This is a genomic window from Halopseudomonas sp. 4NH20-0008 (genome assembly GCF_057548395.1).
Genome location: NZ_BAAJMD010000010.1, coordinates 55,570 through 113,240, shown reverse-complemented (window position 1 = coordinate 113,240; position 57,671 = coordinate 55,570). Strand labels below are relative to the sequence as shown.

Sequence of the window (57,671 nt, the reverse complement as noted above, 5' to 3'; positions counted from 1 at the left end):
GTTTTTCAACCGTCGCTTCCGGGTCACCGGGCACGGGTGCGGTATCGATGCTGACCGATCCACCAACCGCATACAGGCGTCCATCAGGCCCGCGGGCGTAATCGTACCTGACGGTACCGGCATATTGACCGCCGACTGCCAAGTGAGCCTGTTCGTGCGCCCTGACCTCCCGATCACGACTGGCCAGTGAGCGCACTTCAGCCTGAATCAGACGTTGCTGTTCGGCTTCAACCCGCGCCAGCTGCTGTCGCTGCTGGGCGGATACGGCAAGATCATCGCTACCGGCAGCGGGCGCCGCCTCGGCAGACGGGGCAGCCGTAGTCGGTTCAGCCCGTTGCCCAGGTGCTGCAACAGCACTTACCGATAAAACAGGCCGAGGTGTGACCGGGTTGTCAGCTGGAATCGAAGGTAAACGACTATAGACCGGAATGGCCGAAGGGATGACAGGTGAAGGACTGATTGACATCATGTTCCATCACCTGCGGATCAGGCAGTGACGTCCAGCAAGGTACCAAGGACTTCATCGGCCGTATCAATCACCGATGCACCAGCCTCGACCTCACGTTGACCCAGGCGCAGTTCAACCAGGCTATCCACCAGGTTGACCGGGCGATTGGAATCGACCTGGGTCGTAGCAGCCGGCTGACCATTGGCCGCTTGCACGGGAATGGCCTGGGACGCAGCCGGGTCGGCCTGTACACCAACGCGGGCAATTTCGGCCGCAGCAGTCGATGCGCGATACTGGCCCTGCCTTACACTATTCAGTCCTGAGGACATCAGGTCAAGGGATGGCATAAACGACGCCTCCAAACGAATTGATCAATTTATATTCAAGCACAAAGTGCCAGTATGCGGTACCACCGCTGGTCAGTTCAGACCAGCGGTGCAATATCCAGATGGCTGGCAATCGCTTCCGGCAGCGGCTGCGTCATCCAGGGCACCACACCAAGACAGGGGGCCTTGAGCCGTTCCTTCAAGGTAGCCAGGTTCTCGGCAGCACGGTTCATCTGCGGATCGACCTGATTGGCTACCCAGCCGATCAGCGTCAAACCGTCGGCGGCAATGGCCTCTGCCGTCAACAACGCGTGGTTGATGCAACCGAGTTTCATACCGACCACCATGATCACCGGGACATTCAGGTCGCTTGCCAGATCGGCGAGGGTCTGCTCGCCATTCAGCGGCACACGCCAGCCGCCTGCGCCTTCCACCAGGGTCAGTTGCGCCTGGTGTTGAAACACCCGCTGACACCCTGCCGCGAGCCGATCAACCGTCAACTCAACGCCCTCTTCCTGGGCGGCAATATGCGGCGCTATGGCCGCCTCGAGACACAGGGGATTGATGTCGTCGTAAGCCAACGCCGGCTGACATTGCGCCTGCAGTGCCAGCGCATCGTCATTACGCAGTCCCTGCGGCGTTGACTCCGCACCCGCAGCAACCGGCTTGACCGCAGCAGTACTCAGCCCACGCTGACGCGCCGCGTACATCAAGGCGGCGGCTATGGTGGTCTTGCCAATCTCGGTATCGGTGCCGGTAACAAAATAACGCTTGGTCATCTCACGCCTCCTTGAACATCAGAATATGTGCCACCTGATAGGTAGCCGTCAGCCCGGCGGGTTGGCGATAGGCTTCATAGGCGTCGGTCAGGGCTCGCAAACGCGCCCGGCCGGTCAGCCCCCCGGGTCGCCCGGGATTCAGATTATGCGCACCCAGAGCCTTGAGCTCGCGGGTCAGGTCGCTCAACTGCGGATAGTGCAATACATGGGGTTCAATGTCGCAGTGCCAGCGGGCAAAGCCGGCCGCTGCCAATTGGCTTTGCAGCAGCGCCAGGGGGCTGAAGCGGTTTACGTGGACAAAACCGTCTACCTGCTGCCAGGCCCCTTGCAGCTCATATAAGCTGCCCTCGACCAAAGTAGTAAAAGCCAGGCAACCGCCAGGTCGCAGGCAGCGTCTTGCGTCCGACAAGGCACGCGGCAGATCGGGGCACCACTGCAACGCCAGGCTGGAAAACAGCAGATCCTGACTGGCATCGCGCAGCGGCAGCGCTTCGGCATCGGCAACCACCCAGTCGCCCTGCCCGGCCTGCTGGCTGCGGGCAAACTGCAGCATGCCCTCGGCCAGATCCAGCCCCATCACCGGCTGGGCAAAGCGCTGCTGCAATTGGCGGGTAAAATAACCTGTGCCGCAGCCCAGATCGGCTATGACCTGGGGCTGCAGATGTGCTGGCAGACGCGCCATAAGATTGCAGCCAACCTGACGCTGGAAGGCTGCTGCCTGATCATAGCTGTGCGCTGCACGGCTGAACGAGGCCGCAACCTGCCCCTTGTCGATCTGCGCTTCAGCCATGCTCGGCATCCAGAAAGTCACCAATCTGCTCAGCCAACCACTGGGGATACTCCAGCGGTAGCGCATGACTTGCCTGATCCTTGATACAGATTCGCGCCTCAGGATTGAGCGCCTGCAAGGCTGGTGCAACGCTCACCGGCACCAGCGCGTCGCCAGCGGCCAGGCAATGCAGCATGGGCACCGTGCTGTGACTCAGGGCCCGGCGGTTGTCGATTACCGCCAACAGCGCCAGGGCATGCAGCCGCTGTGCTTCATCAGCCTGGTCCCAGGGCATGGCTTTGCTCAGGCTGCGAGCCTGCTCGCTACCCTGACTGACCAGCAAGGCAAAGCGCTTGAGGCAGCGTGGCTGATCCTCTCGCGCAGCCGCGTAAAAATCCTTGAATACCGCTTGAGGCATGGCCTCAGGCCAATCCGGGCGCGCCGCAAAACAAGCATTGCTGGCCAGGGTCACTACGGCATTGAAACGCTCCGGATACCGCCGCAGCAATTGCATGGCGAGCATGCCGCCGAGCGACCAGCCGACCAGCACCCCGGGGCGCAAGCGCTCCGCCAGCGCGGCCAGATCAGGCTCCAGGCTGGACATCTGCAGAGGCGGTAAATCGATGCACTCGATCCGCGCCTGCGGCAGGCGCTCAGCCAATGCCTGCTGCAGCGGCTGCATGGACTGCGCGGACAAGGCCCAACCCGGCAACAAGCTGATCTCAGTCATGGCTCTGCTCCGGTAATTCTGCGACCGCCGCCGCCAACGCCTCGAGCAACTGATTGACGTCCTCAGAGGTATGCGCCGCTGACAGCGTTACCCGCAGGCGCGCCGTGCCATTAGGCACAGTCGGAGGGCGAATGGCGGTCACCAGCATGCCGCGCCGACGCAGTGCCGCCGAGAGCAGCAGTGCACGGGCACTGCTGCCCACCAGAATGGGTTGGATCGGTGTCGCGCTGTCCATCAATTCCAGACCGATAGTGGCCACGCCACTGCGAAACTGACTGATCAGTTGCTGCAGCCGCTCGCGCCGCCAGGTTTCCTCTTGCAGCAATTGCAGGCTTTTCAGCGTGGCACAGGCAATCGCCGGGGGCTGACTGGTAGTGTAAATATAGGGACGGGCAAACTGGATCAGGGTTTCGATCAGGTCTTCGCTGCCAGCGACAAAGGCGCCAGCGGTGCCAAACCCTTTGCCGAGCGTACCAATCAATACGGGCACATCGTCCAGACCCAAACCAAAGTGCTCGACAATGCCGCCACCCTGCTGACCGAGACAGCCAAAACCATGGGCGTCATCGACCATCAGCCAGGCGCCGCGAGCACGTGCGGCGGCGCACAGGGCCGGCAGATCAGCCAGATCACCGTCCATGCTGAAAACACCGTCGGTCACCACCAGGGTATTACCCTCGGCCTTGTCCAGACGGCTCTGCAGACTGGCCACATCGTTATGCAGATAACGTGAAAAACGCGCGCCACTGAGCAAGCCGGCATCCAGCAACGAGGCATGATTGAGGCGGTCTTCCAGAACGGTATCGCCGCGCCCGACCAAGGCCGTCACGGCGCCCAGATTGGCCATGTAACCGCTGGATAACAACAACGCACGGGGCCGACCGGTGAAGGAGGCCAGCGCCTCTTCCAGTTCATGGTGTGGACTGCTGTGCCCGACCACCAGATGCGACGCCCCGCCGCCGACCCCCCAGCGCTTTGCGCCTTCGGCAAAGGCAGCAAGCACCTCAGGGTCATTGGCCAGCCCCAGGTAGTCGTTACTGCAAAAGCCCAGCAACAACTGCCCATCCACCTGCACACGCACACCCTGCGGCGACTGCAACAGCGGACGTTGTCGGTATAGATGCGCAGCATGGCGCTCGGCAAGGCGGGCAGACAGGTCGAAGGGCATTGGGCTCACGCAGCTGCAAGCGGCAAGCTTCAAGTAACAAGCCAACCGTGCAGCTTCCTGGTAACGGGTAAGTGGCACACCAGAGTGCCAACAACTGGAACAGCTTATAGCTTGGGGCTTGCCGCTTGTTGCTGCGGTCGTTCAGCCCGCCGCGTTGACAAACAGCGCGCTATCACGCTGCTCGACCAGAGCCTGCTCGATGGCTGCCTGGTGTACTTCGTCGTCGTGCTCCTGACGCTCTTCCGGCTTGATGCCGAGGCGGTCGAACAGACGCATGTCTTTTTCCGCCTGCGGATTCGAGGTGGTCAGCAGTCGATCACCATAGAAAATCGAGTTGGCGCCAGCGAAGAAGGCCAGGGCCTGGGTCTGTTCGTTCATCTGTTCACGGCCGGCAGACAGGCGCACATGGGACTTTGGCATCATGATCCGGGCTACCGCCAGGGTACGGATAAAGTCGAAGGGATCGACGTCGGCCTCGTTTTCCAGCGGCGTGCCCTTGACCTTGACCAGCATGTTGATCGGCACGCTTTCCGGGTGTTCCGGCAGGTTAGCCAACTGGATCAACAGACCGGCACGGTCTTCCAGACTTTCACCCATGCCGAGGATACCGCCGGAACAGATTTTCATACCGGCTTCGCGCACGAAGGACAGCGTCTCCAGACGGTCGCCGAAGGTGCGGGTAGTAATGATCTTGCCGTAGAACTCCGGCGAGGTGTCCAGATTGTGGTTGTAGTAATCCAGACCGGCATCGGCCAGGGCAGCGGTCTGCTCCTTGGTCAGCTTGCCCAGGGTCATGCAGGTTTCCAGACCGAGCTTGCGCACCCCGCGGACCATCTCCAGTACGTAGGGCATGTCCTTATCGGAGGGATGTTTCCAGGCGGCACCCATACAAAAGCGCGTGGCGCCGATGGCCTTGGCGGCGGCGGCTTCATCCAGCACCTTCTGCACTTCCAGCAGTTTTTCCTTGTCCAGGCCGGTGTTGTAATGGCCGGATTGCGGACAATATTTGCAGTCCTCGGGGCAGGCACCGGTCTTGATCGACAACAGCGTCGAGACCTGGACCCGGTTGGCATCAAAGTGCTGGCGATGCACGGTCTGCGCCTGAAACAGCAAATCGTTGAACGGTTGCTTGAACAGGGCTAGCACCTCGGCCGGTTTCCAGTCATGGCGGGTCGAGGACGGGGTCAAGGAGAGCGTCATGGGATCATTCCTGAGGGTTTGCACGGGAACCGATTTCGGTTCAATCTATGCCTCGCATCATAGCGACGGCATGGAGGCTGTCAACCTTTGAAGATCAAGCAGGTTTACAAGTGGTTATTTAATAACCAACAACTGCCCTGCCTGCTCTGCCAGGCATCCGGGCCACATGCCGAGCATGGACTCTGCACCGGCTGCCATGCCGACCTGCCCTGGCTTGGCTACCATTGCCGCCAATGCGCCATCCCGCTACCCCAGCCAGACGCCCGTTGCGGACAATGCCAACAGCGTGCACCCGCCTTCTCCCAGGTTGTTTGCCCGCTATTGTACCGTTTCCCGCTGGATAGCCTGATACCGGCTTTCAAACATCATGAACAGCTGACCTATGGCCGCCTGCTGGGCCGTTTGCTGGCCGAGCACGTGCAGCACCATTACCATGAGCGCCAACTGCAACTCCCCGATCTGCTGGTCCCCATGCCCCTGTTCCGTGGGCGGCTGGCGCAGCGGGGATTCAATCAGGCCCACGAACTGGCACGGCCGGTGGCGCGTTTACTGCAGTTGCCCCTGAGCCAGCGCAGCCTGCAGCGCATTCGTCCAACCCCGGCTCAGCAGGGGCTCAGTGCGCGGGAGCGGCGGCGCAACCTGCAGGATGCCTTCAGTTGCAGTGCGCCCGAGCGCTTGCTGGGACGTCATGTAGCTCTGATAGACGACGTGCTTACCACCGGCGCCAGCGCCGACGAAGCAAGCCGTGTTCTGCTGGCTGCGGGCGCGTTGAGCGTCAGTGTCTGGTGTGTTGCCAGAACGCCCTGATGACCGGCGGCCGAGACTGCGCTTGCGACCGACGGCCTGAAGGCCCAAGCTAGCAGCCCATACCAAGGAGCTGCCATGACCACCCACCCTTTTGCCCTGCTGACCCCCGATACCGTGCTGGATGCGGTGGAGTCGCTCGGCTTTGTCAGCGATGCCCGCACCCTGACGCTGAACAGCTATGAAAACCGGGTATTCCAGATTGGTATTGAGGGTGCCGAGCCATTGATCGCCAAGTTTTATCGCCCTGAGCGCTGGTCCGATGAAGCCATCCTTGAAGAACACACCTATTCGCAGGAGTTGGCCGAACGTGACATTCCGGTGATTGCACCGATGCAGATCGACGGCAAAACCCTGTTCGAATTCGCCGGATTTCGTTTCAGCCTGTTTCGCCGCTTCGGTGGCCGCGCACCGGAACTCGACAATCCGGATCATCTGTTAATGCTCGGTCGACTGCTCGGTCGCCTGCATGCGGTGGGCGCCATGAAACCTTTTCAGCATCGTCCGACCCTCAGTGTGCAGCGTTTTGGTCATGACAGTCTGGCCTTCCTGCGCGAATCCGGGGTGGTGCCCAAGGCGCTACAGCCAGCGTATTATTCTGTTGCCGATGATCTGATGCAGGTGATCGAGCAACGCTTCCGCGAGCATCCGTACCAGAGCCTGCGCCTGCATGGTGATCTGCATGTCGGTAACCTGCTGTGGCGCGACGAGCATCTGTATATGGTTGATATGGACGACTGCCTGCAGGGACCAGCGATTCAGGACCTGTGGATGATGCTCTCTGGCGAGCGTGACCAGCGGCAGGCGCAGTTGTCGGAACTGGTCGACGGCTACAACGAATTCCATGATTTTGATCCGCGCCAGCTGCCCCTGATCGAGTCCCTGCGCAGTCTGCGGCTGGTGCACTACAGTGCATGGCTGGCCCGGCGCTGGACTGACCCGGCGTTTCCCAGGCACTTCCCCTGGTTCGCCCAGGAGCGCTATTGGGCAGACCAGATCCTGACCCTGCGGGAACAGCGTGCCGCGCTGGATGAGCCTGCGCTTCGGCTGTTCTGATCAGCGCGTATCAGGAACATCAATAGCCATTTTCAGTCAGGGAGTGACTCTTTACACTGCAACGCACTTTAATCCGAGGCAACGAGCATGACCGATACCCTACTCGACTCCCGCAATCTGGCCTTCGAACTCTATGAAGTGCTGGATGCCGAGGCCCTGACCCAGCGCCCGCGTTTCGCCGATCACAACCGGGAAACCTTTGATGCCGCCATCGGCACCGCGCGCACCGTGGCAGAAAAGTTCTTTGCTCCGCACAACCGCAAGAACGACGAAAACGAACCGCAATACGTGGATGGCGCCGCAGTCCTGATCCCCGAAGTCAAGCCGGCCATGGACGCCTTTATCGAGGCCGGGTTCCTGAATGCCACGCGCAGCTTCGAAGTCGGCGGCATGCAAATGCCGAACCTGCTGTCTCAGGCCTGCTTCGCGCACTTCCAGTCCGCCAACGTCGCCAGTTCGTCCTATGCCATGTTGACCATGGGCGCCTCGAATCTGATCGAGAACTTTGGTGACGAAGCGCAGAAAAAACGCTTCCTTGAGCCGATGATCGAAGGCCGTTTCTTTGGCACCATGGCGCTGACCGAGCCGCATGCCGGCTCCTCGCTGTCGGATATCCGCACCAAGGCCGAACCGGCCGGTGACGGTACCTACCGTTTGAAAGGCAACAAGATCTATATCTCCGGTGGTGATCACCCGCTGTCGGAGAACATCGTACATATGGTCCTGGCCAAGCTGCCAGACGCCCCACCCGGCGTGAAGGGCATTTCGCTGTTTATCGTGCCAAAATTCCTGGTCAACGAGGATGGTTCCCTAGGGCCGCGCAACGATGTGGCGCTGGCCGGCCTGTTCCACAAGATGGGCTGGCGCGGCACGACCTCCACGGCGCTGAACTTTGGTGAGAAAGGTGAGTGCGTGGGATATCTGGTCGGCAAGCCGCATCACGGCCTGCCTTATATGTTCCAGATGATGAACGAGGCCCGTATCGGCGTCGGTATGGGCGCGATCATGCTCGGTTACGCCGGCTACCTGTACTCCCTGAACTATGCCCGCGATCGTCCCCAGGGTCGCCTACCGGATGGCAAGGATCCAACCAGTCCGCAGGTGGCTATTGTCGAGCACACCGATGTCAAGCGCATGCTGCTGACGCAGAAGGCCTATGTCGAAGGCGCCTTCGATCTGGGCCTGTACGCCGCACGCCTGTTTGATGACACTGAAACCCTGGAAACCGAGGCAGAGCGCAAGACAGCGCTGGAACTGCTGGATCTGTTGACGCCGATCGTCAAGTCCTGGCCATCCGAGTTCTGCCTCAAGTCCAACGAGCTAGCGATTCAGATCCTTGGCGGCGCCGGCTATACCCGTGAGTATCCCGTTGAGCAGTACTACCGTGACAACCGCCTCAACCCGATCCACGAGGGTACCCACGGTATCCAGTCGCTGGATCTGCTTGGTCGCAAGGTCGCCATGAACAATGGCGCCGCGCTCAAGCAGTTGTCTGCATTGATTCAGGATTGCTGCCGTCGCGCCGCCGCCTACGACTCCCTGACCGCGCTGCGCGAGCCACTGGAAAAACTCCACGCCCATATCGGCAAGGTCACCCTGACGCTGCTTGGCGACATGGGCAAGGGCCAGGTCAACCAGGCGCTGGCCAACTCGGCCCTGTATCTGACCGCCTTTGGCCATATGGTCATCGGCTGGCGCTGGCTGGAACAGGCGATCCGCGCTGAGCAGGGTCTGGCCAGTGGCAAGGCAGTGGATGCTGACTTCTATCGAGGCAAACTGCAGGCGGCACGTTTCTTCCTGACCTGGGAAGTACCCGGCTGCCACCATGCCCTGCAGGTGCTGGAAAATCGCGACAGTACCTGTCTCGACATGCAGGACAACTGGTTCTGAAGCGCCGGCCCCAGCGTCCCTGTCAGGCCGCCCACGAGGCGGCCTGACAGTATCTGCGACCGGAAGGTTAAGAGGACTTCCCAAGCCCAGCACAGAGGGCTACCCTTCGATACAGATTCTTTCTGGATTGCCCTACATGTCGCGTCTCTTGCCCCTGCTCTGCATCTGCCTCAGCCTGTTACTTTTGCCAACCGGGCTGCAAGCGCAGAGCGCTGTCGTACCTAGCCTGGAAACGGTCGAAGAAGAGATTCGCAGCCTGCCTGACAGCAGTTACTCCGAGTCGGAAAAACGTGAATTGCAGGAAGCCCTGCAAGCCACACTGATCCATTTGCAACGTAGCCAGGCAACCCAGGCTGAACAGGCCGAGTTGCGCAAACAGGTGGAGCGGGCACCGGAACAGAATCGCAATCTTCGCCAACAGATCGACAACCTGCGTGAGCAGAGTTACGACAGTCTGATTGATCGCTTCAACAATCAACCGCTGGAAAGCCTTGAGAAACAGTTGGGCGACAAGGTAGCCAAGATGTTCGGCTGGCAAAACGAGTTGACCGAGGTAAACGGTGAGCTGATTGCCATCCAGACCCGACCGGAGCGCACCCAGGCTCAAGTACTGGCGAATCAGACCCGAGAGCAGGCCGTTACTGACCAGTTGAGGCTGCTGCAACGCCAACCCGAAAGCCGTATCAGTCAGGCACGCATCAGCATGTTGCGAGCCGAGCAGCAGAGCCTGCAATTGAGCAACGAGCTGATGCGCCAGCAACTCAACGCCAACAGCGTGATGCAGGACTTGAGCACACAGCAGCGCAACCTGCTGAAACAGCAGATTGTCGACATAGAGCTGGAGGTCCAGGCTCTGCAGGACGTGATCAACGAAAAGCGTCGCAGCCAGTCCGAGCAAACCATTAGCGAGACCGCCTCCTTTGCCCTGCGCACCAGCAACCACGAACTGTTGCGCGAGCAGGGCAGCCTCAACCAACACCTCAGCGAGGAATTACTGGCGGCCACCAATCAACTGGGCGAGCTGACCCGCGAGAACATCAAGACCCTTCAACAGATCGAGAGTCTGACCCAGATCGACCGTGCACTGGAGCAGCAAATCAGCGTATTGGAAGGCAGCTTGCTGCTGTCACGCATCCTGCATCAACAGAAGCGCTCACTGCCCAGTGTCAGACTGGACGACACGGTGGCCAATCAGATCGCTGATCTGCGCCTGCGGCAGTTTGAGCTGAACGACCTGCGCGACCAGCTCAACACCCCGCAGGCTTACCTCAGTGACTTGCTCGATCGTCTGCCACCAGAGCAGCGCAGCGACCTGCAGGATGACATGCAACAGGTGATCGACAGCCGTATTGATCTGGTTGCGCAATTGAGCAGCAATATCAATACCCTGCTGAGTCAGGCCATCACCCTGCAGATCAACCAAAGGCAACTGAAACAGCTCAGCTCGGACCTGCGGCGTACCATTGATGACCAGTTGTTCTGGGTGGCCAGTAATCGTCCGATCGACTGGGATTGGCTGCTCGCTTTGCCGCAACAAAGCCTGAAACAATGGCATAACGCCAAGGTGACAACCCGCGCAATCGATTTCGGCAAGGCACTGTGGGCGGGCTGGCCCTGGTTAGTGCTATTGACGCTATTGTTGGCATTGCATACCTGGTGGCGACGCCGTCTGCGTCAGACCCTGGTGACGCTCAACGAGGACGTCGGCCACTTCCGCCGAGACAGCGTCTCGCATACGCCACGGGCACTGCTGTTCAGTGCCCTGATCGTGCTGCCGATTCCGGTTGTACTGCTGACCCTCGGACTCCTGCTGCAACTGGGATATCAGGCCGCCATGCCGGTGCTTGGCAAAGCGCTGGTCGAGCTGTCGCTGGCCTGGTTTGTACTGCACCTGCTGTATCGTATTCTCGATCCAAACGCGATTGCCGTTCGACACTTCCGCTGGGATCCCGAACTGGTCCAGCGCCTGCACCGGCTTACCCGCAATATTGCCTGGATCATGCTGCCGGTGGTGCTGGTCATTTCCATCAACGCGACCATCCCCGAACAACAGACCGAGGATGTTATCGGCCGCACCCTGATGCTGGTTGGCATGCTGATGCTCAGTACGCTGCTGGGAAGGATGATGTGGCGCAGCGAGCCACTGTACAGCTCCCGCGTCGTACATTTCAGCGCCACTTTGGTGCTCACTCTGACACCTTTGGCCCTGGCTGGCATGACCTTCTGGGGCTACCACTATACCTCGATCAAGCTGGCAGACCGTTTCATCGACACCCTGTATCTGATTGTCGCCTGGATGCTGGTCGAGGGCACTGTAGTGCGTAACCTCAATGTGGCTGGGCGCCGGCTAGCCTATCAGCGCGCCCTGAGCAAACGCGAGAATGCACAGCAGCGCGAGGGGCAGGACAGTGAAATGAATGTTGAAGTCCCGGAAATGAATATCCAGCAGATCAACCAGCAGTCGCTGCGGCTGGCAAAACTGGGCATCATGATTCTATTTGGTGTGTTGGTATACCTGGTCTGGGCCGACCTGATCAGTGCCGCCTCCTATCTCGACTCGGTGAGTCTCTGGGAGTACAACGCAGGCACAGCAGATAGCCCGCAAATGATGCCGATGAGTGCTGCCGATGTGCTCGGTGCTCTGCTGGTTGTGGTGTTTACCATTACGCTGGCGCGCAACCTGCCCGGCTTGCTGGAAATTCTCGTGCTGTCGCGCATCAACCTGCAACAGGGTAGCAGTTACGCCATCACTACCCTGCTCAGCTACACGATTTTCAGCATCGGCATCATTGTCGGCCTGTCTGCCCTGGGGGTCAGCTGGAACAAGCTGCAGTGGCTGGTGGCGGCTCTGGGCGTGGGCCTGGGTTTTGGCTTGCAGGAAATTTTCGCCAACTTTGTATCGGGCCTGATTATTCTGTTCGAACGCCCGGTCCGTATTGGCGACGTGGTGACCATTGGCGAGCTATCGGGCACGGTCAACCGCATCCGCATCCGCGCCACCACCATCACCGACTTTGACCGCAAAGAGATCATTGTTCCGAACAAGACTTTTGTCACCGAGCAACTGATCAACTGGTCGCTGAATGACACGGTAACCCGGGTCATTGTTCGGGTTGGCGTGGCCTACGGCTCGGACCTCAAGCTGACCCGCGAGCTGATGTTACAGGCGGCCAAAGCCAACACACGGGTACTCAAGGATCCCGAGCCACTGGTGTTATTTCTGAATTTTGGCGACAGCACCCTGGATCACGAACTACGCGTGCATGTGCGCGAGTTGCTCGACCGGAATATGGCGATTGATGAAATCAATCGGGAAATCGACCGCCTGTTCGCTGAAAACGACATCGAGATCGCCTTCCGTCAAATGGATATCAATCTGCGTAACAGTGAGGGCCTGGAGAAGCTGGTCGAAATCAGACGTACGGAGCCCAAACCTGAGTCAACGCCGGATACCGAACCAAAGACAGGGCGAGCTGCTGATCCGGCTGCAGATCCAGACCCCAGGACAGAGGCCGATCCGGGCTCGAGCAAGCGCTTGATACCGGACGCCTGAAGCCCGAAAATAGCGCCCCGTTTCCACCCCTTTGGATTGCAGCCATGCCAAGAGCAGCCGAACTGAAAAAAGGCAATATCGTGCAGGTTAATAACCAGCCCTACATTGTCTCGCTGATTGACGTAAAGAACCCCTCTTCACGGAGCGGAACTACCCTGTACAAAATTCGTCTCAATCACGTGCAAACCAAACAGAAACTGGATTTGAGTCTGACCGGCGATGAAATCCTGGCACCCATCGACTTTCAGAAGCGGCAGATGCAGTTCCTCTATCAGGATGCCGACGGCTACACCTTTATGGATAACGAGGACTTTAGCCAGTTCACCCTCAGCGCCGAACAACTGGAGGAGCAGATTCCCTACCTGTACGACGGCATAGTCGGGCTCTACGGTCTGGTCGTCGAGGGTAACCTGGTGGGTGTAGAGTTACCCGCCGTGGTGGAAATGCCAATTGAAGAGACACCCCCGGCGATCAAGGGCTCCTCGGCCAGTGCCCGCTCCAAGACCGCTCGCTTTGCCAGCGGCCTAGAAATCCAGATTCCGGAATACCTGGAAACCGGTGAAGTGGTGCGCATCAACACCGAAACTGGCAAGTTCATGTCGCGGGCGTAGCGCCTGCGACAGCTGGAAGCTGGAAGCTGGAAGCTGGAAGCTGGAAGCTGGAAGCTGGAAGCTGGGCAGGATGTTTTTTAGCGCCATCCGTCAAAGCAACTATGCCGAATACTCACAGACTTTTTGACACACCGGATCACTTCAAGCTTCCAGCTTTCAACGTCCAGCTATCCACCAATAACTAAGTACCCTACAGGAATACCATGATGTCCACCGCCCCCCACACTATCGAACCACGCAACCCGGCTGACGCTGCCGTAATCTGGCTGCACGGTCTTGGCGCGGATTGTTACGACTTTGTCCCGGTTGTCGAGATGCTCGGCTTGCCGGCCAACCATGGTGTGCGCTTCATCTTTCCCCAGGCCCCAACCCAACCTGTCACCATTAACGGCGGCATACCCATGCCCAGTTGGTACGACATTCTCGGCATGGCGCCAGCCCGAGCAATCAATCAGCAGCAGATGCAGGCTTCGGCAGACCGGATCAATGCGCTTGTCGATCAACAAATCGCGGCCGGCATTGCCGTCGAACGTATCCTGTTGGCTGGTTTTTCCCAGGGTGGCGCAGTGATTCTGCATGCTGCGACGCAGCAACCCCGTCAGCTCGCTGGTCTGATGGCGCTCTCCACCTACGGCCCGACACTGGAAAGCCTGCTGGCCGAGCAGACCGACGCGCCTGCCCTGGATATCTTTTTTGGCCATGGTCGGCATGATGATGTGGTACTGCCGCGCCTGGGCCGTGAAGCCCATGATCGCCTTCTGGCCGCAGGTCATCGCGTCGAATGGCATGAATACGCCATGATGCATGAAGTCTGTCCTGCGGAAATCTCTGATATCAGCTCATGGCTCAAGCAGCGCCTGAGTATCTGATGCCACCCTGGCTGGTCAAAAAACGACCTGCCAGGGCTTCGCTAAAACCCTGGCTTGCTTTACACTGCGCGGTGAATATTCATTTGCCCATGTTGAGAGATGCCTGTGCTCAAAGCACTGAAAAACCTGTTCAAGCCTGAAGACAAGCCGGTTACACCGCCCTCGCCCGCCCCAGCAGCCAAGACTGAACGCCCGGCCCGCACGGCCAAGACCAGGCAACCCAACACCCGCTCGGCAACCGCTGACAGCACGGCCAGCAGACCCGAGCGCAAGCCGCGACCGAAACGCGACAAGCCTCTGGTAAAAGCACCGGTAGAAGTGTCCAACTGGACCCTCCAGGACTTCGCTGTTGAGCCCGCCGAGGGCAAGACCCGCTTTCACGATTTCAATCTGCCCGACAGTCTGATGCGCGCCATCCAGGATCAGGGCTTCACTTACTGCACACCGATTCAGGCACGGGTTCTGGGCAGCACGCTCAAGGGTCAGGATGCCATTGGTCGCGCCCAGACCGGCACCGGCAAAACCGCCGCCTTTCTGATCTCGACCATTACTCAACTGCTGGACACCCCGGAGCCGGATGAACGCTTTATGGGTGAACCACGTGCACTGATCATTGCTCCGACCCGCGAACTGGTGATGCAGATTGCCAATGACGCCGAAGGCCTGACCAAGCATTGCAAACTGAATGTCATGTCCTTTGTCGGTGGCATGGATTTCGACAAGCAGATCAAGCAACTGGAAAAGCGCCACTGCGACATTCTGGTGGCTACACCGGGTCGTTTGCTGGATTTCTGCAATCGCGGCGAGGTGCATCTGGACCTGGTTGAGGTCATGATTCTCGACGAAGCCGACCGCATGCTCGATATGGGCTTTATCCCCCAGGTGCGCCAGATCATCCGGCAAACACCGCGCAAGGGCGACCGGCAAACGCTGCTGTTCTCTGCCACCTTCAGTGACGATGTAATGAACCTGGCCCAGCAGTGGACCCTCGACCCAGCGATTGTCGAAATCGAGCCCGAGCGGGCTGCCTCTGCCAATGTCACCCAGCAGGTCTATGCGGTGTCCGGCAGTGACAAGTACAAACTGCTGTACAACCTGATTACCCAACTGAATCTGGAGCGGGTGATGATCTTTGCCAACCGCAAGGATCAGGTCCGACGCATTCAGGAACGGCTGGTTCGGGACGGTATCAATGCCGCGCAACTGTCCGGCGATGTACCGCAACAGAAGCGAGTAAAGACGCTGGACAGCTTCAAGGAAGGCAAGTTACGGGTGCTGGTCGCCACCGATGTGGCCGGTCGCGGCATTCATGTCGACGGCATCAGCCATGTGATCAACTACACCCTGCCGGACGACCCCGAGGATTACATCCACCGTATTGGTCGGACAGGCCGGGCTGGCGCCAAGGGCACCTCAATCAGTTTCGCCTGTGAGGATGACGCCTTCAATATCGCGCCCATCGAAGCCCTGCTGGGCAACAAGCTGGACTGTCTGCCGCCCGAGGAACAGCTTCTGCAGGCACTGCCTGCGCGCAATCAGAGCGCAGAGGAACGGGCCGCCAGTGATGCCAATGAAGCCGAGCAGGCTGCTGCGGCTGCCGCCAATCGCAAACGTGCAAGCAGTCGGGATCAGAGTCGCGGACGCCGACGATAGGGCTAGGGTTGAGGGCATTTTTCAACTACCGGGCCAATGACTATAACGCGGTTTTTTGCCTGGTGAATACGTCCTTTCGTCGCTTTCAGACTTTATTTTTCTTTTGCTTTCTTCGCGCTTGTGCAGGTCATTTGATCTGCGCTATACATCGGTCAACCGGCCAAAGCCCGCAGCTGATCCTCAGATAGCTGTCGGCGCCAGAGCCGGTCCTGCGAACTGCCAGGTGCAGCTCAAGTGCCTGATACAGTTTCGAAATATGGCCCTTGCGAGGTAAATTGCATATGGAAGCGTGCCTACCGACACGACATACCTTCTACGTCCTCGATACCAACGTCCTGATCCACGACCCCAACGCCCTGCTCAACTTCGAAGAACACCACGTCATCATCCCGATGACCGTCCTCGAAGAACTCGACAAGCTCAAATCCGGCAAGACCAGTACTGCCGCCGACTGCCGACAGGCCATTCGCCTGATAGACCAGACCCTTGCAGACGCACCACCTGATCAGGTGGAAAAGGGCGTGCCCATTCAACGTGGCAAGCTCGGACCGAATGGCACTCTGGCCATTCTCATGGACAAGACGCCGATCCCCGCACACTGCCTACCCAACGACCTGAACGACAACAAGATCATCAACCAGCTCTGCCAGCTCCAGCAAAAACACCCTGACGCCCGCGTGGCACTGGTCTCCAAGGACATCAACATGCGCCTGAAAGCGCGTGCCTGCGGAATTGATGCCGAGGACTATCATACCGACCAGCTGCTGGACGATATTGCTCTGCTCGCCCGTGGCTACCACGAAATCAAGGGTTCCTTCTGGGACCGCGTGAACCGCGTGGAAACCCATCAGCGCCTGGGCCAGACCATCCACGACGTGCAATTGATCGACAATTTGCCAGCCCTGCATATCAACGACTTTATCATCGACGACCAGGGGTTTATTGGCTGGGTCAAGGCCATTGATGGCGACCACCTGAGTCTGCGCGACCTGCATCAGGAACCGCTGCTGCATCAGGAAGCCTGGGGCTTGAAACCGCGCGATGTGTTTCAGGCCCTGGCCATGTATGCGCTGATGGATCCGGATATCCATCTGGTCAACCTGACCGGCGCGGCCGGTTCGGGCAAAACCATTCTGGCCCTGGCGGCGGCCATCGAGCAGACCATGGTGACCAAGACCTACCGGCGCATCATTGCCACCCGCAGCACCCAGGGGCTTGATGAAGATATCGGCTTTCTGCCGGGCACCGAGGCGGAGAAGATGGAGCCCTGGCTGGGCGCCATCACCGATAACCTGGAAGCCCTGCACATGGATGACGAGAGCACGGTCGGTAGTGTCGACTACATCCTTGATCGCGTTCCGCTGCAGTTCAAATCCCTGAACTACATTCGCGGTCGCAGCTTCCAGCAGAGTTTCATCCTCATTGATGAAAGCCAGAATCTGACACCACACCAGATCAAGACCATCATCACCCGTGCCGGCAGCGGCTCAAAAGTGGTCTGCCTGGGCAACCTGGCACAGATCGACACACCCTACCTGAACGCCACCAGCTCGGGCCTGACCTATCTTACTGAGTGCTTCAAGGACTTCCCCCACGGCGTCCACATACACCTGCAGGGCGTACCCAGATCGATTCTGGCGGAGTATGCGGAAAGTCATCTGTAAGCTGGAAGCTGGAAGCTGCGCAAGGATGCTGCAGCTTTTAACTTGTTGCCATCAACCATTAACTTCCTTTATCACCTCCATGCAGAGCGCTGCCTTCGGCATTCGGGCATACTATTTGCCAGCTATTTACGGAGGTTGTTTATGTTGATGGTTATTTCTCCCGCCAAGACACTGGATTACGACACCCCAGCGGTGATCGATACCCATACCAAGCCACGCTTTCTGCAGCACAGCGCCGAGTTGATAACCGTTCTGCGTGAAAAGTCACCCCAGGATATCGCCGAACTGATGTCGCTCTCGGACAAGTTGGCCAGTCTGAATGTGGCGCGCTTTGGCAGCTGGAGTGACAAAGTCAGCAAGAAGAACAGCAAGCAGGCGCTGCTAGCGTTCAAGGGTGATGTCTACACCGGCCTGAATGCCGAGGACTTCAGCGAAGCGGACTTTGCCTTTGCGCAAAAGCATCTGCGCATGCTCTCGGGGCTCTATGGCCTGCTGCGGCCGCTGGATCTGATGCAGCCCTACCGACTGGAAATGGGTACCAAGCTGCCGACGATCAAGGGCAAGGATCTTTATGCCTTCTGGGGCGATCAGATAAGCCAATGGTTGAACAAGGACCTTACCGATCAGGGTGATGAGGTGCTGTTGAATCTGGCCTCACAGGAGTATTTTTCCGCCGTCAAACCCAAAGCTCTGAACGCTCGGGTAATAGACACGGTATTCAAGGACCAGAAGAACGGCCAGTACAAGATCATCAGTTTCTACGCCAAAAAGGCCCGTGGCCTGATGGCCCGCTGGGTAATCAAGGAACGTATCACTGATCCGGCAAAACTCAAGGACTTCGATCTGGACGGCTACTACTACGACCCGACCAGCTCTTCGACAGACAAGCTGGTGTTTTTGCGAGAGGAGCGAACTTAAGCTGGAAGCTGGAAGCTGGAAGCCGATCAGTATCTGCTTCCAGCTTCCAGCCCCAACAATAGTCAGCTTTATAAGCGGTTAATACTCTGGGCAGATCCGATTATTGCTGTTGTTTGCAGTTAGCCCCCTGAGGGGCTGGCTGGCGCTTACCGATCGAATCCAGGATTCACCCGCTGCAGCTTGCGCAGCAACGCCGGCCAGGCCAGATTGGCGCCGGCACCGTTGGTGACCTTGCGCATACTTTCGCGGGCGCCGTCGAGAATGGCCTGTGGAATCGGAATCAGCTCACCACCACCGGCCTGGGCGTTGACCTGAATTTCGCAGCAGCGCTGCAAGGTATACATGGTCAGAAAGGCTTCAGCTACCGACTTGCCGCAGGTCATCAGGCCGTGGTTGCGCAAGACCATATTGTTGGTATTACCCAGGTCAGCCTGGAGCCGAGCCTTCTCTTCATCGTTCAGCGCCACACCCTCGTAATCGTGGTAGGACAGACTGCTGAGGACAAAAATGGACTGCTGGGAAATCGGCAGAATCCCGTCTTTTTGCGCAGAGACACCAACACCGGCGGCGGTATGGGTATGCAGTACACAGGCCGCATCATGACGGACTTCATGCACCGCGCTGTGGATGGTAAAGCCGGCCGGGTTGATGCTATAGGGCGAGTCAACCAGCTTGTTACCCTGCAGATCAATCTTGACCAGATTCGAGGCGGTGATTTCCTCGAACATCAAGCCATAGGGGTTGATCAGGAAGTGCTCGGTGCCAGGAATCTTCGCCGACACGTGAGTGAATACAACATCATCCCAACCATACATGGCGATCAGGCGATAGCAGGCAGCCAGATCAACCCGGGTTTGCCATTCTTCGGCGCTGACCTGATCCTTGACGTCCAGTACCGGCAGGCTTTGCAATGCAGTCATTGTACTATCCTCTTGAAATCACGGGTGTTGCTGACCGCAGGTGCGCAAGTTGCGGCATACTGTAGGACGATCAGCCATATGGGGAGTCTAGACGGTGACCGAGAAACGGACTGTCTCGCAATTTACAGTGTCGGGTAAAACCGACAGGGACAAACTGTCGAAGTTATTGCAGGAAAATCGCTGGTTCAGTGAGTTGTCACCCACTGTGCTGGATGACCTGGTAGCCCAGGCGCGTATCCGGCGCCTGGAGGACGGTGAGTGCGTGTATGCCAGAGGCGACAGTCCGGACGGTTTGTATGGCGTGATCAGTGGCGCTGCGCGCATCAGTAACAGCGGACCTGATGGACGCGAGGCGGTACTGGCAATTCTCAGCCCAGGCAGCTGGTTTGGCGAGATATCGCTGTTCGACGGCCTGCCGCGCTCGCATGATACCCATGCCAGTGGCACGACCGAGTTGCTGTTGATTCCGCGGCGCAACTTCCAGCAATTTCTGGAGCGCCATCCCGAACTTTATCCGCTGTTCATCAGCCTGCTATGTCGGCGCCTGCGCATCTCCTTCGCCATGCTCGAGGACAGTGCGCTGCTGCCCCTCACTGCCAGACTGGCCAAGCGCCTGCTGATGCATGCGCATAACTATGGTCAGACTGAAAAAAACAGCGGGCGCACGCTGGTGCAACTGTCACAGGAATCCTTGGGCCTGATGCTCAATAGCTCACGTCAAAGTGTCAACAAACAACTCAAACGACTGGAGAGTGCCGGCCTGCTGCAGATCAACTATGGCCAGATCATCATTCTTGACGAGCAGGCGCTGGGCAGGCTGGCCAGCGGTGAACCCAGCGAGAACCTGTGACTCAGGCCAGTGCTGCCACCAGTTGATCAAGCCAGGGACCGGCGTCCAGCTCAGGGGTAACCGACTCACTGGCATCCAACCGCAGCATGGGTATGACTTCACTGGCCTGTAGTTCCAGCATCAACTCTCGCACCTGCTCACCGCCCTGACAAAAAGTATCGGCGTAGGCCGAGTCGCCCAAGGCGATTACCGCGAATGGCTTGCCAGTGAACAGGGGAAAACGGTCTCGCAGTTCATGGAAGAATGGCAGAAAGGTATCCGGCAATTCGCCCATACCGGTAGTTGAGGTACACAACAGGTACGCATCGGCCTGGGCTGCGAGCAGATCATCAACCCTGGGCGGATGCAGTCGCACAATCTGCAGGCCGGCTTCCCGACAGCGGATTGCCGCCTCATCCGCAACCAGATCGGCGGTACCATAAACAGAGCCGCTGAGGATGGCCAGTTGCATGCATTGATCTCCTGAAAGCATTGTATGGGTCACTATTATGCCGCAATCTTTCGCTTTTCAGGCGGTAGACAGCAGGGGATGTTGCTATAGAATGTGTGCAAACCACCGGAGAACGCTGTAGCAATGATCAATGCCAAATTACTTCAGCTTGTCGTCAACGCCTCCAACGACGGCATTGTTGTCGCCGAGCAGGAAGGTGAAGATAACATCCTGATTTATGTCAACAAGGCCTTTGAGCAATTGACCGGCTACAGCAGCGACGAGATCCTCTATCAGGATTGCCGCTTTCTGCAGAAAGACGACCGTGATCAGTCAGGCTTGCATGCTATTCGCCAGGCGGTGCTGGACGGCAAACCCTGTCGGCAAATTCTACGCAACTATCGCAAGGACGGGAGTTTGTTCTGGAATGAACTGTCGATCACGCCGGTCTTTAACGAAGCCGATCAACTGACCTACTTTATCGGTATTCAAAAGGACGTGACCGAGCAAGTTGAAGCGCAGCACAAGGTTGAGGACCTGCAACAGGAAGTACTTGAGCTGCGCAATCAACTGGCACAGCTCAAAACCCCCTGATCCCTGAAAATCAGGAAACCTCTGATAACCTCGACAATGACTGCATAGATGCAGGAGCCCGCGCCAAGACAGGTAGTTTACAGTGATCCCCAAATGGCCGAGCCGGATATTTTCCCTGGTAAAGACATCAAGATCGACCCCGTAGGCTCCGTCAACCAGTACCCTGGCAATTTTCATGGCGCTGCCTGCATGCGCTGACCTCTCCGCGCGCAAATCAACGACACGCTGCTGCATCGACTGCTTTTGCGTATCCAGAATCAGCGCAACACGAGGCTGCAGTCGATAGGCCTGATCAACTGACAGCACTATGCCCACCTCACCGGAGTTCATCTCCACCAGGGTGCCAGGCGGATATACCCCAATACATTCGATAAAGCGCAATACCAACTCTTCATCAAACTGCGTATTGCGGTGCTGATAAAGAATTTTCAAAGCGGTTTCGGAACTGTTGCTTTCACTGTAACAGCGACGACTGGTAATGGCGTCATAGGCATCAACAACAGTAATCAATCGTGTCAGTTGATCAATCTCCTGCGCCGGCAACCCAAGCGGGTAACCCAGTCCATCAATACGCTCGTGATGACTGTAAGCAACAGTCACTACCTGCTTCGGCAGATGGGGGTCCTGCAATAGCGCCTCCCGACCAAAAACCGAATGCAGTTTGATGTACTCAAACTCATCAAAGGTCAATTGCCCGGGTTTATTCAGAATGGTCTGATCGACCGACATTTTGCCTACGTCGTGCAACATGCCGCACACGCCCAGCAATTCGATCTGACCTACAGGCAAGCCGAGAAAACGGGCAAATACCATGGCCTGAATCCCCACATTCACACAATGTTCCGCCGTGTATTGATCTACATGCTTGATCCGCGTAAGCCACATTAGCGCAGAAGGGTTACGCATCACCGACTCCAGGCAGCCCTTGACTGTAGCCATCACCGCTGTAGCGGACAGGGCATCACCCCTGGCAACAGTAGCCAAGGCATGATGAATATCCTCCAGAGCACTATCATAAAGCACAGTGGCCTTGGTAATTTCTTCCTCTATTTCAACCTCAACCGGATAATGAATCTTGTCTGACTGGTCGGACTGACCCAGACGCTCTGCTGTGGTCTGCAATGGCGGAGAGCGCTCTGGATCAACCAGCACAAAATTGCATAGATCATGCAGGATCTGCAGCTCCTGCTCGGTACTCAGAACAAAACCCTGAAACAGGAACGGGCTTTCAAGCCAGGGTCTATCGAGCGCACAGACATACATACCCAATCGCAGATCCCGGGGATGCAGTTTGGTGGTTTTATGACCGACAGACGGGGACGTGGACATTAATCTAGCGACTCCAGATACTGCATGCATTAGATCATCTGGCACACCGCTGGCTTCAACGGCGAGACACGAGCGTTATGCTCAGTCACTCCCTTGACCCATATGCAGGAGTATAACGCCAATGCCGAAACGGCAGTGATCGCATTTGGCTATATAGCGCGGGATAACCTATGTAAGAAGATATCAGCGTTGCTGAACATCAAATAAAGCAAGCAAAAAAAGGGAGGGGTAAACGATATTAAAAAGCCCCGGTAGCCCTAAAGGGGAAGACGGCTACCGGAGTGCGCAGCTTGGTTTTAACGGAACTTGGCATGGTGAAGGCACCAGACAAGTTATACAAACATTAGAACCAATCACCGCACTTGTACAGCTATTGGGGCTGAAATAGCCCGTACAGTTGTAAGTTTGTACAACAAACCGCACCACATGCCATCAACTATCCAAATGCCCGGCCAACAAACTTCGGATTGACAGGGTCAAGCCGTCATCCGCCAGACCGACAAGATGCAAACCTGCTTTTGCCAAGGCCTCAGGCTGCACTTCGCAAAGCGGGCCGACAACGGCCACCGGACAGTCGAGCTGCTGCTCCAGTCGCGGCAAGTGCTTGAGCAATACATCGTTGCCAAGAGCACAGGCCCCATACAGCACAAGTACCGCACACTCACTCCGCTGAGCCACCACAGACAGCTCTGACATGCTGACAAGGGCAGGAACCAGGGTGACATCCGCACCCGCAGCGGTAATGAACAAGGCCGTCAGCAGCAGCTCAAGCTCCGCAATACCCTCATGCAAACCGACCAGTACCACTTTGGGCTGCCCGGTCTTGAGAAAGCCCGTACGCTGAAACAGTCGACCACGTAGAAAGGCATCAAGGAACCGCCACTGACCTGACAGGCTTGAAGGCTCAGAGGCATTATGAAATTCGTTCCAGACAGGCAGAATGATGTCCTGGAAGACAACGGACAACGGAAAGCTGGCGTGCAACTGGCCATAGAGCCGGTCCAACTCATGGGTATCGAAGCTGTTGACCGCCTCGATCAGCTTTGACTGCCACATTACAAAGGTATTTTCTGCTGAAGCCGTAACCGAGCTCTGGCCAGCCTGCTGAACGGGCGGCGATACCTGCCGATCAATAATAGAGGCAACCTTGCTGACAGCAACACCGCGTTCGATCCACGACATTACCGCTTTGACGCGATTGATGTCATGCATCGAATAAAGGCGATGCCCACTGGGTGTTCTATGCGGCACCAGCAGACCGTAACGCCTTTCCCAGGCACGCAACGTAACAGGATTAACCCCCGTCAGGCGAGACACCTCTCGAATGGGGAAAAGGTCCTCGCGGTTGAGGTCCCGTGCTGTAACAACCGCTGTGCTTTCGATATTGTCGGTCATATCCGCTTACAGTGAAGGAGCCTGTGAAGAGCCATATGCATTGCAGTGCGGCACCATCGCTCGTTTAATGTGCCTATTGTACAGAAGTTAGGCAATAGCTGAACCCTGTACATCCCTTTTAAGACCGAGAGATCCTAAGGTATGCCTATCCCTGATCCTGCCTGGCCACTGACGCTGTTCTATGATGGTGACTGCCCTTTGTGCCTGCGTGAAATTCACATGTTTGAGAACCGCAATCACCAGCAGAACCTGTTACTTGAAGATATCGCTGCACAGGACAGCATACCCCTGCCCGGCCTGAGCCGAGAGCAAATGCTTGAGTGCCTGCATGCCCGCTTTGCTGACGGACGCGTAGTCACAGGTATAGACGCAACCTACTGGAGCTACCATGCCGTTGGCCTTGGCTGGGTGATCAAGCCCCTTGGCTGGCGCTGGGCCAGACCTTTCTGGCAGATGGCCTATCGTCTTTTCTGTCGACTTCGCCCGGGAATTGCACGCCTGGTCCCGATGCCTGGAGCACGGTGCCAGGATGGTCAATGTGATATCGCTGCGATCAACAAAAAGGACATTGCCACCAAGCAGCAGAACAAGACCCACTGATCCAAACCAACGACTTTAGCGGGCTAACGCCCAATAACCTCATCCTGTGGCACCCTCACCTGCAACGCTACGCCGCAAAAGCCGATCTTGCATAGCCGCGAACGCACATCACCCAGGCTGCGCCAAAACAGAGGCTGACCTTGAGCATCGGTAATGGGTTGCGCGGCCTGACCCTGTGGAATTACCTGTACGCTGTACCGCCCCAGACAACTATGCGTGATAATATCGAGCCGCTGAATGCTGCCGAGCCGCCTGGCGCGCTTGAGATCGACTAGCGTCATGACAATTCACCTCATGAGTAACGCTGCTTTGTATAAGTTTTATAATACAAGGCAACAGCACCAAGACACAGTCATGCACCAAAAAACCGCAATTCAGACATGCATTCTTACGAATGACATCAGGGATTGATCATTACAATGCGGCAAATAGTTGTACAAGCAATCGCATTGGTATAAGTTTAATGAAGGAGTTGGTAATGCATGACCTTGCCGCTGTACCCCGGTTATGGATTACCAGCTCCTGACCCAACCACCTCCTGAGAACGCCATGGACACACGACAGACCATTCTGATAACTGGCGGCGCGCAGCGCGTTGGTCTTCATTGTGCCCGTCGCCTGCTGCAAGACGGATTCCGTGTTGTTGTTACTGCCCGACACCTGAGCGAAGAACGTCAGCAGCTTCGGAACGAAGGGTTGGAGCTCATGCAGGCAGACTTTTCCAGCCTGCAAGGCATCCAGACTTTCATTACCGAATTCAAAGACCTGCAACCGCGCTTGCGCACACTGATTCACAACGCCTCGCTGTGGCTGATAGATGATCAAAGCCCGGATGCGCTGCAGCAGATGTTTATGGTGCACATGCAGGCACCGATGCTGATCAATCTGGCCTGCGCCGAGCTGTTCGAGCCAGCGCCATCTGCTGACATCATTCACATCACCGACTATGCAGCACAGCGCGGCAGTCACAAACACACCGGTTACTGCGCCAGCAAAGCCGGGCTGGAAAACCTCAGCCTATCCTTCGCCAAACGCCTGGCCCCGGACATCAAGGTGAACGCTATTGCCCCGGCACTGATCATGTTCAATGAACAGGACAGCCCGGAATACCGCCAGAAAACTCTGGCCAAGTCAGCCTTGGGCATCGAGCCGGGCCCCGACGTGGTATACCAGTCCATCCGCTATCTGATGGACAATCCCTATGTAACAGGAACCAGTCTGACCCTGAACGGTGGCAGACATTTGCTATGACAGCCAAAGAGACCCCTGCGATGAGCCTAGAAAACCTCACACAGAACTACCACGACATCCTTACCAACCTGGGTGAGGATACGGCGCGGGATGGCCTCAAGGGCACACCCTTGCGTGCTGCCAAAGCCATGCAGTTCCTGTGCAGGGGCTATGACCAGTCGCTGGAGGAGATTGTCAATGGCGCGCTGTTCGCCTCCGACAACGATGAAATGGTCATCGTCAAGGACATAGAGCTTTATTCCCTGTGCGAACATCACATGCTGCCCTTTATCGGCAAGGCCCATGTCGCCTATATCCCTACCGGGCAGGTTATCGGCCTGTCGAAGGTGGCACGTATCGTCGATATGTTTGCCCGACGCCTGCAGATTCAGGAAAACCTCACCCGGCAAATCGCTGAAGCCCTGCAATCGGTGACCAATGCCAAAGGCGTGGCCGTGGTGATTGAAGCCAAGCACATGTGCATGATGATGCGCGGCGTCGAGAAGCAGAACTCCTCTATGCACAGCTCCGTGATGCTGGGTGCCTTCCGCGATTCAGTGAACACCCGCCAGGAGTTCCTGCAACTGATTGGTCGGAGTCGCTGAAATGCCCAAGCTGACACCCGGCATGGCCCGTATCCGGGTCAAGGACCTGCGCCTGCGGACCTTTATTGGCATCAATGACGATGAAATACGCAACAAGCAGGATGTCCTGATCAATTTGACCATACTTTACCCGGCTGACGATGCCGTGGCGGTCAATCAGATAGACAAGGCACTGAACTACCGCACCATCACCAAAGCCATCATTCGCCATGTCGAAGAAAATCGCTTTGCCCTGTTGGAACGCCTGACCAAGGAAGTACTCGATCTGGTCATGGCCTATCCGCAGGTGCATTACGCCGAGGTGGAAATCGACAAGCCCCATGCATTGCGCTTTGCCGAGTCGGTGTCCATTACCCTGACCGACAGCCGCGAACTCTGACCTCGCCGCAAAGATTGCCGCTGTCGCAGCAGGTCAGTATTATCCGAGCGAGCAAGCCCTGACCCCTGCGGAGTTGATCATGACCAAACAAGAGCGCATCGAGCTTGAAGCAGCCGCCTTTCGTAACCTGCTGGTGCACCTCAGCAGTCGCAAGGATGTGCAGAATATCGACCTGATGACCCTGGCTGGTTTCTGTCGCAACTGCCTGGCCAAATGGTACAAGAGCGCGGCCGACGACATGGAGATCGAGCTGAGCCTGGAGCAGGCCCGCGAAGCCATTTACGGCATGCCCTACAGCGAATGGAAAAGCAAATACCAGAAGGAAGCCAGTGCCGCGCAACAGGCCGCCTTCGATAAATCCCAGAAACAGGACTGACCATGCCCGTACCCGCTTTTCTTGCCGCCCTCGAGCGCGGAGAGATTCGCTTTGCCGATACCCTGAGCCTGATAGAAAACCTATACCATTATCAGCCCAGCGCCTTTGACAATGGTCACGTGCACAACAGTGCAGAACAGAATCAAGGCTCGTGCAAAGTACTGGCCATGGCCATCGACCAGGGCCTGAACGACCAACAGGCGCTGCAATGCTTTGCCGAACATTATCAATCCGTGCTGAACAACCCGGACGGTAGCGACCACGCCAATATTCGCGCACTGATGATTACCGGTCTGGCGGGCGTGCGCTTTGCGTCACCCCCACTGGTGCGTCGCTGATGGCCGTGAGCATGCTGGAACCGGCCGGCAGTTTCCCGGCCGCAGGTCTGGGTCGACGACTGGCCAGCGCCTTTTACGATATGTGGCTGTGCCTGGCACTGATGATGACCCTGACGCTGGTCTACCAACAGGGCATCCTGCGCCTGATACATGGCAGCGAGGCACTTAAAACGCTGTCGGACACCGGCGCACTGGACCGCGACCCGATTCTCAGTCTGATCCTCCTGGCTGGCCTGCTTAGTTTCTTCGGTTTGTTCTGGAGTAAAAAGGGTCAGACCCTGGGCATGCAGGTCTGGCGCGTCAGGCTGCAGCAACCCGACGGGCGCTCTATCAGCTTGCGTCAGGTTCTGATTCGCTTTGTCGTGGCTGTTCCAGCCTGGCTATGTGGCGGGCTCGGCATAATCTGGGTTTTCTTCGATCCGCAGTCACGCAGTTGGCAGGACATTGCCAGTGGTACGCAGCTGGTAACCCTGCCCAAAGGCACCTTCAAGTAGCGCTCACCGGCCTCCGGGACATCACCCCGCGCGACGCATCAGCACCGCGCCCATCATGAACAACAAGACGATGGGCAACAGCACGGCGATCAGCGGTGAAAAACCAAAGACCAGGCTGGACGGCCCGAGCAGGTCCTGCAGTATCCGAAAGCTGAAGCCAACCAGCACCCCGGTAAAGACCCGCTGGCCCAGAGTCACCGATCGGAGCGGGCCAAAGACAAAAGAAATGGCGACGAACACCAGGGCCATGGTGGCCAAGGGTTGCAGCATTTTTTTCCAGAACGCCAGCCAATAGGGACTGTTGTTCAACCCCTGCTCGGCCAGGTATTGCTGGTATTGCCAGATCCCCTTGAGTGGCAGTACATCCGGGTCCAGTACCACCACCTTGAGCAGTTCAGAGGACAACAGAATCTCCCAGCGCTGCTGGTGCTGTTGTTCGATCTGACTGTGACCGTTCTCCAGGAAAGCCGTGGTCTCAACATCTTCCATCAGCCAATGGTCTTCCTGAACCATCGCGCGCTGGGCAAAGCTGGCTTCGAGCAGCCGTCGATTGCCATCAAACCGATAACGCGTGACCCCGTGCAATACCCCATTGGGCTGCACCGCATTGATATGCAGAAAGTCGTTACCTTCACGGTGCCACAGACCCTTGGAACCGAATACCTCGCCACCACCCTGGACCATCGAGCGGCGACTCTCGGCCAGATTCTCGCTGTAGGGCGCCACATATTCACCCAGCAGCACGCCAGCCAGCATCAATACCAGCAGTGGCTTCATCACTGCGCCGACGATGCGCGTTACCGACACGCCAGCCGCGCGCATGATGGTCAGCTCGGAATTGCTGGCCAGGCTACCAAGACCAATCAGGCAACCCACCAAGGCTGCCAACGGCAGCATGTCGTAAAGTCTGCGCGGCAGGGTCAGAAGCGTATAACTCAAGGCATCGAGGGCGCCGTAATTACCCTCCACGTCATCCAGCTCGTTGATAAAGGCGAACAACAGATCCAGCCCGAGAATAATCAGCGCAACAATCAGGATGCTCAGCAATACGCTATTGCCGATATAACGATCAAGCCGACGCATGCTGACCTCCGGATACACGGGACGGCGCCGTCAACGTCTTGAAGTTGAGCCCCAGCCCTACCAGCAAGAACAACAGATGCACCCACCACAAACCCAGTGCTGCTGGCAGCTTGCCGTTTTCCATCCAGCCACGGGCACTGATCAGCAGCGCCAGATACGCCATATACAAGATGACGGCAGGCAAGAGCTTGAGGAAGCGCCCCTGCCGTGGGTTGACCCTGGCCAGTGGCACGGCAAAAAAGGCCACCACAAATACCAGCAGCGGGATACTCAGACGCCATTGCAGTTCGGCCTGAAGGCGCACATCCGGCTGTCCCAACAAGGACAGGGTCGGCATGGCTTCGCGGTCGGTGACCTCGCGAGCGACTTCCGGACGCGGCAGCAACACACCGTAGGTGTCGTATTGAATAATGCGGAAATCAGCCGAGCCGGGCCGGCCGTCATAACGATAACCCTGATTCAGCACCAGATAGCGACTGCCATCAGGGTTCATTTGCTGACGGCCTGATTCCGCCACCAAGACACCCAGCCGCGCTTCAGTCCCGCTATCAGCCCGCTCGGTAATGAATAGATCATGCAATTCGGTACGGTCTTCCGACAGCCCGCCCGCATAGGTCACCCGCTGACCTGATCCCAGGGACTGAAAGCGCCCCGCCGCCAAGGTATCAAACTCGGTCATGGCATCCTGCTCATTGAACAGTTGCTGGGTCTTGAGCACCCCGGCCGGGGCTATCCACAGACTCAACAATCCAACAAGCATGGCCACCAGCAGCGCCGAGCCCTGGGTATAACCGAGAATTTTGCGGTCACTCATGCCAGTGGCCGACAACACGGTCATTTCGCTGTCCAGGTACAGGCGACCGTAGGCAAGCAAAATGCCCAGGAACAGCCCCAGTGGCAAAATCAGCACCATAAAGCCCGGCAGGCGGTAGCCCATGATCAGAAACAGCACACCCGGATCAAGTTGCCCCGCGGCAGCCTGTGCCAGGTATTTGATAAAGCGACCGCTCATGATGATAAGCAGCAGCACTCCGCTGACCGCCGTCAGGGTCAACAGTACTTCGCGGCTCAGGTATCGAAACACAATCACAATAAGGTCCTTTGCTCCCGGCAGGTGAATAAGCCAGAATGCGAGTATTACGACGCTGGTTGCGGGCGCCAGGGCGAGTTCGGCACTAGCCGATCAGTTCTGAGGGCGTATTATCAGCCAATCCACATCATTTGTCTTGGGGAGCACCATGGAGTTCAACATCAAGCAGGGTTCACTGGCTACTATCAAGACCGGCTGTCTGGTCGTTGGCATCAGCGAAGCCAAGTCACTCAGCGGTCCCGCAGCCGAACTCGACAAGGCCTGTAACGGCCAGATCAGTGCCGCAGTGAAGCAGGGCGACATCAGTGGCAAGGCTGGCCAGAGCCTGATGCTGTTTGGCTTGCCTGGCATCAGCGCACAGCGCCTGCTGCTGCTCGGTACCGGCAAGGACGAACCGCTCAGTGATCGCGCCTACCGCAAGCTGGTTCAGAAACTCAGCGCCACCCTGAAGGATGGCGGCGCCACTGACGCCCTGCTGACCTTGCCATCCGTCGCGGTCAAGGATCGTGATCTGTACAGCCGCACTCGCATGCTGGTGGAAACCCTGCGTGAAAGCCTGTACCAGTTCGACCAGTTCAAGAGCCAGAAAGCCAGCAAGCCCAAGCTGAAAAAGTGCCTGCTGTGGAGCGCCAACAAAGCCGAAGCCGACCAGCTGGGCCAGGCCATCAGCCACGGTCAGGCGATCAGCGACGGCACCGACCTGACCCGCACCCTGGGCAACCAGCCGGGCAATATCTGCACCCCAAGCCATCTGGCCAAGGAAGCCCGCGCGCTGGCCAAGGCGCATAAAGAGCTTGAAGTTGAGGTGCTTGAAGAGAAAGACATGAAAGCCCTCGGCATGGGCTCGCTGCTGTCGGTCAGCGCCGGCAGTGCTGAGCCAGCCAAGTTGATCCGCTTCAGTTATCAGGGTGGCAAGGCCAAGGACAAGCCGCATATGCTGGTCGGCAAGGGCATCACCTTCGATACCGGCGGGATCAGCCTCAAGCCCGGCCTCAACATGGACGAAATGAAGTACGACATGTGCGGTGCCGCCACGGTATTCGGGGTGGTCAAGGCGGTGGTCAGCCTCAAGCTGCCAATTAACCTGGTGTGCCTGATTGCAGCGGCGGAAAACATGCCCAGCGGAACCGCCACCAAGCCCGGCGATATTGTTACCAGCATGTCAGGCCAGACCATTGAAATCCTCAACACCGATGCCGAGGGCCGCCTGGTTCTGTGTGACGCGCTGACCTACGCCGAGCGTTTCAAACCCGCCAGCGTAGTCGACATCGCCACCCTGACCGGCGCTTGCATCGTAGCACTGGGCAGCAATGTCTCGGGCCTGATGGGTAACAATGAAGCCTTGGTACAGAAACTGCTCGACGCCGGTAAACAGGCCGATGACCGCGCCTGGGAACTGCCGCTGTATGACGAATATCAGGAGCAACTGGACAGCCCCTTCGCCGACATCGCCAATATCGGCGGCCCCAAGGCCGGCACCATTACCGCGGGCTGTTTCCTCTCGCGTTTTACCAAGGCTTACCCCTGGGCGCACCTGGACATCGCCGGCACCGCCTGGATCAGCGGCGGCAAGGACAAGGGCGCCACCGGCCGACCGGTACCGATGCTGGTTCAGTATCTGCTTGATCAGGCCTCCGCTTGATCAGGCCACGGCCTGATCAAGCAGCTACAAGCTGCAAGCTGCAAGCTGCAAGCAAACAGTGTTACTTGCTGGCCTGTTGCTTTAGCTTGCCGCTTACAGCTTGAAGCTTGGAGCTGAAGTATGACCCGCATCGATTTCTACCTGCTCTCCAGCGACAATCCGGATGCCCGTCTGGAGTATGCCTGCCGGCTGAGTCACAAGGCCTGGAGCAAGGGGCATCAGGTCTACCTGCATTGCCATGACAGTCAGCAGGCCGAGCAACTGGACCAGTTACTCTGGTCCTTTCGCGCCGACGCCTTTGTACCCCATGACCTGCAGAGCGAGCGCCCGCAGGGCCAGGTGGTCTGCGGTTATAGCGAGGACCCCGGCGAGCACCATGACCTGCTGATCAACCTGAGCGATGCTACTCCGGTTTTTTTCAGCCGCTTCAACCGACTGGCAGAAATTGTCGTGGAGCAGGACAGCATTCGTCTGCCAGCCAGAGAGCGCTTCCGTTTTTACCGTGAACGGGGCTATCCTCTGCAGACGCACCCAATACGGACGGCGGGATGAATCATGACGCAGCGCGACCCCTCAGAACCCTCACGCCTGCTTAAAGATCTTGAGTCCATTCGCACCCTGCTTGATGAGCAGGCCGAAGAGGACGCCCAAACAACTGCGCCATCCCAGGCGCAGATGGACATTCCCCTGCTCAACGATGTCATCGCTGAAACCATTGCAACCGAACCTGGTTCTGGTCATGCGCAGGGCACTCCCGTCCAGACGCCACCAGCCGGACCCAAGCCCAACCCGTTCCTGCCCTATGATCAATTGGCCCGACTGGCTGAAGAGCGCATGCAGCTGGACCGTCTGATGGCCGGGCATGCCCCGCCAGCAGCTAAAACCAGCACCCCGCCGCCCTTCAATCCGCATACCGGCGCCCGTGAAGTGCGTATGGAGTCACGTCTGCGGGCCGAAGCGCAGCTCATACTGCAGGATGTCATTGACGATCTGATCCCCACGATCGAAGCCGAACTGCGCAACCGTCTTCAAGGCAAGATTGAACAGATAGTCAAGGAACAACTTTAATAGCCAACGGACTGGGACTCAGCCCGCAGCGCCCGCTATAATGCCCGTTTTGCGATTGCCGCCCAGCCACTGGGACAATGCCTGCGTCGCCTGCACACAACCGGACAGCCAAGACACCCATGGACAAGACTTACCAGCCCAACGCCATCGAAACCGCCTGGTACCAGAACTGGGAGCAGAACAATTACTTTGCTCCGCAGGGCGCAGGCGCGTCCTACACCATCGCCCTGCCACCGCCGAACGTTACCGGCAGCCTGCACATGGGCCACGGCTTCAATAACGCGATCATGGATGCACTGATCCGCTTCCGCCGCATGCAGGGCCGCAACACCCTGTGGCAACCGGGTACCGACCATGCCGGCATCGCCACCCAGATGGTGGTCGAGCGCCAGCTCGCCGCCCAGGGTCAGTCGCGCCATGACCTGGGTCGGGAGCAATTCCTCGAGAAGGTCTGGGAATGGAAGGAAGAGTCCGGCGGCACCATCACCCGGCAGATCCGCCGCCTGGGCAGCTCGGTGGACTGGAGTCGTGAACGCTTCACCATGGATGAAGGCCTGTCCGAAGCCGTCAAGGAAGCCTTCGTACGCCTGCACGAAGATGGCCTGATCTATCGCGGCAAGCGCCTGGTCAACTGGGACCCGAAACTGCACACGGCGATTTCCGACCTGGAAGTGGAAAACCACGACGAGACCGGTTCGCTGTGGAATCTGCGCTACCCGCTGGCCGATGGCGCCACCACCGCCGACGGCAAGAACTATCTGATTGTTGCCACCACCCGTCCGGAAACCATGCTGGGCGACAGCGCGGTCGCCGTTAACCCGGAAGATGAGCGCTACCAGGCGTTGATTGGCCAGTTCGTCGAGCTGCCACTGGTCGGTCGACGCATCCCGATTGTCGGCGACGATTACTGTGACCCGGCATTCGGTACCGGCTGCGTGAAGATCACCCCAGCCCACGACTTCAACGACTACGAGGTCGGCAAGCGCCATGCCCTGCCCCTGATCAATATCCTCGACAAGGATGCGGCGATTCTTGCCCGCGCCCAGGTGTTCAATATTGACGGCAGCGTCAATGACGCATTTGACGCCAGCCTGCCGCTCGCCTATGCCGGGCTGGACCGCTTCGAGGCGCGCAAGCAGATTGTCGCCGACTTTGACGCCGCCGGACTGCTGGAAAAGATCGAGCCGCACGCACTCAAGGTACCCAAGGGCGACCGCTCCGGGGTGGTGATCGAGCCCTGGCTGACCGATCAGTGGTATGTCTCCACCAAGCCGCTGGCCGAACAGGCCATCGCTGCGGTGGAAGACGGCCGCATCCAGTTCGTACCCAAGCAGTACGAAAACATGTACTTCTCCTGGATGCGCGATATTCAGGACTGGTGCATCTCGCGCCAGCTCTGGTGGGGTCACCGCATCCCGGCCTGGTACGACGAGACCGGTCAGGTCTATGTTGGCCGCGATGAAGCCGAAGTGCGCGCCAAGTACAAGCTTGGCAATGCCGTACTGCGTCAGGACGAAGACGTACTGGATACCTGGTTCAGCTCCGGCCTGTGGACCTTCTCCACCCTCGGCTGGCCGGAACAGACCGAAGCGCTGAAGACCTTCCACCCGACCGATGTGCTGGTGACCGGCTTCGATATCATCTTCTTCTGGGTCGCACGCATGATCATGCTGACCATGCATCTGATGAAGCATGACGACGGCAGCGCGCAGATCCCGTTCAAGACCGTCTATGTACATGGTCTGGTACGTGATGGTCAGGGCCAGAAGATGTCCAAGTCCAAGGGCAACGTGCTTGACCCGCTGGATATCATCGACGGCATCGATCTCGAGTCACTGGTCAAGAAACGCACCAGCGGCATGATGCAGCCGAAACTGGCGGAAAAGATCGAGAAGCAGACCCGCGCCGAATTCCCTGAGGGCATCGCCGCCTACGGCACCGACGCGCTGCGCTTCACCAACTGCTCGCTGGCCTCGACCGGCCGCGATATCAAGTTCGACATGGGTCGGGTTGAGGGCTACCGCAACTTCTGCAACAAGATCTGGAACGCTGCGCGCTATGTGATGATGCAGTGCGAAGACAAAGACTGTGGTACAGCCGGAGAACAGGTGGAGTTGACCCTGGCTGATCGCTGGATCATCTCGCAACTGCAGCGCACCGAAGCCGAAGTGACCCGTCAGCTCGAGCAGTTCCGCTTTGATCTGGCCGCCACCGCGCTGTACGAATTTATCTGGAACCAGTACTGCGATTGGTATCTGGAACTGTCCAAGCCGGTGCTCTGGGATGAAAACGCGCCAGCCGAGCGTCAGCGTGGCACTCGACGCACCCTGGTGCGGGTGCTGGAAGCCGCCCTGCGTCTGGCCCATCCCTTTATGCCCTTTATCACCGAAGAAATCTGGCAGCGTATCGCCCCGATGGCCGGCAAAAGCGGCCCGACCATCATGCTGCAGCCCTGGCCCGAAGCCGACGACAGCCGTATCGATGCCGCCGCCGAAGGCGACATCGAATGGCTCAAGGCATTGATCCTCGGTGTGCGTAATATTCGCGGTGAAATGAACGTGTCCCCCGGCAAGGAACTGGAACTGCTGCTGCGCAAGGCCGGCTCTGAAGATCAGCGCCGCCTGACAGACAACGACACCTTCCTGAAGAAGCTGGCCAAACTCTCGTCCATTCGGATATTGGCCGAGGGCGAAGAAGCACCGCTGTCCGCCACCGCGCTGGTGGGTGAGCTGGAAGTACTGGTACCCATGGCCGGGCTGATCGACAAGACGGCTGAGCTGGCGCGCCTGGACAAGGAAATTGCCCGCCTGCAGGGTGAAGTTCAGCGCATTGGCGGCAAGCTGAGCAACCCCGGCTTTGTCGACAAGGCGCCACCGGCGGTGATCGACAAGGAGCGCGCCAAGCTCGACGAAGCCGACAAGGCACTGGCCCAGCTCAGCGAACAACGCGCGCATATTGCCGGTCTTTGAACTGACGGCCGAGGCATTGCTCGGCCAGTCCGCCACACCAACACAGAAGAAACTGCATGCCCATCGATAACAGCATCGTGCACCAGATTCACAAGAAGCCTGACGGCCAGCCCGCCAGCCTGACCCTGCGCGATGCCGAACTGCTCACCTCGGAGGCCCTGGAGCAACTGCTGGCCGGCCTGATCGAAGCCTATAACAGCAAGCCGAACAAGGCCTGGGGCTACTTTCAGGAAGAAAGCGGCGCCTACCCCTTCAGTGGCTGGTTGCAGCAGTTGATTGATCAGGAGATGGATTTCGTTGGCTTTTCCGCCAAGGCCAGCGAGCAGCTGAAGACCTTGATGGAAGCCTCCAACCTGGCACTCGGCGGACACGTGCTGTTTATCCGCTATCGCCAGGGCATGACTGCCTTCCTGATCATCGCCCTGTTGCACCACACCGAGGGTGTCACGGTGACCGACCAACTCGATGTGGCCGCCGCGCGCCATCTGGATCTGTCCGCCCTGAATATGGCGGCGCGCATCAATCTGACCGAGTGGAAACAGAACGCCAGCTCAAAACAGTACATTTCCTTTATCCGTGGCCGCAGCGGCAAGCGCGTATCCGATTACTTCAGGGACTTTATTGGCTGTGTCGAAGGCGCCAACCCGGAGCAGGAAACCACCACGCTGCTGCAGGCCTTTCAGGACTATGTGGGCGAAGCCGACATGGAGCCGGTGGTCGTGCGCGACAAGGCCAAGGCCATGAGCGGCTACGTCAGCAGCCAGGCCAGGCAGGGTGAGCAGGTGGCCCTGGAAGAACTCTCAGGCCTGATCAACGATGAGCAGCCTCGGGCCTTCTACGACTATATCCGTAACAAGGACTATGGCCTGTCGCCGGAAATCCCCCCGGACAAACGCACCATGAGCAACTTCATGCGCTTTTATGGCAAGGCCGATGGCCTGTCGATCAGCTTTGAAGCGCACCTGCTGGGTGAACGGGTTGAATATGACGAAGGCCAGGATTCATTGGTGATCAAACACCCGCCCAAGGGACTGGTGCAGCAACTGCGCAACAAGCGGCGTTAAACGACGGGTCAGGGAGCCGGATACGGCCGACAGCGACCAGCGGCGGCGAATCTGCGCTGAAAAACGCAGATCACTCGTTCAGTCGGCAAACATCTCAAGACCGATCACCGCCATAAAACCCAAAGTAATCAATAACCCCAGATAGCCCAGCAGCAGGCCGGCCAAAGCCAGGCCATCGCCGCCCAGAGCACCATCGCTGTCCCTGATATTCGCCCGCGCAATGTGTCCACAGATAACCGCGATCAGCGAGCCAAAAAAAACCAGCCCAACGAGACCAGCAATCAGGCTGATAATCGCTAATGGCGAGGTTTTCTGTACCGGGGCGGCTGCGACACCCCGGCGGGTCTCAATCCGGGCAGTTGGGGGCGGGGGAGAGACGGTCGGCGTAGCCACTGCCGACGGAGAGGATACTGGCCCACGACGAAAACGCGACTCCATGGAGGGTGCTACCGCCACCTTCAATACGGCATCGCTATCCTTCGCGGCTTTCAGGCACTTGATTCGCGTCGCCTGGCCATTATTGCCCATAAAGGACACCCGATCGCCCCTTGCTGGTCGTCCCTGACTGGCCCAGTCAGCCATTACAAATGCATAACGCACGCCGCTGTCGGCGCGCACTTCACCGGGCTCTGACCCTGGTATCTGTAATACCAAACCTTCCATTATTCTGTTCCTTATGAATAAGCCTGTTGCATTGCATGTCAGCGACTCGCGCTCAGCCAGGTGCCCGGCAGCACATCATGCCGCCTGTTCGCTCTGTTCGTCCTGCCAGAGCTCGGCTACTGCCATGCCCCGCGCCTCGCGCATCGGCAGCACAGAAGCAATCGCCAGCACAAAAAGCAGCAAACAGAACACGATGGCATCAGCCAGACCTAAACCCCACTGCATCAGACCAAGACCAACAATGCCGAAGACTGCGGCTAACTTCGAAGCCATGCCCCACAAGCCAAAAAATTCCGCCGCCTTGCCCTGCGGCGTGAGCACCCCGACCAACGCCCGGGTAGCCGACTGCGAAGAACCAAGACTCACACCCGCCAATACTCCGGCCAACAGAAACACGTATTGCGCCTGCCACTGCACGTCAAACCAGTCACGCAGCAGCTCAGTAAGGGCCAACGTCTGCCAGATCGCCAGTATCGCAATCAACCACAGCATCAGGGTTATCAAGTAGGTTGTACGCGCACCAATATAACTCTGCAGCCAACCGAAACCAACGGCACCCAATGCTGCAGTGATTTGAACGACAATGAACATCAGGACGCGCACATGCTCATCCCAGCCGATCACCTGCGCGCCGTAAATAAAGGAAAAGGCAATGATGATATAGACCCCCGCCATGGCGAAAAACACCGAGATCAGCAGGTAGCGCAAATCCTTGAAGCGATTGACCTCACGCCAGGTACGCTGCAGGCGGCCAACACCAATGCTCAGCAAGCCCTGGCCAACAGGCCTGAGCCGTGCGCTGCCGCGTTCGCGCAGCCAGACAAAAGTCGGAATCGCCGCCAGCAGGAAAAACACCCCGGCAAAGGGACCCACCCAGCGCACGGTATCGTAGTTCTCCAGTGACACCTCGCCGAGAAACAACAGTGCAAAGGCCGCCGCCACCAGCCCGCCAATATAGCCCAGACCCCAGCCCAGGCCGGAAATCCAGCCCAGCGCGCTGCGCGGCCCCAGGTCGGTGAGAAAGCTGGCAATAAAGCCCTCGCCAATGGCATAGGCAAAATTGGAGACCACAATCAGCAGCATGGCCAGCAGCACCCAACCCGGCTCAACCACATAGAGCATGGCTGTAGCCACCACGGTCAGCAGATAACTGGCAAACAGAAAGCGCTTGCGGCTCGCGGTAAAGTCCATGATCGCGCCGCAGACCGGGTTGGCCAGCACCACCAGAAGATAACTGATGGCCAGGGCCAAGCTCCAGAGCAGATTGCCAAGCCGATAGTCAGGGGCATCGCCCACTATCACGCGGGTAAACAGATCGCCGTAGATCACCGTGATGATCAGCAGGGTATAGCCCTGATTGGCAAAGTCGAACATCGCCCAACCGAAGATCTCGCGTTTCGCTGCCAGCCTGGTGGCGCCCATGACCTGCCCCTGATCAAACGGTGAGTTTTTTCTGCCAGAACAGTGCCCGCCCCATCAAGGGGTCCAGTTGATAACCGGCAAAACCGAGCCTGGCGTAGGACTTCTGGGCCGATGCATTGCCCTCCAGCACCTCCAGAGTCAGCTTGCAGCAGCCGCGCTCACGCGCTATTTGCTCGATCCTTTCCAACATCAGTTGGCTGATGCCCTGGCCGCGATAATCAGCCAACACCATCACATCATGGATATTGACCAGGGGTTGAGCAACAAAAGTGGAAAAGCCCATAAAACAATTAACCAGGCCCACCGCCTGCTCACCCGCATAGGCCAGCACACTGAAGGCCTGTGGCAGCGCTGCCAGGCGTGGCACCAGGTTCTGCATGGCCGCCGCCGACAAGGGCTCAGCACCGCCCATCGGGTCACGGGCATAGGCATCCATCAGGTCAACTATCGCCTCGGCATGCCCGGGGTTATGGTAATCAGCATCGATAACAGTGACTGGCAGCACGCAATACACCTCAAGACATGAAAATCCAGCTACTCGCTCAGGGCTTGATCCGATAGCCGGTACGGAATATCCACCAGACCATGGCCAGACACAGGGCCAAAAACACCAATGTCATGCCAACGCTGACCGCAATGTGCACATCGGCCACACCGTAAAAGCTCCAGCGGAATCCGCTGATCAGGTAGACCACCGGATTGAACAGACTGACATTCTGCCAGAACGGCGGCAACATGCTGATGGAATAGAAGCTCCCACCCAGAAAGGTCAACGGCGTGACAATCATCAGGGGAATGATCTGCAGCTTTTCAAAACCATCGGCCCAGATGCCGATAATGAATCCGAACAGACTGAAGGTCACCGCCGTCAGCAGCAAAAACCCGAGCATCCAGAACGGGTGCTGGACCTGATAATCGACAAACAGCCGCGCTGTGAGCAGCACCAGCAAGCCCAGCAGCACTGATTTGGTCGCCGCCGCCCCCACATAGCCGATAACAATCTCGGCCGGTGATACCGGAGCCGACAGTACCTCATAAATGGTCCCGGTAAAGCGCGGCATGTAAATGCCGAAGGACGCATTGCTGATGCTCTCGTTCAACAGCAACAGCATGATCAGGCCGGGAATGATAAAGGCAGCAAAGCCGATACCGTCAATCTCAGCCATGCGCGAACCGATGGCCGCACCAAACACCACAAAGTACAACGAGGTAGAAATCACCGGCGACACTACACTCTGCAACAGGGTACGGCGCATACGCGCCAGCTCAAAGGTGTAGATGGCCCAGAGGGCGTAACCGTTCATACTGTCACCTGCTCAGGCTCAGCATCCGGTCTGGTAGGGTCGCCACCATTGACCAGCTCAACAAAGATATCCTCCAGCGAGCTTTGGCTGGAGTGCAGGTCCTTGAAGTCGATACCCTCTGCTGCCAGCCCGCGCAGCAGACCGGCTATGCCGCTCTGCTCTGACTGGGCATCAAAGGTATAGAGCAGGCAGTGGCCACTGTCGCTCAAGCTCAGATTGAAGTCAGCCAAGGCGGGCGGAATACTCGCCAGCGGCTGCTGCAGACTGATGCTCAACTCCTTGGTCCCGAGCTTGCGCATCAGGCTCAATTTGTCTTCAACCAGAATGATCTCGCCCTGGCGGATCACCCCGATGCGATCAGCCATTTCTTCGGCCTCTTCGATATAGTGCGTGGTGAGGATGATGGTCACGCCACTGTCGCGCAAACGCCGCACCATATTCCACATATCCCGGCGCAGCTCCACATCCACTCCGGCGGTGGGCTCATCAAGAAACAGAATCGCCGGTTCATGGGCCAGCGCCTTGGCGATCAATACCCGTCTTTTCATGCCACCGGACAGGTTCATGATGCGCTCATCACGTTTGTCCCAGAGTGACAGGTCGCGCAGTATGCGTTCCAGATGCGCAGCATCCGGCGCCTTGCCGAAAAGCCCGCGACTCAAGCGCATGGTGGCCAGTACGCTGTCGAACATGTTGTTGGTCAACTCCTGGGGTACCAGGCCGATCAGCTTGCGCGCGGCGCGGTAGTCACGCACCGTATCGTGGCCATCCACCAGCACCCGTCCATGACTGGCATTGACCAGGCCGCAGATGATGCTGATAAGCGTGGTTTTGCCGGCCCCGTTGGGGCCCAGCAAGGCAAGAATCTCACCCCGGTTGATACTCAAGTGAACGTTTTTAAGGGCCTGAAAACCCGATGCATAGGTTTTGCTCAGGCCCTCAACGCTGATAATTGACTCCACGGATTCTCCCGACCAGATCTAGAGGGGCGCCATCACAGTCTGCACTGAGCCCGGGGGCTGAGCGGCTAGCCAGGATGACGCTGAGTACGAGCTGACTACCTTAGCATGTCGGCCCGGATCGCGCTGCCGCGCTCATGCCGATCAGGGCTGGTTCAGTACAACCCTGGCTGGATCATAGGCCTCGGTCGAACAGTTACCCACACGATGCAAGGTGACCGTTGCCAGTTGCACAATCAGCCCGGAGCCGAGAATGTTGTATACCTCGAGCTGGCCATGGGGCGTCGGTCGCGGTGGCTCATTGGCCATGTCTACAAAAGCATCAAAGACCCTGACCTCCTCACGATAATGCCGGGCGCGCTGATGGCAGGTGCCCGTCTCGGGCAGCTTGGCATAGTCGCGATCAATCAGATCCAGCTCAGTCAGATAAGCCGCCTTGCAAGCCGTTATCAGCGACAGAAAACGTGACTGTGCATCGTCGCTCAGGGCGCCCTCATTGGCTTGCGCCCGGGTCTCGGCAAGAAAGGCGTTAAGCGGATCGGCACAGGTCAGATGACTGGTGGTGTCTTGCGGTTCCGCCGGCATGACTGTTTGTGTGGTGGTCACGGGGGTGTCCTGAGCATCGCAGCCGCTGAGCAGAATCAGTGCGATAAAAGCAGCAGTAAGGGTGCGTTCCTTGATCATGCGAGCCTGTCCTCTGGCAATAAAACCCAATGCTAAACGGCGATTACGCTAGACGCCAAAGGCCGCCGCTGACCGGCAGCAGTTGCTGCCGGTCAGCGGGTTCAAGCGCGAACTAGGCGAAAGCCGAAGCGCGGGAAATGCACCTGCAACTGACCTGCGCGGGCATCCTCACGGGCGATGACGATCTCTTCGGCATCTTCATAGACCAAAGAACCCGTCACCGGATCGGTACCATAATCCACGGCACTGACCGTAACCGCTTCATCCATATTCAAGCCTGACGGGCTGGCAAAGTCAGTCGTCGGCATGGATTCCGGCGTACTGTCATGGGCAATGCGGATAGCCTCAGCGGCATCCAGTGCGGTAAACGAGCCGTGACCGATATCGGCCATACGCGCCATCCAGGCCTTGACGGCCGGATAGCCGTCCAGCGCTGAGGCCACAGCCGCATTGCTGGCGACAAACCAGAGCGGATGATAGTGGGCGAAATCGGCAACACAGGCTTCATTGCCGAGCAGGTAATCACCATCACGCTGCAGCTGGGTTTCCAGCCGACTCAGCAAAGCGGGCCACTGTGCCAGCGCCACATCGGTTTCCAGTCTGCTGGCCGTACCACCGCTGAACAGCGCCTTGCGATCGGCCATGAAACCTTTAACCATGGCTTCCGGCGCACCGGCAAACCGGGCTGCCAAGCCGTGGGGCTGGAAGTTGATGGCGACCGCATGCTGGAACAACACCTGATCAGCAAACTGGGCCAGACCGCAAGCCGCCGCCTCACGCCCCTCGGGGAACAGCGCCGGGGTCGCTTTTTCACGTTCAAGACGACGGGCAATCAAGGCGGTATCACAATAGATGTCAGCACCGATCTGCATCACCGGCGTGCGTCGATAGCCACCCGTGAGCGCGGTCAGATCGGGTTTCGGCATGGCCGCCGGAATCATCACCGAATGCCAGGCCAGGCCCTTGAAACCCAGCATCAGTCGGGCCTTTTCGGCAAAGGGTGATTGCGGGTAGTGGTGCAGAATCAGGTCACTCATGGGTCGGTCTCCAGTCAAGGTGGGTTCAGCTTAGTCGCTGCGTGTGGCCCTGCACAGTCATTCGCCAGACGTGATAGGGCATCATTGAACTGACTGATCAGTCGCTCCTTGGCCTTTTTCGTCAGCGCCTTGATCGCCCGCTCCTGGCGCAGCGCGTCGCTGTGATCGGCGCAAAGCTGCTGCCAGACCAGCGCCTGGGCCGGGCTGCGATTGAAAAAGCGCGCGCCCAGGCCGCGCTGATGTTGCAACAGGCGACGCTGTGGGTCGGTACTTATGCCGGTGTACAGATGGCCGTTCTCGGCCCGCACCATATACACCCACCATTGCTGCACCGGAGCGGGTAAAGACGGGCTGTGTTTGGATGAATCTGCGGGCATACTGAGGACTGTTACCAGGGAGTCAGTCATGTTTATACAGATATTTACCACCGGTGGCACCTTCGACAAGCTGTACTTCGATGCCCTGAGCGAATACCAGATCGGTGACCCGATGGTCGGCGAGCTGCTGCAACAGGGCCGGGTAAATGTTGCCTATGCGGTCGAGTCACTGCTGAAAAAGGACAGTCTGGAGCTGACCGATGAAGACCGTGACCTGCTGCACAGCCGCATTGCCGCCTGTGCCCATGAGCATATTCTGATCATCCACGGCACCGATACCATGACCGTCACCGCCGCGGCCCTGGCCGACATTCCGGACAAGGTCATCGTGCTGACCGGCGCCATGCAACCGGCACGTTTCCGCGACTCCGACGCCCTGTTCAACCTGGGCCTGGCCGTCGGCGCCCTGAACATCTGCCCACCCGGCGTCTGGATTGCCATGAGTGGTCAGGTGTTTGCCGCAGATGGGGTGCGCAAGAACAGGATTGCCGGGCGATTTGAGGAAAAGGCGGGTTAAAAGCGCTGAAAGCTGAAGGCTGGAAGCCGAATACCGAATGAGTTGCTTTTTTCTTGCTGGGACCGCTGGCTAACACAGGCAATCAAAACTCACACCGGATATTCAACTTTCAGCCTTAAGCCTTAAGCCTTAAGCAACAAACCTAACACCCTCTCAGCCGGTACCACCAACGGTAATCTGATCAATCTTCAAGGTCGGCTGACCGACGCCTACCGGCACTGACTGTCCGTCCTTGCCGCAGGTGCCTACGCCGCTGTCGAGCTGCAGATCGTGGCCGACCATGGAGACGCGGTTCATAACCTCCGGACCGTTGCCGATCAGGGTTGCGCCTTTGACCGGGGCGGTGATCTTGCCGTCTTCGATCAGGTAGGCCTCGCTGGTGGAGAAGACGAACTTGCCACCAGAGAACACGGGGTCAGGTCTTGCTTTTAGAGAACACGGGGTCAGGTCTTGCTTTTTGCCTACAGCTCTTCAGCAGAGAGGCAAACGGCAAGACCTGACCCCTAAAAGTGCTGCAGTGATGCCGTGTTGCTTCACACTCGCCAACAATAAGGCAGGTTTTCAGTTGAGTTCATCCCCCACCTCCTGTCTGGCCTGAGTGAAAACTGTGGCAATAGGCGCTTGTTGCTTCTTCGACCAGATTCGTTTTACCGCCGCGCTCTGGCGCTTCAGCAGTTCACTGGGCTTGGCCCATTGGTCTTCAGGTAAAGGTTCTGACCACGCTGCCATCTTTTTTGGAATAGAAGTCTGGGGGCGACGCTGCAGCCAGAGTGCTTCACGTTGTGCGATAAAGGCGGGCAAGGTCCATAGCGTCATGACGTGGTACAGATACCAGCCAAATATCATCCAGAGGCCTACCTCGCCTTCGCGATAGCGCCGATGCAGCCGACGTCGGGCATTGCGGAAGGTGTGCAGTCCTTCATAGGGCGGATCGCCGGGTTCATGCAGCTCATCGTCAACGTGGATGTCTTCGAGGCTGTGCACCTCGTATTCCATATAGGCCCGTATGGCTTCCCAAGTGCTGATGGCCAGGGGGATGGCAGGGGTAGGGTACTCAAGAATGCAGTCGCGACCACTAGCCTTATCGTGAAAGCCAATACCAAGTGCGTACTGCCGCTGTACACCGTATTGGGTCACTCCTTGCGATTCGGTGGTCCAGACGGACAGTGACTCCCAGGGCACGATATAAGCTTTGCTGCCGCCTTCGGGCACAAAGCACACTTCTCGGCGCTGTCGATTGAAGCGGGGGGCTATAAGATCTTGCTCTTTAGTGCGGCTATAATACCAAGTGCATACAGTGATCAGAGAGATAATAGTGCTGCCTAAAGAGGCCACCCCAAGAAATCCGATGTGAGTATTGTAAAAGAAGTCTTTGGCGTCGAACCAAGTGCCACCTAGCAACAACGTACCAGCACCAGCAATTAAAGGAAGTATCAATATAAATAGTATAAATACAGTAAAAGGCCCTCCTAGAATCACCTCCCATGAGGATACGGTTGCTCTTCCTGAGCCATAGACCAGATACGTGTCATTTAGCACTCCGACGACCTGTTGATAATCTGTGGCGGGATGCTGGGTTGGCAGGGCCAACGGCGCAAGATAGGTTATAACACCCGACGGAAAGGGCTGTTTATCTCCGGCTTTGGGGTTATGTTTGAGATATTCGCGCGGAGCCGGGTTTTTACGCTTAGTCATCGCTGGCCTGTTGTGTCAGAAAATGCGGATCCAGAACCATGCTGGGAGCAGGTGCGCCACTAAAGCGCTGTTCAGTGGTGGGGTAGACGCCTTCTCTTTGGGTTCTGATACGAATGCTATGCTCTTGCGAATTGTAATGACCTTCCTGGTCAAGAATCTCAATACGCACGACCAGTAGCAGGTCGAGTTTGGCACTGCTTTCCGGAAAGGCAGGACTGGATATCTTCAACTGTAACGGCCCTGCACCATTCATCGCGGTATTCACTATCAGGTCTTCGCTGATGGGTTGCCAGCGTTCAACGTTCCTTCGACCCTCCTTGCGGATCTGGTAGCCCGCCAAGGACAGTTGAACCGGCGCAGGGGTGCCCACGGGGGCAACTAGGTCTGAGCGACTCAGCCCAGGCAATTGAATAGCCACTTCAACTCCCTGATACGCGCCGAGCGAGCTACTTACCCAGTTACCCTGTCTGATGTGGCGCAGTTGAGCAACTGGCGTGTGCAGGATAGATTGAAGTTGATCCTGGTAATCTGTCAGAGAGAGATTGCCGCGTTTGTCAGCATCACGGCTCCATGGCGTTGCGTGCAACCAGGCATCATGGCGGCTGAGATTGTGCCTGTTATACCACCAGGTACCGCTCAGTTCGATTACAGTAAAGAGTGCACCTGCAAGGTTGAAACGGAAAAAGACCGTTGATAGGCGCGGGCCGGCAACTGCCCAAGAACTACCACGCATCACTGATATGCCTGTATGAGTCGTGTGGAACAGCCCGTAACCACTAGCACCTGTCATTCCAAGGGCACCAAACATTGCAGTAGAGGCTCCATTTTGCGCCGTACTGTTGCCTGATTTAACTGCCGCTATCCAGTTGGCACGATGGTTCCCGAAGGAGTTCAATGCAGTAATTAACATCGCGCCGTAACCCGCTAAACCCAACCGCACATGAAGCTTGCCCATCAGAATATGCACGTCTTTCAATGCATAGTTTTTTAAACTGCTTTGCAATGTTGTGCTTCTTGCATTGAGTGCAGTATCTGTAATTGCCTGAACGGCCATAAACCCGGCGGCAGCGGTTGAGGCCAAAGCCTCTTTGAAATCTGACCAGTCTCTGCTCTCGGCGCTCTGAGAAATTGTTTCGCGCCAAACATGCACCAAGTTGACAGCCTGAACGATGGCAATCAGTAATCCTGCCCCATCACCCAGCATGCCCACAGCGGGGGCTTGTAGATACCCCGTTTTCAAATTGCGCCAGATGCTGGTTGCTACACGGTGCTGGGCATCTGGAAATACTAAGCTGAGGCCTGGGTATCCAGCGCTGGCTACACTTAGGCGTAAGCTTGAATTGGAGATCTTGGAAATAGGGTTTAGGCGTTCGAAGAGCTTGTTCTCAGCTGCACGCCGCATATTGCGTGCCTCTTTGAACTCTGCCAATGCTTGCTTGGCTGCCGGAGACTTGTGGCCGGAATTCGTTTTGGCATCGTCATGCCTTTTGCGTAGTCTGGTCTGCTCAGCCTGAGCTTCAAAAACATCAGAGATCTCTTGCCGCAGCGCTGTCAAATCGTCAGCGTCGGCTACAGTGAAGGTCACACCTTCAACCCGTGCAGCATCAAACATGCGCCTGACATTAGGGCTAGATAGACCAGAAAACAGCTCTTCCATAGAGGGAATCTGTTCTAGACGGGTTGCTTGCAATGCCTGGCTCAGCGCACGGGAAAATCCGTGTGCCAGGGCTGGACTCAAGGTTTGATGAGCACTTTGACCAAGTACGCGGGAACTTTCTGGTAGCTCATCCAGGGCTGGTAGGAAAGGCTTTTCAATATCGCGTAATTTGTTCACCCAGGCTGAAGTATTGGTGACCAAATTGTATGCGGCGCCGTTCAGGCTAGCTAACTGATTACTCAGCTCAATCTGGGTGCTGAGGGGGAGCGTGAAAAACAATGGCCGATCATAGTCAGGGTTCTGCTCAAGCCAGTTGTGAATAACTTCAATGGCATGATCGCTGCGGCAAATATCTTTCAAACATCCGTATTGAGCACTGAAAGCCAGCCCAATTTGCTGGGCTTGGGTGCTGTCGTAGTACCAGGCAGCAAGATGGAAGCGATTGTTGGTGATCATTTGCAGACGATCAGCGGTAATGGCATCCAGCAGTTCATTCCAGCGCTTGAGATTAGCGCGATCACGCTCAAGCGCGGCGTCCATTGCTGGCCTGTCAATAAGGTCATTGATGCCGCGTTGACCCAAGTCGACACCGGTAAGTACGCCTTTAACACGTTTATTATGGTCGCGTTTGACGCGAATTATGGCGGGCCTGTGGCGCTCAACGAACAGTGGATCGGCGTTCGCCATGCACTGATTGAAGTAATAATCCTCAATCGCTGCCTCGGCCCGTGCAACAATCCTGATGCCATTTGATGAGTTGAGCTCACTGTAAATCCCGTCAATTCTGCGTTTAAGCTCAGCAGGGTGAGAGGGATCATCTATTCTGGGTAAATGGCCCTGGCTGCTGCCCACGTTAAGCCAGTCAATCAAGCTTTGTCGCGTTTGTTCCTGCTGGGGCTCAGGAAGCTTCTCAAGGTCTTCGAACATGGCTTGAATATCAGGCTGTTCGGTAAACTCAGCTACCTGCTCCAATCCTTGGTCGGTCATTAGCGACAGTGATTCGATGTAACACGCGATCATATAGTCGCGTTCATTGGCCCCAGGTTGTGCGCCGCCGTTTGCCCAGTCGTCGATCCAGCTCACTACCTGATCCTGAAAGTTAGCCAGATCGCGCATTACTCCAATATCATCCCTGATAACCAGGCACAGTGCGTCGTCCTGGTATTCGGGTATAACCTGATTCTTCAGAGCATCAATGGTTGTGCCTTTGAACAGGCTTGGTGTTTCCCAAACGTACTGCAGTGTTTCATCTGGGTATGCCCCTTCGGGTAGCGCTGGCCTTGCTACTGCTTGCTTGCCCTCAGCGATTTCTGCCAACCAGCGCTCGGTCTGTTGCCAGGTCAGTAGATGGGCGCTGCCGGTAGCGGGGTTTGCGCTACCTGGATTGACCTGCTGCATAAAGTGATTGCGCTCTTCTGCGCGGCCCAGAACTTGTGAGCATTTGGCGGCAGTCCATTGCACCTCCGAGTAAGCCACATACAGCGTACTTTGACGCGGAAACACCAGCTTGGCTGGCCCAATATTGGTTATGCGACTATTGGAGCTGACCTCGGCATCTTGCCATAACAACTTACTCAGGTTTCCTCCGACGATTTCATACTCATGGAGATAACCGGTTTGTTCTTCGATGATGTACAGGAATCCATTGCGTAGCATCCGCACACCCAAAGGTCGTGATTGCAGACGAAAGGGCATTGCCAGTTCACTGCTCGGGTCAAGGTATTCGACCAGACCATAACGCAAGGGAACCAGTTGCAGTTTCAGCTTCATGAGTGGGCATGCAGCCGTTGCTGCTCGGCTGTCGGTGAAGCTCCGTGCGCCCGCAGCTTCATTGGCTTGACTTTGACGGGGTGGTTGCTGTGCTGTCATGCGGGATTCCTTTCCAGCAGGGCCATTCTCGATTCTGCAAGGTTGGCGGCTTGTTCAATGCGTTGTGAGGGTGATTGCTGGCTGGGTTTGGTCACAAGCGCGGCAATGTCAGGATGGTGATCCAGAGCGTCTTGCCCCAGGAAGCCAAAGACATTGGCATACAGTGCAATATCGCGCTCGCTGGTAAAGCCGGCTTGGTAGGCCCGGTTTGCCAGGTCGTACATTGATTTCCATTGTTGCGCATCAGGTATTGCCGATAGAAAGTCAGGAAAGTGTTTGTGCATATGGCTTTTCAGCCAGCTCACTGTCTGCCGGAAATCAACTTCGCCCAATGCGTCCAGCTCAGACTCACTTAACCGATATGGTATTTTGCTTAACGCTGCTTCTTCACCCGGTCTCTGATGGAAGTGCCAAGCTTGATTAATTGCATCATGCACATGGAGTTGCTCAATGGGCCCAAACAACGCGGCATTTTTATTCTCGTTGGCGAGTCCGAACAAAGCATGCGCTACGGCAGGGTCGGCCAGGCGCAGCAACATGGCTTTGCCCAGAGGATGCTCGACGCTGATCAACTTGCGAAGGTGATCGGTTATTTCGTGGCTTTGTTTTGAACTGAATATCAGGTATCCCCATTCTTCCGCCTGGTGCGCGAGAAACTCAGCAAGAACAGGATCACTCGCGTTTTTCAGCTTGATCAGGTGGGGTGATACATCGCTCAACTCGGCCCAGGGTGTTTGCAGATAAAGGACTTCGATCTCGGGTGAGTCGGACCATTCGTAGAGTTTTCTTGGCAGAGCCTCAACACTGATTCCATCAAGAAGAAGAAAGCAGTTCATATGCCATGGCAGGCTGTGCAGCGCTAAATCGTCAGGCATCGGTAGCACCTTCATTTTCAGCCTCACATATGGTGCATAGAGGTTTCTTCTGCATAAGTGCCTGTCTCTGATTTACAACCAACAGGTTGCCCGCCTCATCACTATCAGCCGCCAACACATCCCCCGGCAGCGCCGGCCTGGCCCCTGCCCCTCTGCCAGGCGAGCCACCCGAATTGATCTTGATATTGGGTCCGCTGAGGGTTACGCCGCTGGGGTCGAGTTTGAGGAAGGAACCGCCGCCCTTGGCGGTGAGTTCCATGCCTGCGTCGATAACAACCTTGTGGCCGGCGTAGTAGTGAATTTCGTTGCCCGACTCAATGAACTGGCCGGTACCCAGTTTGACGTGCTGACTGGTGCCCACCGTCAGATGGTCATTGGCCTTGATCTCGGTTTTGCGCTCGGCGTGGGTAGTGTGGTGTTCCTCGGCCATGAATTCCGAGTAGCTGTTGGCCTCCACCCGGTCATGGCGTTCGTTGCCGACGCGGATGGTCTGGTCGTGCTCGATGTTCTCGTCCCAGTCGCGCTGGGCGTGCAGGTAGATCTGTTCTTCGCCTTGCTTGTCTTCAATCCGCAGTTCGTTGTAGCCACCGCCACCACCGGGGGCGCTGCTCAGTGTCTTGAACACGCTGCGGGTTTTGTGTGCCGGTAGCTCGTAAGGGGTGGGGTGGCCCTTGTGGTACAGGCAGCCGGTAACCAGCGGTTGATCCGGGTCGCCTTCGAGGAAGGTGATCAGCACTTCCATGCCTATTCTTGGAATGGCGATACCGCCGTATTGATTACCGGCCCAGCTGGATGAGACACGCAACCAGCAACTGGTCTGCTCATCGGCCTGACCTTCTCGGTCCCAATGGAATTGCACCTTGATACGGCCGTATTGGTCGCAGTGAATCTCTTCGCCAGCCGGGCCAGTGACCACCGCCGTCTGGCTGCCGAGGACCTTGGATTTGGGGTGGGCCAGTTGTGGTCTGAACGGTACATCCCAGGGGGTGGCGGTGAACTGGTTGCGGTAGCCCTGGGTAAAACCGTCTTCGGCTCTGACGTCGCTGGTGACGGATTCTTCCAGCACCTGGGGCTGTTTGCCCTCGTGGCGGATGCCGGTAATCAGCCACAGGTCGTTCCAGTCGGCTCTGGGGTGGTCGGACAGGGTCAGGAAATGGCCAGTGATCAGGCTGGGCACATCACTCTTGCCTTCAGCCAGGCGGTAGTCACTGCGGTGCCGCTCTAGTGTGCGCTTGGCCAGCTGTTTGCCGCGGGCGCGTTCTGTAAACAGGCCGGGGTAGTCGTAGTCTTCCAGGTCCGGCAGTGGCGGTGGCGGCTCTTCCCCCTCAATCGGCTGTTCGGCCTGGTGGGCGGCCTCCATCAGCAGATGGGGCTTTTCAAAGTCGTAGTCGCGGCGAGTCACGCGGCTGGGCCGGGTCTCCATGCGCAGGGCAAAGCGTTTGATCACCTGCTCATCGGCGACCAGGCCGCTGTCCTGGGTATAGGCGGTGGGTCGGGTCAGGCGTGGGAAGCTGGTCTGGTCATCGCCAAACACCAGCAGATGGTTATCGGTTGTGTGTTCAAAGTGGTAGTGAATACCTTCCTCTTCGCACAATCTCTGGACAAAGTGCAGGTCGGTCTCGTCGTACTGGGTGCAGTAGTCCCGGGGCGCATAGTCGCTGTTCAGCTGAAAGCGATAGGCATCGGACTGCATGCCGTGATCAGCCAAAACCTGAGCAATGATCTCGGGTACGCTCAGGTGCTGGAAAATACGTTGGTTGGTGCGCAGGCCCAGGTAGAACAGGTGCGGCACCAGACGCAGGTGATAACGGGTCAGGCGCTTGCCGGCATCGCCCTGGGCGACGTGGTGAATCAGGCCGTGGATGCCCTTGTCCTGCCCGGCAAAGCTGAGAAAGGCCGGTTGCTGCAACAGGGTTTCGATATCCAGATCCGGGCGTTCGCTGACCAGGACCAGCTCGAAGCGGTAAGGCTGGCTGATCTGCTCGACGCCGTCGAAGGACAGGACCTTGAAGTCGTGGCTGATGCCGGGGATAGCGAGGGTGAAGTCGGCCTGATTGGCTGGGGCGAACATCCAATGTTCCTTATCGTCCAAGAGGGACCGGATTGTCGCAGATTTTGCTGACGGGGAAGTGTGAATCCGTAGACAAAAATGAACAGGCACTTGGCCATTCGTCGAACAATAAAATAGCTATTAAATTCAAAGGGCTAAGTGCGCAAGAAGTTGCGCACTTGATATGTTCATACGACACGAAAAAAAGGGCTGAAAGCAAAAAGCTACAAGCCAAGCGCGCGGGAGCAAAATCTTGCGGCCGCTAAGGCCCAAAGAGTTAGCTTGAAGGTAGACTCAAACAGTCATACCCATGCTTATGGCTTATGGCTTGCCACTTGTAGCTTGTGGCTTGCCGCTGACAGGCTGAGAACTTCGCGCTCAGCCTGTCCCCCCCACCGTAATCTGATCAATCTTCAAGGTCGGCTGACCGACGCCTACCGGCACTGACTGTCCGTCCTTGCCGCAGGTGCCTACGCCGCTGTCGAGCTGCAGATCGTGGCCGACCATGGAGACGCGGTTCATAACCTCCGGACCGTTGCCGATCAGGGTTGCGCCTTTGACCGGGGCGGTGATCTTGCCGTCTTCGATCAGGTAGGCCTCGCTGGTGGAGAACACGAACTTGCCACTGGTGATGTCCACCTGACCGCCACCCAGGTTGGCACAGTAGATGCCTTTCTTGACCGAGCGGATAATCTCTTCAGGATCACTTTCCCCGGCCAGCATGTAGGTATTGGTCATACGTGGCATGGGTAGATGGGCATAGGACTCGCGCCGGCCATTACCCGTGGCCGGCACGCCCATCAGGCGGGCGTTGTGCTTGTCCTGCATGTAGCCACGCAAAATGCCGTTTTCGATCAGGGTGGTGCAGTGGGTCTGCTGACCTTCATCGTCCATGCTCAGTGAGCCACGGCGCCCCGGCAGGGTGCCGTCATCGACGATGGTACAGAGTGGTGATGCCACCTGCTCGCCGATCCGTCCACTATAGGCCGAGCTGCCCTTACGGTTGAAATCGCCCTCCAGGCCATGGCCGACTGCCTCATGCAGTAGCACACCGGACCAACCCGGGCCCATGACCACCGGCATGCTGCCAGCGGGCGCCGCCACTGCTTCAAGGTTGACGGTGGCCTGGCGCACGGCCTCGCGAGCATAGCCCATGGCGCGCTCTTCAGCCTCGAAGAACAGGTAATCGGTACGACCGCCACCGCCAAAGCTGCCGCGCTCACGACGACCGTTATGCTCGATGATCACGCTGACATTCAGACGCACCAGCGGGCGAATATCCCCCGCCCAGGTACCGTCACTGGCGGCGACCAGGATAGTGTCATGCACGCCTCCCAGGTTGACGCTGACCTGGGTGATGCGCGGATCCAGGCTGCGGGTGTAGGCATCCAGACGCTTCAGAAAAGCAACCTTGTGTTCCTGTGGCATGACCTCCAGCGGGTTCTCCGCGCGGTACAGGGCTGGCGCCGCGCCGCGCTCCCAGGCCTGCACGCTGCCGGCCTGACCGGCGCGGGCAATCGAACGCGCGGCGCCGGCCGCCTGCGTCAGGGCGGGCAGACGAATATCGTTGCTGTAGGCAAAACCGGTCTTCTCGCCGGACAGGGCACGCACACCCACGCCCTGATCGACATTGAAGCTGCCCTCTTTGACTATGCCGTCTTCCAGCGACCAGCTTTCACTGATCTGATGCTGAAAATACAGGTCGGCGGCATCCACGCCCGGGGTCGACATCAGTTGGCCGAGAATACTGGCGATGCTGTCGGGGCTCAGTTCAGCCGGCAGCAACAGCTGGTCTTCTACGTGAGCAAGTGCGTGGGTCATGATTCATTACTCCTGGCAGCCGGGACAAGGGTGTCGGCCGGCGCAAAACGGCGGTGCTGGGCAACCGGCATGGCGCGGCGCACAGACTGGATTTTCTCGGCGTTGATCACGCCACTGACGACGCCTGCTCCGATCGGCAGGCAGGCCTGAACATCACCCCAGGGGTCGATCAGGCAGCTATGCCCAAAGGTCTCACGGCCATTGGCATGCTGCCCACCCTGATTGGCCGCCAGTATGTAACACTGGGTTTCGATGGCCCGGGCACGCAGCAATACCTCCCAGTGCGCCGCGCCGGTCACCGCAGTAAAGGCCGACGGCACCACAATCAGATCAGCGCCAGCCCGACTCAGGGCCAGAAAAAGCTCGGCAAAGCGCAGATCATAGCAGATGGTCAGCCCGACACGGCCTACCGGTGTTTCGATGCACACCACTTCGTTGCCAAAGTCATAATCCTTGGACTCACGGTAGCTGCGCTGATTGTCTGCAACCTCCACATCAAACAGGTGCAGCTTGTCGTAACGTGCTACTTCAACACCCTGATCATCCAGCACCAGACAACTGGCCATGGCCTTGCCGCCAGCCTTGCGCGGTAAGGGAATGCTGCCGCCAATCAGCCAGATACCCTGCTGGCGCGCCTGCTCAGCAAGAAACCGTCGGATCGGGCCCTGCTTGCTGAACTCAGCCGCTGCCACCGGTTGCATCTGTGGCGGACCAAACAGGGCAAAACATTCCGGCAACAGCACCAACCGAGCGCCTGCTGCTGCAGCCTGAGCAATCAAGTCCGCAGCCTGATGCAGATTGCTCTGGATATCCGGCCCGCTGATCATCTGAATCGCTGCCACCTGCTGCATCTCAGTTCTCCTCCAGCGCGGCCTTGCTGTCAAAGGCGCGATCAAATTCGATATTGGGCTGCTGCCAGTCACCACTGATCTTGTATTTGACCGAGGCAAATCGGGCGACCCGGTCACCGAGAATCTTGTCGGCGATAAATAGAGCGCCGCCAATGTAGGGCGCACCGGCGATAATCGCCGCCAGCGGCAGGTTGTTGGTCACCGGCAGGGTCACCAGCATGCCCATATCCACCTGATTGGTCGGCAGATTCAGACTCCCTTCCAGCTGTAGTTTGGCACCAGGACCGTCCATCACCAGCGGATTCTGGGTCTGCATCACACCCTCGGTGAAGCGCAGGCTACCGGCCAGACTGTCATAGGCGGTACCACGACCGAACAGATCACTGAAATCCAGACGCAGGCGACGGGTCAGCGCGTTGAAATTCAGCAGACCAAAGACCCGCAGGGCATCGGCAGAACCTTCGCCGCTTTGCAGCGCGCCGTCACTGGCAACCAGTTGAAGCTCACCGGAGCTGCGGCTCAGTGCAAAGAACGCCGGTGAACCTGGCCATTGCAGGTTCACATCGGTATTGAAGCGACTGCTGGTCAAGGTTGGCGCAAAGCCCCAGGCCTTGAGCACATCACCAATGTCAGCGGTCTGTACCTGGCCGCTGAAACGACTGCCCCGCTCCAGACTGGCCCAAGTCAGGTCCCCGCTCAGTTGCAGGCCGCGCAGGTCGGCTTGCAACGCCTCGGCACGCAGACCCTCCGCGTCGGTCCTGAGATTGAAGCTGACGGCGCCAACCGGCTCTGTCCCCCAGTACAGCTGATCGATATTGACATCGGCTGACGGCAGGGTTTCCGGACGCACCTGACGCAATGGGTCCTCAGGCAAGAGGGGCTCGATGACTGCCTCCTCCGCCACCGGCTGTTCTGGCTTGTTCAGATGCAGGCGCTGCAGATTGACCGTCATGCTGGCGCCCACGGCATCGGGCAGAACCACCTGACCGCGAATTCTGCTCTGATCCAGATCGAGCAACCAGCCCTGATCGGTACGAATGGCGCTCAGTCCGAGGTCATCCAGCTCCTGACCCAGACCACTGAAACGTGCTGCCCGCACATCCAGACTGTGCAGCCATTGCCCGGTAGGCGGCGCAGTGGGCGCGGCGGAATCACTTGCCGAGCGGCCTGGCAATGCGCGCAGCAAGGCCTGCCAGGTTGGCAGGTCGAAATGTTCAAATTGAGCCTGGACGGTCAGCCCCTCGACCTCGGTTACTTGTGGCGCGCCGCTGGCCAACCGGATATCCCCCTGCCATTGGGCTGCCGATTGCGTGATCTGGCCACGCAGATCCGGGCCGAGATTGAAACGCCAGTTCCGCCGATCACCCTGCTGGGTCAGCATCAAACGGCTCGGCCAGCGGCTGCCCGCGGCTTTGGCCAGGCGACCCGGCAAGGCCAGGCTGACACCCTGCAACTCACTGCTGACCTGCAAGCGCATTTCACCGGGCAGAAGCTGGAGATCCGATTGCCAGACCAGATCCCCCTGAAGCAGTCCGTCTGGCCAGGCCGACAGCAATGACCAATTGCGCAGACTGCTGACCGGGTGCACCCCTTCCAGGCGAATGCCCTGAGCGCCCTGCTGTTGCGCAGCGCTGGCGGTCACCGGTTGGCCGAGAAAGCGCATGCTGACCTGCTCGGCACTCAGGCCCGACGCCAGATCAAAGGCAAAGCGCCCCTGGATGGCCTCCAGCGGGCTCTGCAACTGCGGAATGTCCAGTCGGGATACATCCGCCTGCCAATCAACTCGCACGTCCGGGCGGGAACCGGCCTGCAAGGGCAGGATGATCGCCAGATCGCCTTGCAGCACACCTTGCCCGCGCCAGCCTGCCAGACTGTTCCTCGAGGCCTGCGCCAGGGACGTCTCCTGCAACAGGGTCAGCGCATTCTCCAGGCTACCGTCAAAGGCAGTCTGCACATGCAGGCGTGAGGGCCGTTCGGGGTCAGGCCGTTCGGTATGAATCTGCACCGTACCCAGGCGGGTATCGAGCATCTGCGCGCTGGCATCCTTGATACTCAGCACTCCACTGTTCAGGTACAGACGCGCCTCCACCTGCTCGATGCGCGGCCATCCTGGCTGCACGTTCAGGCTACCCTGCTGCACCTGCACATAGAGATCGATCTGGCGCTCTTCGGGCGTTGCCCCCTTGAGCAAGGAGCCCTCGTACTTGAATACCGCCAGCGGTACCTGACCCTGTACTTCTGCGTCCGCCAGCCAGTCACTCAGCCGGGCCGGAAAGGCCGGCGCCAAGGTCGGCAAATAAGGGTGGTAGATATCAGCTCGGGTGTCCTGCAGGGACACCTGCAATGACATGGTCGGGACCGCCTCTGGTCCGGGCAGATGCAGATTCAAACGCGCGGCGATCTGACCTTCCACGCCATTGATGCGCATGCCGGGGGCGCTCAGCTGCAAGCCTGCTTCGTGCGACCATTGCCAGAACAACGCACCCTGCACGGCATCATAGCGCCAGGGATCGGGAAACAGATTAGGTAAATGCATACCCCAGTCAGCACTGTTGAGGCGAACGTCTCCAGTCGCAGGCGTGCCCGCTAAACTGCCGCTGATGCCACTGAATCCCGGCACGCCCTTATAAGGCTGGATACCCACATTGTCGAGTCGCGCCTGCAGGGAGAATGCATCCAGGTCCTGCAATTGGCTGCCCGCTTGCAGGTGTACATGGTGCAAATAACCCTGCGGTGCCAGTGTGGCAATAGCCTCACGTACTTGTTCATTGCTCACGCTGGCATGCAACACGTCCGCCAACGGTGCCAGCGGCAGTTTGTCCAGGCGCAGATCCCAATCACCCTCCGTGCCCTCACGGGATAACAACAACCGGGTCTGCGGCCACAGGTGCTCATCAAGTCGCAGGGTCAGACCTTCAACCTGCAGCTGCCTGGCCGGCCAGTTCAAGCTGACATTGGCCAGCAGATCACGGATCTCAGGCAGTGGCTCTACCAGC

The 57,671-nt window shown here is 57.9% G+C and carries 52 protein-coding genes and 2 pseudogenes (2 of these 54 only partly in view); 24 read left to right on the top strand and 30 right to left on the bottom strand.

Going from position 1 to position 57,671, the window contains the following annotated elements; genetic code table 11:
• The 7 genes from AC27HQ_RS11620 to bioB form a co-directional block, all read right to left on the bottom strand.
• A protein-coding gene (locus tag AC27HQ_RS11620; protein ID WP_487156329.1) for a putative metalloprotease CJM1_0395 family protein crosses the window boundary here: on the bottom strand, positions 1-469 show its 5' portion. It extends 275 nt beyond the left edge of the window; the window shows 469 of its 744 coding nt (coding positions 1-469); its start codon is at positions 467-469; its stop codon lies beyond the left edge, outside the window.
• A 17-nt stretch (positions 470-486) separates the two neighbouring features.
• Positions 487-795 carry a flagellar basal body rod C-terminal domain-containing protein gene (locus AC27HQ_RS11615; RefSeq protein ID WP_487156328.1) on the bottom strand — a complete coding sequence of 103 codons (309 nt, stop codon included), beginning with the start codon at positions 793-795 and terminating at the stop codon, positions 487-489.
• A gap of 77 nt (positions 796-872) precedes the next feature.
• A complete protein-coding gene (bioD, locus tag AC27HQ_RS11610; protein ID WP_487156327.1) occupies positions 873-1,553 on the bottom strand; it encodes a dethiobiotin synthase in 681 nt (226 codons plus the stop codon).
• A 1-nt stretch (position 1,554) separates the two neighbouring features.
• Positions 1,555-2,352: a malonyl-ACP O-methyltransferase BioC gene (gene bioC / locus AC27HQ_RS11605; RefSeq protein WP_487156373.1), complete on the bottom strand. Its 798-nt coding sequence runs from the start codon at positions 2,350-2,352 to the stop codon at positions 1,555-1,557.
• Positions 2,336-3,052 carry an alpha/beta fold hydrolase gene (locus AC27HQ_RS11600; protein WP_487156326.1) on the bottom strand — a complete coding sequence of 239 codons (717 nt, stop codon included), beginning with the start codon at positions 3,050-3,052 and terminating at the stop codon, positions 2,336-2,338. The genes bioC and AC27HQ_RS11600 overlap by 17 nt, the downstream gene beginning before the upstream one ends.
• Complete coding sequence (bioF, locus tag AC27HQ_RS11595; RefSeq protein ID WP_487156325.1) at positions 3,045-4,220, bottom strand: 8-amino-7-oxononanoate synthase; 1,176 nt, start codon at positions 4,218-4,220, stop codon at positions 3,045-3,047. Before bioF ends, AC27HQ_RS11600 begins: the two co-directional genes overlap by 8 nt.
• Positions 4,221-4,361: 141 nt before the next feature.
• Positions 4,362-5,420, bottom strand: coding sequence for a biotin synthase BioB (gene bioB, locus AC27HQ_RS11590; RefSeq protein ID WP_487156324.1), 1,059 nt, complete (start codon positions 5,418-5,420; stop codon positions 4,362-4,364).
• Between the two features lie 87 nt (positions 5,421-5,507).
• On the opposite strand from bioB, the gene AC27HQ_RS11585 reads away from it, so the two are divergent.
• The 9 genes from AC27HQ_RS11585 (at position 5,508) to yaaA (ending at position 18,438) form a co-directional block, all read left to right on the top strand.
• On the top strand, positions 5,508-6,227 hold the full coding sequence (locus AC27HQ_RS11585) for a double zinc ribbon domain-containing protein (RefSeq protein WP_487156323.1): 720 nt from the start codon (positions 5,508-5,510) through the stop codon (positions 6,225-6,227).
• Between the two features lie 75 nt (positions 6,228-6,302).
• Positions 6,303-7,280: a serine/threonine protein kinase gene (locus tag AC27HQ_RS11580; RefSeq protein WP_487156322.1), complete on the top strand. Its 978-nt coding sequence runs from the start codon at positions 6,303-6,305 to the stop codon at positions 7,278-7,280.
• 87 nt (positions 7,281-7,367) lie between these two features.
• Complete coding sequence (locus AC27HQ_RS11575; RefSeq protein ID WP_487156321.1) at positions 7,368-9,170, top strand: acyl-CoA dehydrogenase; 1,803 nt, start codon at positions 7,368-7,370, stop codon at positions 9,168-9,170.
• A gap of 136 nt (positions 9,171-9,306) precedes the next feature.
• Positions 9,307-12,723: a mechanosensitive channel MscK gene (gene mscK / locus AC27HQ_RS11570; RefSeq protein ID WP_487156320.1), complete on the top strand. Its 3,417-nt coding sequence runs from the start codon at positions 9,307-9,309 to the stop codon at positions 12,721-12,723.
• Positions 12,724-12,767: 44 nt separating this feature from the next.
• Positions 12,768-13,334, top strand: a complete 567-nt coding sequence (gene efpL / locus AC27HQ_RS11565; RefSeq protein ID WP_487156319.1) for an elongation factor P-like protein EfpL — start codon at positions 12,768-12,770, stop codon at positions 13,332-13,334.
• A 206-nt stretch (positions 13,335-13,540) separates the two neighbouring features.
• Positions 13,541-14,203 (top strand): alpha/beta hydrolase, encoded by a 663-nt coding sequence (locus AC27HQ_RS11560; RefSeq protein ID WP_487156318.1) that lies wholly within the window; start codon positions 13,541-13,543, stop codon positions 14,201-14,203.
• Between the two features lie 105 nt (positions 14,204-14,308).
• Positions 14,309-15,856, top strand: a complete 1,548-nt coding sequence (gene rhlB, locus AC27HQ_RS11555) for an ATP-dependent RNA helicase RhlB (RefSeq protein ID WP_487156372.1) — start codon at positions 14,309-14,311, stop codon at positions 15,854-15,856.
• A 281-nt stretch (positions 15,857-16,137) separates the two neighbouring features.
• On the top strand, positions 16,138-17,520 hold the full coding sequence (locus AC27HQ_RS11550; protein WP_487156317.1) for a PhoH family protein: 1,383 nt from the start codon (positions 16,138-16,140) through the stop codon (positions 17,518-17,520).
• Between the two features lie 141 nt (positions 17,521-17,661).
• Positions 17,662-18,438: a peroxide stress protein YaaA gene (gene yaaA, locus AC27HQ_RS11545; RefSeq protein ID WP_487156316.1), complete on the top strand. Its 777-nt coding sequence runs from the start codon at positions 17,662-17,664 to the stop codon at positions 18,436-18,438.
• Positions 18,439-18,584: 146 nt separating this feature from the next.
• Here yaaA and AC27HQ_RS11540 read toward each other — a convergent pair whose 3' ends face one another.
• The gene (locus AC27HQ_RS11540; protein ID WP_487156315.1) at positions 18,585-19,358 is read right to left on the bottom strand and encodes a class II aldolase/adducin family protein; all 774 of its coding nucleotides are present in this window, start codon (positions 19,356-19,358) and stop codon (positions 18,585-18,587) included.
• A 94-nt stretch (positions 19,359-19,452) separates the two neighbouring features.
• Here AC27HQ_RS11540 and AC27HQ_RS11535 point away from each other — a divergent pair, with 94 nt between their 5' ends.
• Complete coding sequence (locus tag AC27HQ_RS11535) at positions 19,453-20,208, top strand: Crp/Fnr family transcriptional regulator (RefSeq protein ID WP_487156314.1); 756 nt, start codon at positions 19,453-19,455, stop codon at positions 20,206-20,208.
• Position 20,209: 1 nt separating this feature from the next.
• On the opposite strand, the gene AC27HQ_RS11530 is transcribed toward AC27HQ_RS11535, so the two are convergent.
• Complete coding sequence (locus tag AC27HQ_RS11530) at positions 20,210-20,659, bottom strand: flavodoxin domain-containing protein (RefSeq protein ID WP_487156313.1); 450 nt, start codon at positions 20,657-20,659, stop codon at positions 20,210-20,212.
• 123 nt (positions 20,660-20,782) lie between these two features.
• Here AC27HQ_RS11530 and AC27HQ_RS11525 point away from each other — a divergent pair, with 123 nt between their 5' ends.
• Positions 20,783-21,232 (top strand): PAS domain-containing protein, encoded by a 450-nt coding sequence (locus tag AC27HQ_RS11525; protein WP_487156312.1) that lies wholly within the window; start codon positions 20,783-20,785, stop codon positions 21,230-21,232.
• A 396-nt stretch (positions 21,233-21,628) separates the two neighbouring features.
• Here AC27HQ_RS11525 and AC27HQ_RS11520 read toward each other — a convergent pair.
• Positions 21,629-22,561: pseudogene (locus tag AC27HQ_RS11520) on the bottom strand (HD-GYP domain-containing protein); the annotation flags it as partial.
• Between the two features lie 432 nt (positions 22,562-22,993).
• Positions 22,994-23,956 (bottom strand): MerR family transcriptional regulator, encoded by a 963-nt coding sequence (locus AC27HQ_RS11515; RefSeq protein ID WP_487156311.1) that lies wholly within the window; start codon positions 23,954-23,956, stop codon positions 22,994-22,996.
• A gap of 141 nt (positions 23,957-24,097) precedes the next feature.
• Here AC27HQ_RS11515 and AC27HQ_RS11510 point away from each other — a divergent pair, with 141 nt between their 5' ends.
• Positions 24,098-24,556, top strand: a complete 459-nt coding sequence (locus tag AC27HQ_RS11510) for a thiol-disulfide oxidoreductase DCC family protein (protein WP_487156310.1) — start codon at positions 24,098-24,100, stop codon at positions 24,554-24,556.
• A 23-nt stretch (positions 24,557-24,579) separates the two neighbouring features.
• Here AC27HQ_RS11510 and AC27HQ_RS11505 read toward each other — a convergent pair whose 3' ends face one another.
• Positions 24,580-24,837, bottom strand: coding sequence for a DUF6482 family protein (locus tag AC27HQ_RS11505; RefSeq protein ID WP_487156309.1), 258 nt, complete (start codon positions 24,835-24,837; stop codon positions 24,580-24,582).
• Positions 24,838-25,105: 268 nt separating this feature from the next.
• On the opposite strand from AC27HQ_RS11505, the gene folM reads away from it, so the two are divergent.
• The 6 genes from folM (at position 25,106) to AC27HQ_RS11475 (ending at position 27,978) form a co-directional block, all read left to right on the top strand.
• The gene (gene folM, locus AC27HQ_RS11500; protein ID WP_487156308.1) at positions 25,106-25,807 is read left to right on the top strand and encodes a dihydromonapterin reductase; all 702 of its coding nucleotides are present in this window, start codon (positions 25,106-25,108) and stop codon (positions 25,805-25,807) included.
• 20 nt (positions 25,808-25,827) lie between these two features.
• Complete coding sequence (folE, locus tag AC27HQ_RS11495) at positions 25,828-26,391, top strand: GTP cyclohydrolase I FolE (RefSeq protein WP_487156307.1); 564 nt, start codon at positions 25,828-25,830, stop codon at positions 26,389-26,391.
• A gap of 1 nt (position 26,392) precedes the next feature.
• Positions 26,393-26,770, top strand: a complete 378-nt coding sequence (gene folX / locus AC27HQ_RS11490; RefSeq protein ID WP_487156306.1) for a dihydroneopterin triphosphate 2'-epimerase — start codon at positions 26,393-26,395, stop codon at positions 26,768-26,770.
• Positions 26,771-26,849: 79 nt separating this feature from the next.
• On the top strand, positions 26,850-27,146 hold the full coding sequence (locus AC27HQ_RS11485) for a DUF1244 domain-containing protein (protein ID WP_487156305.1): 297 nt from the start codon (positions 26,850-26,852) through the stop codon (positions 27,144-27,146).
• Positions 27,147-27,148: 2 nt separating this feature from the next.
• Positions 27,149-27,484 (top strand): HopJ type III effector protein, encoded by a 336-nt coding sequence (locus AC27HQ_RS11480; protein WP_487156304.1) that lies wholly within the window; start codon positions 27,149-27,151, stop codon positions 27,482-27,484.
• On the top strand, positions 27,484-27,978 hold the full coding sequence (locus AC27HQ_RS11475; RefSeq protein WP_487156303.1) for an RDD family protein: 495 nt from the start codon (positions 27,484-27,486) through the stop codon (positions 27,976-27,978). The genes AC27HQ_RS11480 and AC27HQ_RS11475 overlap by 1 nt, the downstream gene beginning before the upstream one ends.
• Before the next feature lie 21 nt (positions 27,979-27,999).
• On the opposite strand, the gene lptG is transcribed toward AC27HQ_RS11475, so the two are convergent.
• A complete protein-coding gene (lptG, locus tag AC27HQ_RS11470) occupies positions 28,000-29,061 on the bottom strand; it encodes an LPS export ABC transporter permease LptG (protein WP_487156302.1) in 1,062 nt (353 codons plus the stop codon).
• Complete coding sequence (gene lptF / locus AC27HQ_RS11465; protein ID WP_487156301.1) at positions 29,048-30,151, bottom strand: LPS export ABC transporter permease LptF; 1,104 nt, start codon at positions 30,149-30,151, stop codon at positions 29,048-29,050. Before lptF ends, lptG begins: the two co-directional genes overlap by 14 nt.
• Positions 30,152-30,299: 148 nt before the next feature.
• Here lptF and AC27HQ_RS11460 point away from each other — a divergent pair, with 148 nt between their 5' ends.
• The 5 genes from AC27HQ_RS11460 to yejK all read left to right on the top strand — a co-directional run bounded on the left by AC27HQ_RS11460 (position 30,300) and on the right by yejK (position 36,894).
• Positions 30,300-31,793, top strand: a complete 1,494-nt coding sequence (locus AC27HQ_RS11460) for a leucyl aminopeptidase (RefSeq protein WP_487156300.1) — start codon at positions 30,300-30,302, stop codon at positions 31,791-31,793.
• 120 nt (positions 31,794-31,913) lie between these two features.
• Positions 31,914-32,345, top strand: coding sequence for a DNA polymerase III subunit chi (locus AC27HQ_RS11455; protein ID WP_487156299.1), 432 nt, complete (start codon positions 31,914-31,916; stop codon positions 32,343-32,345).
• A gap of 3 nt (positions 32,346-32,348) precedes the next feature.
• Positions 32,349-32,861 carry a hypothetical protein gene (locus AC27HQ_RS11450; protein WP_487156298.1) on the top strand — a complete coding sequence of 171 codons (513 nt, stop codon included), beginning with the start codon at positions 32,349-32,351 and terminating at the stop codon, positions 32,859-32,861.
• A 119-nt stretch (positions 32,862-32,980) separates the two neighbouring features.
• A complete protein-coding gene (locus AC27HQ_RS11445) occupies positions 32,981-35,830 on the top strand; it encodes a valine--tRNA ligase (RefSeq protein ID WP_487156297.1) in 2,850 nt (949 codons plus the stop codon).
• 56 nt (positions 35,831-35,886) lie between these two features.
• Positions 35,887-36,894: a nucleoid-associated protein YejK gene (gene yejK / locus AC27HQ_RS11440; protein WP_487156296.1), complete on the top strand. Its 1,008-nt coding sequence runs from the start codon at positions 35,887-35,889 to the stop codon at positions 36,892-36,894.
• Between the two features lie 78 nt (positions 36,895-36,972).
• Here the strand turns inward: yejK and AC27HQ_RS11435 are convergent, their stop codons facing one another.
• The 8 genes from AC27HQ_RS11435 to AC27HQ_RS11400 all read right to left on the bottom strand — a co-directional run bounded on the left by AC27HQ_RS11435 (position 36,973) and on the right by AC27HQ_RS11400 (position 43,340).
• A complete protein-coding gene (locus AC27HQ_RS11435; protein ID WP_487156295.1) occupies positions 36,973-37,557 on the bottom strand; it encodes a DUF4190 domain-containing protein in 585 nt (194 codons plus the stop codon).
• 75 nt (positions 37,558-37,632) lie between these two features.
• On the bottom strand, positions 37,633-38,979 hold the full coding sequence (locus AC27HQ_RS11430; RefSeq protein WP_487156294.1) for an MFS transporter: 1,347 nt from the start codon (positions 38,977-38,979) through the stop codon (positions 37,633-37,635).
• Positions 38,980-38,992: 13 nt separating this feature from the next.
• The gene (locus AC27HQ_RS11425; protein ID WP_487156293.1) at positions 38,993-39,484 is read right to left on the bottom strand and encodes a GNAT family N-acetyltransferase; all 492 of its coding nucleotides are present in this window, start codon (positions 39,482-39,484) and stop codon (positions 38,993-38,995) included.
• Positions 39,485-39,521: 37 nt separating this feature from the next.
• The gene (locus AC27HQ_RS11420) at positions 39,522-40,283 is read right to left on the bottom strand and encodes an ABC transporter permease (protein ID WP_487156292.1); all 762 of its coding nucleotides are present in this window, start codon (positions 40,281-40,283) and stop codon (positions 39,522-39,524) included.
• Complete coding sequence (locus AC27HQ_RS11415; RefSeq protein ID WP_487156291.1) at positions 40,280-41,245, bottom strand: ABC transporter ATP-binding protein; 966 nt, start codon at positions 41,243-41,245, stop codon at positions 40,280-40,282. The genes AC27HQ_RS11420 and AC27HQ_RS11415 overlap by 4 nt, the downstream gene beginning before the upstream one ends.
• A gap of 141 nt (positions 41,246-41,386) precedes the next feature.
• Positions 41,387-41,926 (bottom strand): hypothetical protein, encoded by a 540-nt coding sequence (locus AC27HQ_RS11410; protein WP_487156290.1) that lies wholly within the window; start codon positions 41,924-41,926, stop codon positions 41,387-41,389.
• 101 nt (positions 41,927-42,027) lie between these two features.
• Positions 42,028-42,963, bottom strand: a complete 936-nt coding sequence (locus tag AC27HQ_RS11405) for a glutathione S-transferase family protein (RefSeq protein ID WP_487156289.1) — start codon at positions 42,961-42,963, stop codon at positions 42,028-42,030.
• A 14-nt stretch (positions 42,964-42,977) separates the two neighbouring features.
• Positions 42,978-43,340, bottom strand: a complete 363-nt coding sequence (locus AC27HQ_RS11400) for a GIY-YIG nuclease family protein (RefSeq protein ID WP_487156288.1) — start codon at positions 43,338-43,340, stop codon at positions 42,978-42,980.
• A gap of 28 nt (positions 43,341-43,368) precedes the next feature.
• Between AC27HQ_RS11400 and AC27HQ_RS11395 the strand changes: the two genes are divergently transcribed.
• Positions 43,369-43,857 carry an asparaginase domain-containing protein gene (locus AC27HQ_RS11395; RefSeq protein WP_487156287.1) on the top strand — a complete coding sequence of 163 codons (489 nt, stop codon included), beginning with the start codon at positions 43,369-43,371 and terminating at the stop codon, positions 43,855-43,857.
• A gap of 153 nt (positions 43,858-44,010) precedes the next feature.
• Here the strand turns inward: AC27HQ_RS11395 and AC27HQ_RS11390 are convergent.
• The 8 genes and pseudogenes from AC27HQ_RS11390 to AC27HQ_RS11355 all read right to left on the bottom strand — a co-directional run.
• Positions 44,011-44,262: pseudogene (locus tag AC27HQ_RS11390) on the bottom strand (metallopeptidase TldD-related protein); the annotation flags it as partial.
• Positions 44,263-44,418: 156 nt separating this feature from the next.
• Positions 44,419-45,552 (bottom strand): hypothetical protein, encoded by a 1,134-nt coding sequence (locus tag AC27HQ_RS11385; RefSeq protein WP_487156286.1) that lies wholly within the window; start codon positions 45,550-45,552, stop codon positions 44,419-44,421.
• Positions 45,545-49,078 carry a toxin VasX gene (locus tag AC27HQ_RS11380; RefSeq protein WP_487156285.1) on the bottom strand — a complete coding sequence of 1,178 codons (3,534 nt, stop codon included), beginning with the start codon at positions 49,076-49,078 and terminating at the stop codon, positions 45,545-45,547. The genes AC27HQ_RS11385 and AC27HQ_RS11380 overlap by 8 nt, the downstream gene beginning before the upstream one ends.
• Positions 49,075-49,953, bottom strand: coding sequence for a DUF4123 domain-containing protein (locus AC27HQ_RS11375; RefSeq protein WP_487156284.1), 879 nt, complete (start codon positions 49,951-49,953; stop codon positions 49,075-49,077). Before AC27HQ_RS11375 ends, AC27HQ_RS11380 begins: the two co-directional genes overlap by 4 nt.
• The gene (locus AC27HQ_RS11370) at positions 49,946-52,024 is read right to left on the bottom strand and encodes a type VI secretion system Vgr family protein (protein ID WP_487156283.1); all 2,079 of its coding nucleotides are present in this window, start codon (positions 52,022-52,024) and stop codon (positions 49,946-49,948) included. Before AC27HQ_RS11370 ends, AC27HQ_RS11375 begins: the two co-directional genes overlap by 8 nt.
• A 357-nt stretch (positions 52,025-52,381) precedes the next feature.
• Positions 52,382-53,824 carry a metalloprotease TldD gene (gene tldD, locus AC27HQ_RS11365; RefSeq protein WP_487156282.1) on the bottom strand — a complete coding sequence of 481 codons (1,443 nt, stop codon included), beginning with the start codon at positions 53,822-53,824 and terminating at the stop codon, positions 52,382-52,384.
• A complete protein-coding gene (locus AC27HQ_RS11360) occupies positions 53,821-54,675 on the bottom strand; it encodes a carbon-nitrogen hydrolase family protein (protein ID WP_487156281.1) in 855 nt (284 codons plus the stop codon). The genes tldD and AC27HQ_RS11360 overlap by 4 nt, the downstream gene beginning before the upstream one ends.
• Position 54,676: 1 nt before the next feature.
• Positions 54,677-57,671: the 3' portion of a YhdP family protein gene (locus AC27HQ_RS11355; protein ID WP_487156280.1), read on the bottom strand. 857 nt of this gene lie beyond the right edge of the window; only the last 2,995 of its 3,852 coding nucleotides appear in the window; its start codon lies off the right edge, out of view; the stop codon is at positions 54,677-54,679.

Excerpts from the sequence above, each read along its gene's own strand:
- AC27HQ_RS11460 (WP_487156300.1), top strand. The coding sequence starts at position 30,300 with ATGGAGTTCAACATCAAGCAGGGTTCACTGGCTACTATCAAGACCGGC.
- bioF (WP_487156325.1), bottom strand. The coding sequence starts at position 4,220 with ATGCCCTTCGACCTGTCTGCCCGCCTTGCCGAGCGCCATGCTGCGCAT.
- tldD (WP_487156282.1), bottom strand. The coding sequence starts at position 53,824 with ATGACCCACGCACTTGCTCACGTAGAAGACCAGCTGTTGCTGCCGGCT.
- AC27HQ_RS11450 (WP_487156298.1), top strand. The coding sequence starts at position 32,349 with ATGACGCAGCGCGACCCCTCAGAACCCTCACGCCTGCTTAAAGATCTT.
- yaaA (WP_487156316.1), top strand. The coding sequence starts at position 17,662 with ATGTTGATGGTTATTTCTCCCGCCAAGACACTGGATTACGACACCCCA.
- AC27HQ_RS11510 (WP_487156310.1), top strand. The coding sequence starts at position 24,098 with ATGCCTATCCCTGATCCTGCCTGGCCACTGACGCTGTTCTATGATGGT.
- AC27HQ_RS11485 (WP_487156305.1), top strand. The coding sequence starts at position 26,850 with ATGACCAAACAAGAGCGCATCGAGCTTGAAGCAGCCGCCTTTCGTAAC.
- AC27HQ_RS11560 (WP_487156318.1), top strand. The coding sequence starts at position 13,541 with ATGTCCACCGCCCCCCACACTATCGAACCACGCAACCCGGCTGACGCT.
- AC27HQ_RS11525 (WP_487156312.1), top strand. The coding sequence starts at position 20,783 with ATGATCAATGCCAAATTACTTCAGCTTGTCGTCAACGCCTCCAACGAC.
- AC27HQ_RS11375 (WP_487156284.1), bottom strand. The coding sequence starts at position 49,953 with ATGCCTGACGATTTAGCGCTGCACAGCCTGCCATGGCATATGAACTGC.
- AC27HQ_RS11430 (WP_487156294.1), bottom strand. The coding sequence starts at position 38,979 with ATGGGCGCCACCAGGCTGGCAGCGAAACGCGAGATCTTCGGTTGGGCG.
- AC27HQ_RS11455 (WP_487156299.1), top strand. The coding sequence starts at position 31,914 with ATGACCCGCATCGATTTCTACCTGCTCTCCAGCGACAATCCGGATGCC.
- AC27HQ_RS11530 (WP_487156313.1), bottom strand. The coding sequence starts at position 20,659 with ATGCAACTGGCCATCCTCAGCGGCTCTGTTTATGGTACCGCCGATCTG.
- AC27HQ_RS11420 (WP_487156292.1), bottom strand. The coding sequence starts at position 40,283 with ATGAACGGTTACGCCCTCTGGGCCATCTACACCTTTGAGCTGGCGCGT.
- bioB (WP_487156324.1), bottom strand. The coding sequence starts at position 5,420 with ATGACGCTCTCCTTGACCCCGTCCTCGACCCGCCATGACTGGAAACCG.
- AC27HQ_RS11580 (WP_487156322.1), top strand. The coding sequence starts at position 6,303 with ATGACCACCCACCCTTTTGCCCTGCTGACCCCCGATACCGTGCTGGAT.
- folM (WP_487156308.1), top strand. The coding sequence starts at position 25,106 with ATGGACACACGACAGACCATTCTGATAACTGGCGGCGCGCAGCGCGTT.
- AC27HQ_RS11575 (WP_487156321.1), top strand. The coding sequence starts at position 7,368 with ATGACCGATACCCTACTCGACTCCCGCAATCTGGCCTTCGAACTCTAT.
- bioC (WP_487156373.1), bottom strand. The coding sequence starts at position 2,352 with ATGCCGAGCATGGCTGAAGCGCAGATCGACAAGGGGCAGGTTGCGGCC.
- AC27HQ_RS11435 (WP_487156295.1), bottom strand. The coding sequence starts at position 37,557 with ATGGAAGGTTTGGTATTACAGATACCAGGGTCAGAGCCCGGTGAAGTG.
- AC27HQ_RS11395 (WP_487156287.1), top strand. The coding sequence starts at position 43,369 with ATGTTTATACAGATATTTACCACCGGTGGCACCTTCGACAAGCTGTAC.
- folX (WP_487156306.1), top strand. The coding sequence starts at position 26,393 with ATGCCCAAGCTGACACCCGGCATGGCCCGTATCCGGGTCAAGGACCTG.
- AC27HQ_RS11405 (WP_487156289.1), bottom strand. The coding sequence starts at position 42,963 with ATGAGTGACCTGATTCTGCACCACTACCCGCAATCACCCTTTGCCGAA.
- AC27HQ_RS11475 (WP_487156303.1), top strand. The coding sequence starts at position 27,484 with ATGGCCGTGAGCATGCTGGAACCGGCCGGCAGTTTCCCGGCCGCAGGT.
- AC27HQ_RS11550 (WP_487156317.1), top strand. The coding sequence starts at position 16,138 with ATGGAAGCGTGCCTACCGACACGACATACCTTCTACGTCCTCGATACC.
- mscK (WP_487156320.1), top strand. The coding sequence starts at position 9,307 with ATGTCGCGTCTCTTGCCCCTGCTCTGCATCTGCCTCAGCCTGTTACTT.
- AC27HQ_RS11540 (WP_487156315.1), bottom strand. The coding sequence starts at position 19,358 with ATGACTGCATTGCAAAGCCTGCCGGTACTGGACGTCAAGGATCAGGTC.
- AC27HQ_RS11410 (WP_487156290.1), bottom strand. The coding sequence starts at position 41,926 with ATGATCAAGGAACGCACCCTTACTGCTGCTTTTATCGCACTGATTCTG.
- AC27HQ_RS11480 (WP_487156304.1), top strand. The coding sequence starts at position 27,149 with ATGCCCGTACCCGCTTTTCTTGCCGCCCTCGAGCGCGGAGAGATTCGC.
- AC27HQ_RS11515 (WP_487156311.1), bottom strand. The coding sequence starts at position 23,956 with ATGACCGACAATATCGAAAGCACAGCGGTTGTTACAGCACGGGACCTC.
- AC27HQ_RS11400 (WP_487156288.1), bottom strand. The coding sequence starts at position 43,340 with ATGCCCGCAGATTCATCCAAACACAGCCCGTCTTTACCCGCTCCGGTG.
- AC27HQ_RS11600 (WP_487156326.1), bottom strand. The coding sequence starts at position 3,052 with ATGACTGAGATCAGCTTGTTGCCGGGTTGGGCCTTGTCCGCGCAGTCC.
- efpL (WP_487156319.1), top strand. The coding sequence starts at position 12,768 with ATGCCAAGAGCAGCCGAACTGAAAAAAGGCAATATCGTGCAGGTTAAT.
- AC27HQ_RS11385 (WP_487156286.1), bottom strand. The coding sequence starts at position 45,552 with ATGACTAAGCGTAAAAACCCGGCTCCGCGCGAATATCTCAAACATAAC.
- lptG (WP_487156302.1), bottom strand. The coding sequence starts at position 29,061 with ATGCGTCGGCTTGATCGTTATATCGGCAATAGCGTATTGCTGAGCATC.
- yejK (WP_487156296.1), top strand. The coding sequence starts at position 35,887 with ATGCCCATCGATAACAGCATCGTGCACCAGATTCACAAGAAGCCTGAC.
- AC27HQ_RS11370 (WP_487156283.1), bottom strand. The coding sequence starts at position 52,024 with ATGTTCGCCCCAGCCAATCAGGCCGACTTCACCCTCGCTATCCCCGGC.
- AC27HQ_RS11615 (WP_487156328.1), bottom strand. The coding sequence starts at position 795 with ATGCCATCCCTTGACCTGATGTCCTCAGGACTGAATAGTGTAAGGCAG.
- AC27HQ_RS11360 (WP_487156281.1), bottom strand. The coding sequence starts at position 54,675 with ATGCAGCAGGTGGCAGCGATTCAGATGATCAGCGGGCCGGATATCCAG.
- AC27HQ_RS11380 (WP_487156285.1), bottom strand. The coding sequence starts at position 49,078 with ATGACAGCACAGCAACCACCCCGTCAAAGTCAAGCCAATGAAGCTGCG.
- bioD (WP_487156327.1), bottom strand. The coding sequence starts at position 1,553 with ATGACCAAGCGTTATTTTGTTACCGGCACCGATACCGAGATTGGCAAG.
- AC27HQ_RS11505 (WP_487156309.1), bottom strand. The coding sequence starts at position 24,837 with ATGACGCTAGTCGATCTCAAGCGCGCCAGGCGGCTCGGCAGCATTCAG.
- folE (WP_487156307.1), top strand. The coding sequence starts at position 25,828 with ATGAGCCTAGAAAACCTCACACAGAACTACCACGACATCCTTACCAAC.
- AC27HQ_RS11445 (WP_487156297.1), top strand. The coding sequence starts at position 32,981 with ATGGACAAGACTTACCAGCCCAACGCCATCGAAACCGCCTGGTACCAG.